This is a genomic window from Hymenobacter defluvii (assembly GCF_017589435.1).
Lineage (GTDB): Bacteria > Bacteroidota > Bacteroidia > Cytophagales > Hymenobacteraceae > Hymenobacter > Hymenobacter profundi.
Genome location: NZ_JAGETX010000012.1, coordinates 1 through 57,671, shown reverse-complemented (window position 1 = coordinate 57,671; position 57,671 = coordinate 1). Strand labels below are relative to the sequence as shown.

Here is a 57,671-nt window from a genome sequence, read left to right as displayed (position 1 = left end):
CCGCAACTGCTCGGGTAAGGAAGTATTGTAGGTCGCGGAGGAAGTAATAAGCTGTTCCGTAGCGGGCGCCAGCGCTGAGCGCGAGCGCATGACTAAGGTGAGTAATAACCTTGCGGGAATGCTCGCGTTGAAGTAATTCCTGTGCCCTACCCCAGGGCGTACACCACCCAACCGTCTTTAGAATTCATGCAACATACTCGCACGCTAGAAGATCTGCTGGATACGCAGCAGAAAAAACTCGCTTTTTTTCAGAATCTGCTTTTAATTGCCGCCGCCGATGGTAAGCTGCAAGAGGAAGAAAGTCAGTTTCTGCTCCAGGTAGGCAACCGTATAGGTCTCACGGCCAAGGATGTGCAGCCCCTAGCCGACAACCTGGGGATACTCAGCTTCGTTGTGCCCGCCGATGGACCTCAGAAAACGCTGGAACTGCAAACGCTGGTGCAGATGATGTTGCAGGACGGCGATATGGACACCCGCGAATACGATTTGTGCCTGGACTATGCCCGGCGTATCGGCTACAGCAAACAGCTGCTTGATGATATGGTAAGCCAGCTGTCGGGCAACGGCCCCGCTCCCAATAACCCGCCTACCGTAAGCTAAGCGCAAGCAGACAAAATTCATCAGACGGCCCAGCCCAATGGATATATAGTGGCTTTGGGCGTAAAAACGGAACGCCTGCTCCATAGTATGGGGCAGGCGTTGGCGTAAGCTGGCGTTAAAGAAAAGAAGCGTTTACTCACCCAGCAGCTTCTTTTTCTGCTGCTCATATTCGGCTTGGGTGATGATTTTATCGTCGGCTAGCTTCTTGAGTTGCCGCAATTGCTCGGGTAGGGACGCGTTGTAGGTTGCGGGCGCGGTAGATTGCTCTGCAACGGGTAGGGAAGAAAGCGGCCGCATTTCGTAGCTGTGTACTGGCTTGTACTTCATCGTCCACAAAAACGGGAAAAACAGGAAAATACCGCCAATAATAGCCCCGGCATCCGCTTCTTCATCGCGAGAAAACGACGTGTTTACCGTTTCGTAGCCTTCCTTTTCCAGTCGCACATCGGTGGTAGACCCTACAATCTTAGTGTCCCGGTGTTGGTAGGGAGTCACGCCCACTGGTTCGCCATTCAGGTACACGCGTGCGCCGGGGGGCGTCGACTGTAGCATAGTGCTGCTGGCACAACTCGACAGCAGCGTGGTAGCGGCCAGCGCACCGGCCATAAAACGAAGATGATTTCTCATAAATAAAACAACTGTGCATAAGTTAGTGATGCGTCAAGGTACTACTTATGCCGAGGTATATGATAAATACTATGTTATTAATCTTCTAGCGAACGGGTGGTAGCACCGTAGGCGCCCGAAAAAACTGATCGACTTTCTGGTTGAACTCATCGGCGTGCTCTTGCAGGGTGCCGTGGCCGCTGTTAGGTACAATCCAGAGCCAGGCGTGGGGTAGGCTCTGGTAAATAGCCACTGTATGCTCGGCCCGAATCACGTCCCGGTCGCCGGCAATGATAAAGGCAGGCGCCTTGACGCCTGCCAGCGCCGAAAGCGGCACGTGGGGTTCGTTCCAGTCGAGAAGAAATACTTTCCAGTCGTTTTTGCGCTTGGCGTCGGTGAAGGTCTGGCCGTGGCCTTCGCGGTAGCCGCGCCGCATCTGCTGCCACAGCTCCGGGGTTAGGGCAGTAGAGTCGGGCCACAGGTTGGCACCCGTGGCGGCCAGGCGTTTCACTTTGCCAGGGTGGCGCAGGGCCAGTACCAGCGCCGTAATGCCACCGTCGCTCCAGCCCAGCACGTAGGCCGAGTCGAGGCGTAGGTGGGTGAGCAGGGCCGCGCAGTCGTCGGCCAGCATCTCAAAGCTCAGTGAGTCGCCCGCATCTACGGAGCGGCCGTGGGCGCGGCTGTCCAGCGCAATCACGCGGTATCGCTTGGCGAAGTAGGGAATGTTCTTCTCGAAATCCTTGCTGCTACCCCCATTGCCGTGGACCAACAGCAAGGGCGCGCCCGCGCCATAGGTTTCGTAGTACAGCCTCACGCCGCGCACGGTAGCATAATGACCGGCCGCTGAATTCTGGCCACGCGGCGCAGCTTTCTGCCCAAGTGTCTGCTGACTCAACAGCAACAGGAAGAAGAAAAGGTAGCAGCGCATGGCAGAAGGTGTAGAAGCTTAGCAGCTGTTTGATTTAATCGAATGAGTAATCCGCACGCTGTAGAGACGCATACTTGCGTCTCGTCGTTGAACGTCTGCCGCCTGAATCGTTTAACGACAAGACGCAAGTATGCGTCTCTACAGCGTTGTGTAATAAGTAACTCTAAATCTAGCCCAAGTTTCTAGATGAGCAACTACCTCCGCCGCAGGTACAGCAGCGTTGATTTGCCGGAAGGCCCATACTTATCGTTGATCAAAAAATACCCGCCGCGATACGCCGCCAAACCCTCCCAATTGTAGGTCATGTATTCCTGCGGCAGTTCAAACAACGGCTTCCAACTGATTTTGTCGCGCTTGTAGTGCAGGCTGATGAGGCGGCAATAGTTCTGGTATTTGCCGCTGCCATCCAGCACCAAGCGGGCGTTGGGGTCGGTGGGGGTAGGGCGGTACACGCTGTCGTCGGCGCCGTTGTAGAAGTAGTTGATGGCCGTGAAGCGGTTCTTGCCCTCATACACCAAATCGGTGATGCGGAAGGGTAGGCGCTGCACCGGCACGTACTGCGGAATGTCGGGTAGGCGGGTGGCGTTGGGAATACGCAGCGCGTAGTTGTCGTGCCGGAAATAGTTGTACTCAAACAGCAGCAACAGGCTCTTGTTGTAGCCCGTAGCTGCCTCAAAGCCGGCGTTGTGAATGTGAGAGTTGTCCGTAAGGGCCGGCTTGGGCAGCGGCACCAAATAGTCCGTATCCAGCACGATGGTGGCGCTGGCTGCGTGCACCGCGCCTTTGATCAGGTAGCAATAGGTGGAAGGGGTAGTTGTTTCGATGGTGAAATACGCCGTGTCGCCTACCAACGTAATGCCCTCCAGCCCCTCGTATTCCTGACAAGCCGAGTCGAGACGGGCGCGTATCTTGTCCAGGTGCTGGATAGTGTATTTCTGATACGTCAGCGCCTGCGTGGTATCTGCCAACTGCCGGTCCAGGCTGGGTAGGTCGATGCCGTACACCTTGGCCTCCGCCCGTTCCTGCAACCGGCTCTCGGAGAGTAATAGCAGTTGATTGCCGTAGGTAAACAGCCCGGAAAACTGGTTGTTACGGTCGGCTATTTCTGCGGGTAGGCGAAGCGTGTGGATGCTGAGCGGCGCTTTCTTTTGTGCAATGGTCAGCGTGGCGGGTAGGAGAAATAGTACAAAAAGCAGGTAATGGAAGCGCGGCATTAGTAGAGTAGTGTAAGCAGAATGATGCGCAAAGATTGTGAAGCCTAGGTCTGTCTCCAACAATCAATTTATCCCGTGTCTCAGCTTAAAAACTACTTGAAAAACAGCACGTCTGTAAGTGTATAATCTCAGCGTGTATCGACAATGCTTTCTCTTTCCGAGAATTCAAGAACTTCAAAAGTTTTTATCCAGGTAAACAATATACACCTGTAAGTGACCCGACGGCTATGGTATTGCCTTTTGTTAAGTATTAATAGCTCTTCTTGGGTAGCCTGTAAAAAGCCGAATAAAGTAAGCCAGCTCCGTCGTTCTGCATATTTAAAACAAAATTAATTTAGTCTACACATTGATTGTCAGTATCTGGATTTCGAAATGCCTCATTTCTGGTAAGCTCCTTTACTTCACCAGAAGTGTAAACTTTTACATCTACTGCATAATAGGGGTGCGGGCCGCATCCAAACGTTTCGTAATCGTATAAGTGAACTATATAATAACTGTTAAGACTGTCGATAGATGAAATATCCTTATTTCTCAAATAATAATAGTCTTCTTTATTATTATAAAATGATAAATCAGTAATAGGAAAATAGTCAGCATATGCACAAGCGAAGCTAAGCGCTTCTTGTTTACTGGATATTGGTGAAAATATTTTCTTTAACTCACTTCTGTTTTTGATGAAAATAATGGTGTCTTTCTGTTGAAGTACTATTTCCTTGCAACCAGCAATTAATCCTTCGTTTTGCCAAGCTACATCTTGACAATCGCCTTCTCGAAAACCAGAGGCGAGATGATATTGAGGTGTTAATCCACCCCAATATTCAGGCGCAGGACTTATGCTAGGCCAATCGTATTTTTCCTTGCTGACTTCGTAGTAAGCGAAATCTAATTGCTTGGTTTTTATTAATGATAAAGATTTTTTATTGTTACAGTTGCTGATTAATACTACATATAACATTAAAAGTAGTCTTATCAGTACAGCGTATTTTTTCTTTGTATTCATATTGGGATACAATAATAGTTGACGTAAAATACACTCACCCCGCCGTATCTGCCACCTCATCCCCATCATCCACCAGCACCCGCGCCAGCTTCTCGATATTCAGGCTCCGCGCTGAGGCATCGAAGATTTCGCGGTAGGTCCCTTTCATGTCGTATAGCTCATCATGGGTGCCGCTTTCTACCATGCAGCCTTGCTTCATCACGTAGATGCAGTCCGAATCTACGATTTGGGCGAGGCTGTGGGAGATGATGACCACTGTGCGGCCTTGCTTGATGGCATCAAGGGAATTTTTGATTTGCTCGGTGGCAATGGCGTCGAGGGAGGCCGTGGGCTCGTCGAGGAAGATGATGGGCGGATTTTTCAGGAACAGGCGCGCAATGGCAATGCGCTGCTGCTGGCCGCCCGAGAGCTGCTGGGCGTCGCTCTGGTACTGCTGGGGTAGGCCCACAATCTGGTCGTGGAGGTAGGCGCTGCGGGCAGCGGCCTGCACCTGCTCGAAGCTCGCCGCGAAGTTGCCGTAACGGATATTCTCCTCAATGGTACCCTTGAAAATGTGGTTTTTCTGAAGCACCAGCCCCAGGCTCTGGCGCAGGGCGTGGGTGTCGTAGTCGCGCAGGGGCTGGCCGTCGAGGGTGAGCGTGCCGCTGTCGGGCGTGTAGAACTTGCAGAGTAAGTTGATGATGGTGCTCTTGCCCGCGCCCGAGAGGCCCACCAGCGCCGTGGTCTTGCCGGCCTCAATGCGCATATTCACCCCGTGCAGCGCGGCCGTGCCGCTGGGGTAGGTAAACGATACATCGTGCAGCTCGAAGGTGCCGTGCAGGTGGTTGGGCAGCAACCGGCCGGTGGGCTCGGTCTGGTCCTCGGCGTCGAGGATGCTGAAGAAACCCTCGGAGTAAGTAAGGGCGTCGTTCATCTCGTCGTAGATGCGGTGCAGCTGCCGGATGGGCGCCGACACGTTGTTGAACAGCAGAATGTGAAACATGATGGCCCCAATGCTGATCTGGCGGTCGAGCACCAGGTAGGCCGTCAGGATGATGATGAGCACCACGCCTACCTGCTCCACAAAGGTTTTGAGGCCGTCGTAGAGGAAGTTGGTTTTGCGCGTTTGGAGCTGGGCCGTTACCAGCTGCTGTTGCAGGCCATTCTGCTTTTCCTCTTCATAATCTTCGCGCACAAAGCTCTTGATGACCACCGCCGAGTCAATAATATTGACGAGGCCCTGGTTTTTCTCCTCGCGCAAGCGGCGCAGCGTGCGCCGCACCCCATTAAGCTTATCGGCCTGGGCATAGCTGAGCCAGAAGTAGATGGGTAGGATAAGCACCGCCGTAAGCCCCACGTATACGTTGGCGAAAAACATAACCACCAGCGCCACCACGGCATTGGCAAACAGCGGCAGAATGTCGATGAAGAAGTTCTGCACCAGCTTCATCAGGCTCTCCACGCCCCGGTCGATACGCGTTTGCAGCTTGCCGGTCTGGTTGCCGCCGCTGGCGTAAAATCCTAGCTGATAGCTCAGTATCTTATGAATAGCGACCTGCGAGAGGGTAGTGGAAATGCTGATGCGAATCCGCTCCCCGTAGAACTTCTGCCCAAACTGGATAAATGCATTCACCACCTCCTTCACCAGTAGCACCGCGCTGATACCGGCCAGCAGCGTCGCGCCCTGGGCCAGTCCCTGGTTGCGGTTGAGCATCGTCTGCACCGTATCTACGGTGTAGCGCAGCACAAACGGATTCACCTGCGCCGCCAGCGACCCGACAAGTGTAAGTAGTAAGGTGCCCAGCACCAGCCGCCAGTAGGGCCGGACGTAAGGTAGGAGACGTTGGATAATTTGCCAGAGGCTCATGCGAATCGGCTTGGAGGAGAGGTAGCCGATTAGACGCGGGAGCGGGGCTCGGGGTTATTTAGAATATCATGTACGCCAGCGAAAACCAGTGAAGTATAGCGCGACATCTTCATAAGCTATAGCGTTGCCCAACGCTTTAATTTCCTATTGTGTCATCAACAGGTTCAGCCTTACCGCATCCTACAAAAAGCATAGTTGATACTAGCAGTTTTCCCATGCAGTAGCAGTCATTAAAGGAAATGCTGATGCTATAGAAAAATCAGGGGTAGGAAATGCTGTTCAGGTAATCAACTACGCTACATTTACAGTATCACCCTACCTGTCTTTCTACCTTTAGCTACGCCTTTTCCTGTCATATCAGTCTCTCCCTGGGCATGAAGCATCGTCTACTTCTCTTGTGTTGGTGGGCGACACTGCTGACCGGAATAGCGCGGGCGCAAAGCCCGCAGACAAAGGCGCTGCACCTGGCGCTGGCCCATGCCACCGCCGATACCAGCCGGGTGCTGCTGCTGGCCGACCTCAGCGCCTCCTACCGCTACTCCCATCTCGACTCGGTGCAACACTACGCCCGGCAGGGGCTACGTCTGGCCCGGCAGGTGCACTACCCTAAAGGCGAGGGACGGTGCTTGTCGCGCATGGGCATGTTGCTGGGCGAATGGGGCAATCTGCCCCAGGCCCTGCGCGTGAACTTGCAGGCCCTGCGCCTCAACGAGGCCAGCCACGACCAGGAAGGCACCGCCCGTACCCTCAACCAAACCGGCCTGCTCTACTATGCCCTCGACGATGGCCGGCCCGCGCTGGACTACTTCTTCCGGGCACAACGCATCTATAAACAAGGCATTGGGGATGATTCGCAGTTGATTAGCGTGCTGACCAACATCGGTACTAGTTACATGCTGCTGAATCGGCTGGACTCGGCGGAGTTGTTTCTACGGCGCGCCTACACTCTCACCACACGCTCGCGCACTGTGGAGCAGAGCTGCTGGGGCAATCCGCTGCCCTATATGCTGCGCGAAATGGGGCTGCTAGCCAGCATGCGGGGGCAGTCAGAGAAGGCGATTCGCTATTACCACTTGAGCGCCCAGGCAGCCCTACCCGAAAACGACCAGCGTAGCCGGAGTCGCGCCTACCAGTACCTAGCCGAGCTATACCAACTCCGGCAGCAGCCCGACTCCAGCATCTACTACGCCCGCAAAGCCCTGGCGGTAGGGCAGTCGTTGCCGTTTATGGTGGGCGTGATGCGCAACAGCAACCTGTTGGCGTCGACGTTTACCGGCCGTGGGCAAAACGACAGCACCCTGAAGTACATGCGCCTTATGGTAGCGGCGGCCGATAGTTTGCATAACCCGCAACGCATCAAGCAGCTCGATGCCATCGGTTTTGCCGAGCAGCAGCGGCTGCGACTTCTGGAGGAAAAACAGGCGCAGCTGCAACAGCAGATTCGCGTGGCTGTGCTGATAGCCGTAATGGGTATGCTGGCCCTGGCCACGCTGCTGCTCTGGCGCAACAACCGGGCACAAAAGCTGGCTAACAGCCGCTTGCAACGGCTGAACGAGCAGATACTGTCGCAAACCACCGAGCTTACCCAGCAGCGCGACGAGCTGGGCCGAGCCCTGCAAGACCTGAAGGTAGCGCAAAACCAGCTGGTGCTGCGCGAGCGGATGGCCTCCCTGGGCGACCTCATGAACGGTGTGGCGCAGGAGGTGCGCCGCCCGGTGCAGCGCGTGCGCGAGCTAGCCGGCATCAGCGAGCTATTGTGCCAGGAGTTGCGGGGCGAGTTTACCCGGTGCGCGTCCCATTTGGAAGACGGAGAATACCTGGACGAGATGCTGCAAAACCTGGCGCACTATCAAACTGGTATTGTGCAGGCCGGACAGCGGGCCGATGTGATTGTGCGCGGTATGCTGGAGTATGCCAGCGCCCAGCCTGGTCCGCGGCAGCCTACGGCTCTCAACGGCTTTGCCGAGGACTACCTTCGCATCACTTACCACGACTTACGCGCCAAACACCGATACCTCATGGTGGCCCTACTCTTCGAGCTAGACCCGGCTGTGGGCAGCGTGCCCGTGGTACGTCAAGATTTTGGGCGGGCGCTCATTGGCTTGTTTAGCAATGCATTTTATGCGGTGCAGCAACGACAGCAGCAAATGCTTGGCGAAGAGTATGTGCCGCAGATAAAGCTCATTACGAGGCGTACGACGGGGCGGGTGGAAATCCGGGTGCGCGACAACGGGCCGGGTATTCCGGCGGCTGATCTGTCCAACATTTTCCAACGCTTTTTCACCACCAAACCAGTCAGTGAAGGTACCGGACTAGGGTTGTCGCTGAGCTACGACATCGTCACGCGGGGGCACGGGGGCACGCTCACGGTGGAAAGCGAGGTAGGGCGGTTCACGGAGTTCTGCATCACGCTGATAGCAGCCGAAAGCAGTCCGGCGCAACTGTAGTACGAGAGCTGTGTCCCTCATCAGCGGCCACCGTGCGCCGCGTTCTGTTCCAAAACCATTCTTTGCATATGAAAAACGTAGTACTACCCCTATTGGGCGTGCTGGCGTGCAGTGCTCCGGCGCTGGCCCAACAAGCGGAAAAGGTAGATCAGGCGATGGTCGCCAAGATCAAAGATGAAGGCTTGAACCGCTCCAAAGTGATGGAAACGGCCTTTTACCTGACCGATGTGAGTGGCCCGCGCTTGGCCAACTCGCCCGGCCTGATGCGAGCCAGCGAATGGGCCAAAAAGCAGCTCACCGACTGGGGCCTTGGCAAGGCCAACATCGAGTCGTGGGGTGATTTCGGCCGTGGCTGGGAAATCGAGAAGTCCTACGTGGCCATGACCAAACCGTACTACAAGGCCATGAGTGGTACGCCCAAAGCCTGGACGCCCTCCACCAACGGCCTCATCAAAAAGCAGGTGGTGCTGGTGAAAGTGGCATCGGAAGCCGATCTGGAGAAGTACAAAGGCCAGCTGCGCGATAAAGTGATTGTGACGGAGGTGACCTCTATGCCCAAGCTAGGACTGGAGCCCGACGCCCGCCGCTACACCGACGAAGAGCTGCAAAAAATGGCCGCGCCCGTAGTTGCCGACGCTACCCCCCGCCGCCCCGCCATGACCGACGAGCAGCGCGACGCCATGCGCGCCCGCGCCGCGTTGCGCAGCAAGTTGGCGCCGTTTTTTATCAGCGAAGGCGCTGCTGCCGTGCTCAGCAACCCCCGCGGCGGCTCGGTGGGCACCTACTTCACCAGCAACGGCGCCCCCTACGCCGCCGACGCTCAGCCGGTGCTGCCCGAGTTGGAAATGGCCACAGAAGACCAGTTGCGCCTGATTCGGTTGGTGGAAGCAGGCATTCCGGTGGAAGTGGAGCTGGAAACCAAAACCAAGTTTCAGACACAGGACCTGAAGGGCTACAACGTGGTAGCCGAAATCCCCGGCACCGACCGGAAGCTGAAAAACGAAATCGTGATGCTGGGCGGCCACCTCGACTCCTGGCACGCCGGCACCGGCGCCACCGACAACGCTGCTGGCTGCGCCGTGATGATGGAAGCTGTTCGCATTCTGGAAGCCCTGAACGTGAAGCCCCGCCGCACTATCCGCATTGCGCTGTGGAGCGCCGAGGAAGAAGGCTTGCACGGCTCGAAAAATTACGTGAAAAACCACTTCGCCGACCCTGCCACCATGCAGCTCAAGCCCGAGCACGAGAAGCTGGCCGCCTACTTCAACCTCGACAACGGTGCCGGTAAAATCCGTGGCATCTATGCCCAAGGCAACGAGGCTGTGATGCCCATCTTCGCCTCCTGGCTACAGCCCCTCAACGAGTTGGGCGCTACCACCGTCACGGCCCGCACCACCGGCGGCACCGACCACCTGTCGTTCGACGCAGTAGGCCTGCCCGGCTTCCAGTTCATCCAGGACCCCCTCGACTACGGCACGCGCACCCACCACACCAACATGGACACCTACGAGCGCCTACCCCCCGAAGACCTCAAGCAGGCCTCAGTAGTAGTAGCCACCTTCGTCTACAACGCCGCCATGCGCGACCAGAAGCTGCCGCGTAAAGCCCTACCCACTGCCAAAGCAGTAGGCCAGCGGTAAGCGAGTACCTCTAGGTGAACAATCAAAAAAGGCGGTCAACTCGACCGCCTTTTTAATAGCTGTTTGTCATCCTGAGTGGAGCGAAGGACCTTCTCACGTTAGCACGCCTGTTGTAGCAATGACTTGTGCTGACGTGAAAAGGTCCTTCGCTCCACTCAGGATGACAGATAAGTTAGGAAGGAAGACTTTATAGCACCACCAGCTTCTTCGTGATCTTCTCCGTGGCGCTGGACACCTGCACCATATAGACGCCGCTGGGTAGGGAGGCTTTCTTACCCAGATCCAGAGTGCTTTCGGAAGTGGTTTGCTGCCATACCTGTTGGCCGTTTGCGTTGGTAACACGCACCGTGAGGAGGGTAGTAGGGTCGGGGTTTTGCAGATGCAGCAGCAGCGGTGCGCCCGCCGCCCGCGGGTTAGGATACAGCTCTACGCCCAGCGAGGTAGGTAGGGTGGCGGCTGGTTTGCCGGCATCAGCAACAGTAGCTGCGGCAGAGAGAGTAGCCGTTGTCACCTTCGTGATGCGCAGCCAGTTGAAATTCCAGCCGCCGGTTTGGGCAAATACGCCGAAGTTGTAGGTGCCCGCATTCACGTTCACGGTTTGCGAAACGGTGGTCCAGTTCTGCCAGCCGCCCGTGGCCGGAATACTCACGCTGCCGAGTTGGGTGGAACCCGCGTTCAGGTCCGACGACAGGGTGGCGCCGCTGGGGCTGGCCACGCGGTACTCAATCTTGTAGGAGCCGGAGGTAGGGAAGTTCACATTGTTGTACGCCATCCAATCACCCGCATCAATGTAGGCTACGTTCTGGCCGCCGCCTGTGTCGGTGGTGTTTTCCAGCTGCACGCCGTTCATGCTGCCGTAGCTCTCGGCCTGAATGGTGGAGGAGGTAGGCGCCGTGGTACCGCCGGTTTTTTGGTACACCCGCACGTAGTCGACATACATGGTAGCGGGCAGCTTGCTTTCATCCACGGTCTGGCCGGGCCAGTTGCCGGCCACGGCCAGGTTCAGGAGTAAGAAAAACGGCCGGTGAAATTCTTCGGTGCTGCCCACATTGTTGAGGATGCTCATCTCATGGTACTTCACCCCATCCACAAACCAGCGGATGGCGCTGGCGTCCCACTCCACCGAGTACACATGGTAGCCCGAGAGGTCGAGGGTGGTGTTGCCGCCATATTCGGCGTGGCCATTGCTGTCCCAGTGCGGCGTGCCGTAGATTTTGTTTTCGGAGTTGATGTGCTCCATGATGTCGATTTCACCGCAACGGGGCCAGCTCACCTGGTCAATATTGCCGCCCAGCATCCAGAACGCCGGCCACAGGCCCTGCCCCAGCGGCACCTTAATGCGCGCCTCCAGCTTGCCGTAGGTAAACTCCTTGATGCCCTTGGTAATCATGCGCGCCGAGGTGTAGGGCATACCGCCCACCGTCTGTTTCTTGGCCGTGATTTGCAGGATGCCATTGGCCACTGTGGCATTGGCCGCTTGGTAGTACTGCTTCTCGTTGTTGCCCCAGCCGCCGCCGCCGGTTTCAAATTTCCAGCTGGAGCTGATACCGTTGGTAAACTCATCGGCCCATACCTGCTGGTAAGTTTGGGCTTGTACGGCCGTTGCGCCAGCCAGGCACAGAGCAGCGGCGAGAAGTTTGGTAAAGGTGGTTTTCATAGAAGTGAACGTGTGGTGGAAAGGAAAGAAAGAGCGAGGGTAGGAGCCAGCAGGCGTGGCGGAGATGGTGGGGCCGAAGCCCAGGCCGGCACTGGTACCAAGCAGGGTAGCGCAGCGCCGAAAGCAACCAAATATTTCAACTTTCCAGACAAAATACAATAGTCCACGCCGCACAGAACCAAGCTGAAGATGCGTTGAGTGAGCGATACACAACTACGGCTATACGCTTGCCGCACACGTGGCTCGGGCCTGCATTTCTAGCTGCGGGGCCAAATACAACTCTGAAGGATTGTGGTAGATACTGGCTACTGAACAAGCCAAACAGATGTCGAAAACCGGAATTTTTTTCGAAAAAAATCTGCGATTTAGTAATCAGGAAAGTACCAAAAAGCACCTTGCCCTACCCCCGGGCGGTGGGTAGGGCAAGGTGAGAGCAGCCAACGCGTAGCTCACGGCTATGCGTTCATGGTGTAGATGCGCTCCATTAAGCGCCACTTCTCAGCGGCGGTGGCCGTGGCGGTGGTCTGCTGGCAGGCGGCCACCACGGCTTCCCACTCGGCTTGCCGGGGCTTGGTGGCCAGCTTCTGCATGGCCGCGTCGTGGTCGAAATCGGGCACGGTGTCCATAATCATAAAGGCCTGATTATCGAGCAGGTAGATTTCCATGTGCAGGATGCCTACCTCGCGCATACCCTGCGCAATTTCGGGCCAAACGCCCTCCGGGGAGTGCAGCTGCCGGTAGGTGGCCAGCAGGGCTTCATCGGGTTTGAGATTGAGGGTTTTGCAATACCGTTTGTAGGGGGTAGGGTGGGGTTGTTCGGGGTATCCCATGGAGGTAGAAAAGAGGTAAGCAGACAAAGAATGGGCAGGCAAGGCGCTACGATGTGCTCGCACAGCACTATTGTCGCATCAACTTTAGCTCAATTGCTTTTTAAACAGCTCTAGCGTGCGTTGCCAAGCCAACTGCGCGGCAGCGGCGTTGTAGCGGGCCGGCGAGGTGTCGTTATTGAAGGCGTGGTTGACGCCTTCGTACACGTAGAGTTGGTAGGGAATGTCGGCGGCCTTCAAGGCCGCCTCGTAGGCCGGGATGCCGGCATTCACCCGCTCGTCGAGGCCAGCGTAGTGCAGTAGCAGTCGAGCTTTGATGTTGGGCACGTCCTCAGCTTTGGGCTGGGTGCCGTAGTAGGCCACGGCGGCGTCCAGCTTGGGGTCGTGGGTAGCCAGCTTGTTGGCCATGGCCCCGCCCCAGCAAAAGCCTACGCAGCCGGTGCGGCCATTGCAGTCGGAGCGCTGGCGCAGATAGGTGAGAGCGGCCAAGTAGTTTTGCAACGTCTTCTCGGCATCGAGCTTGCCAATAAGGGTACGACCTTCATCCTCGTTGGCCGGCGTGCCGCCAAACTCCGACAAAGCATCCACCCCCAGCGCCAGGTAGCCGGCCTGGGCCACGCGCCGTGTCACATCCTGAATATGCGGCGTCAGCCCCCGGTTTTCGTGAATCACGACCACCGCGCCGCGCTTCTTCTTTTTCTTGGGCTGCACCAGGTAGCCCTTCATGGTAGTGCCGGTGGCGCCAGGCCAGGTCACAGTTTCCGTCAGTAGGTCATCGGCGGTGGTGGCCACGGTAGCGGCCTGGGCGTAGCCGGGCTCCAGCGCCGCCAAGGCCGTAGCTGCTAGCGCCGTGCTGCCTACCAGCCTGGTGAGTCGCTCCAGAAACTCCTGTCGCGTAAGCGGAGCGTGTGTGTACTCATCGAACAGATTGATAATGCGCTGATCCATAGACAAAAGAACAAAAGGTGATAAGGGGAGGGTAGTAAGGCGCAAAAGGTAGGGATAAACCAGAATAGTGCTACCTGCCACTGCTCTGCCTCAAAGCAGATAAGAGTCTAAGAGCCTATTGACACGCAGACCGCTATATTGCCCCGGCCCTAGCTACTGGCCCGCTTGCATTTGCTGTGCATTCGTGCTATCATCAGCAAAACGAGGCCACCGGCCACACGTATTTCTTGCTCTTACCTATCCCCATCCTATGAAAGTATTTCTTTTAGCGGCCGTGCTCACGGTAGCGCTACCTCCTGCGACCACCATGGCGCAAACCAAAACGGCGGCTGCCAACAGCCTCGCCAGTAACAGGGTGCAAACGGCAAATGGCCCGTTGGAGGGCACTACGGCAGCCAGCGGCATTCATGAGTTTAAAGGGGTGCCGTTTGCCGCGCCCCCCGTAGGTGAGCTGCGCTGGCGTGAGCCGCAGCCCGTAAAAAGCTGGACCAACGTGCGCCCCGCCAAGCAGTTTGGGCCGCGCGCCATGCAGCTGCCGCTGTTCGGCGATATGAATTTCCGCTCCGATGGTGTCAGCGAAGACTGCCTCTACCTGAACGTATGGACGCCCGCCAAAACGGGCCGGGAAAAGCTGCCGGTGCTGGTGTATTTCTACGGCGGCGGCTTTGTGGCCGGCGATGGCTCCGAGCCGCGCTACGATGGCGAGAGTATGGCTCGGCAAGGCATTGTGGCCGTCACGGTAAACTACCGGCTGGGGGTGTTTGGCTTCCTGGCGCATCCGGAGCTGACTAAGGAATCGCCTCACCACGCCTCCGGCAACTACGGCTTTCTGGACCAAAGCGCGGCCCTGCGCTGGGTGCAGCAAAACATTGCGGCCTTCGGCGGCGACCCCAAGCAGGTAACCATTGCCGGCGAGTCGGCCGGGTCGATGTCGGTGAGCGCGCAAATGGCTTCGCCAGTGTCGAAGACGTTGTTTGCACGAGCCATTGGCGAAAGCGGTTCTATGCTGAACACCGGCTTCGGGCCGGTGTCGCTGGCCGAGGGTGAGCAAACCGGCGTTGCCTTTGCCACCAGTTTAGGTGCTGGTTCGCTGGCCGCGTTGCGCGCGCTACCGGCGCAGCAGTTGCTGGAAGCTACCGGCAAACCGGGAGCGGCCCGTTTTGCGCCTACCCTCGATGGCTATTTCTTCACCAAGATGCCCACCGCTACATTTGCCGCAGGCGAGCAAGCGCACGTGCCGCTGCTGGTAGGCTGGAACTCGCAAGAAATGGGCTACCAAGCATTGCTAGGCCAAGAGCAGCCCACAGCCGCTAACTACACCAAAACCTTGCAGAAGCTATACGGCGAGCGGGCTGCCGACGCACAAAAAGCCTACCCTGCCGCCACCGATGCCGAAGTAGAGCAAGCCGCCACCAACCTGGCCAGCGACCGGTTTATTGCCTACAGCACCTGGAAGTGGGCCGAAATGCAGCAAAAAACCGGCGGCCAGCCCGTGTACCGCTACCTCTACGCCCGCCCTCGCCCCGCCATGACCCCCGAAATGGGTAACGCCACCGCCGGCCTGGCCGGGGGCGTAGTGAAGCAAGCCGCTGGCGCCCCCAAAGCGCCCCTAGCCAAGGGGGCAGTGCACTCCGCCGAAATCGAGTACGCTTTGGGCAACCTGGGAACTAACAAGGTATACGCCTGGACCCCAGAAGACCACCAAGTGTCCAAGACCATACAAACGTACTTTGCCAATTTCATCAAAACCGGTAACCCCAACAGCACTGGACTGCCTACCTGGCACCAGGCCAGCAGCGGGCAAGTATTGCACATTGATGTAAAAACGCAGGCTGAAGCAGATAAAACACGTCCGCGCTACCTGTTTATGGAGCAGCAGTTTGGTAAATAGGCGTGCTCCATGGTGTAAATAGGTAGGGATAATTCTCCACGCCGAAGTCCCTGGGAAGCATTGCGTAAGCTGCTGATACATTGCGCAGTGCCTCTCAGGGACTTCATGTGTCGTTTAGGTGGAACCTACTACACTTCATTGCTCTCAAGGGAATTTCTGAACAGTCTCAAAAAAGCAGAAAACAAAGTCAGCTGTACATCTGAATAACATGTTGTTTCGTATATAGTCCAGCTCAGCACTATATCGCGCACGATGGTCTTTCCAGATAGTTTAATTCCATCCAATGAGAAGGCGCGGCTGCAGGCATTGGCGCCTTTTCGGGTGCTATAGGCACTACCCGATGTCGTTTTCGATGCGCTTGTTGAATTGGTTGCTCTGCTATTCAACGCTCCCGTAGCCATGTTATCGTTTGTAGATGCTGATGTGGTATGGATGAAGGCGCTGTATGGGCTATCGGAACCCCGGCGGGTGCCTCGCGACCAGAGCCTATGCTCAGTCACTATTTTGCAGGATACAACTACCGTTGTGCAAAATCTGAACGAGGTAGTCTTACCCACGCCTATAGCCGACCTGCTTAACGAAATGCTGCAATTGCATTTTTACGTAGGGCATCCATTGCAAATGCCGGGGGGCTATAATATTGGCGTGTTAGGCATTGCTGGGCGAAACGCCAGGCTTTTCGGCGAAGCCCAGCAGCAACGGTTAAGTAGTTTGGCCTCACTGGCTATGCAGTTGCTACAGCTACGGCTGGCTTTGCCTCAATGCAGAGAAAACCCTTCTCCTGTGTGGACTTTTTTCTATGACGAATTGGTGCAGTGCATCGCCCAATTAGAGCCAGATAGCCTCGATACGGCCAGTCGACTACAAGCCATCGATCAAATCATCGCGCTACTGCAACGGGACCTGGACCGCGCAAATGCTACCCTGCCGTAGCTTTCGTGTTTCCTATAAGGTAGGGACAGTCCTGATAATATCTACTCAGCCTCCCGGTTCACGGTATCGGGGTTGAAGGCGGGCACGCAGATAGACCAATACTCGCACTCTTCTGCAAACGGGTTGGAGTAGCGTACCCGGGCACCCGCCTTAATCAGAAGCGATTCTCCTGCGCCTAGCTCTAATACGTCGCCGTCTACTTCAAAGCGTTTGCGGCCCCGCACAATCAGCGTGATTTCGTCGAAGGCGGGCGTTTGGTGCGGCTCGCTCCATTGGGGCGGGGCCACCATGTGCGCCACGCTATACTGCGGCGTATGGGTGCTGGCTAAGCCAATATGCTCCTCTATGAGCTTGCCATCGGTGGTAGGCACCCGGAAGGGCGCCTGCTGGCGGAAATAGCGCTTTTCAGACATGGGTAGGGTAGGAGAAGTAGTTAATTGGCCGTGCCCGCGCAGGCACCGGGGGTGTAGCTGGTTACGCCGGCGTTGTCGGCGGCACAGCTGTTAGAGTAGGTTTTACCGTTGCAGCCGCACACGGGGTCGTAGTTCATAGGGCACATAGCATCTTTGCGGATTTTGGCTGGGTCGATGCAGGCAGTGGCCGAGGTAGGCGGGGGTGTACGATGGCAGGCGGCGCTGCTCAGCAGCAAGCACGCAAAAAGGAATTTGGAAAGCATAGGCAGAGAGGAAAGTATCGGGGCCGCAAAGAGCAGCTTCAGCAGAGAGTACGAAATAAGCAGGTAGCCGTTGGAATATCTGTGTATTCCTATTTTTTGTCTTCTCGTGAAAACCCCTGCCCGCGGCCTTCGTATAGAAAGGCAACTTGCCATCACGCTGAAGCGCAGCTTGATGTTATTGCTTCTGCGAGAGGGTGGCAGTCGTTCATTTGATTCTATACACAACTTTTCTCTCCTCACACAATGTCCTATCAAGAAGAAGACAACACGGGTAAAATTCTCCTCGCCGCTCTTGCTGGTGCTGCCGCTGGTATCGTAACCGGCCTGCTCATTGCACCCGATAAAGGCAAGGAAACCCGCGAAAATCTGAAAAGCGCTGCTACGAAATACAGCGGTCAGCTAGGCGACCAGTTGTCGAAATACGGCGAAGAGCTGGACTCGAAATTTAAAGGCTACGTTGAGAAACTGGAAGACCTGGGCATCGGTGAAGCTGGCAGCAGCCTGAACCTGAAAGGCAATTGGGACGAAGCCAAAGGCAAGCTGAAGCAGCAATATGCGCAGCTCACTGACGAAGACCTGGAGTATGCTGACGGCAAAGGCGACGAGCTGGTAGGCCGTTTGCAGCAGAAACTCGGCAAAGGCAAAAAAGAAATTACGAAGATGCTCAACGACCTGTAGGTCTGACCACTTTCTCGTAACAATAAAAAGACCTGACCCACTACGTCAGGTCTTTTTGTTACCTCAGGGTTAACCCTACCTGCCTGGGTTGCGTTATTCGCTGACAGACTGCCTGTTTCACCTTTTTCCCTATTCTCATGAAAGATAACAAAGACAACGCCGGTAAAATTATCCTCTCCCTGCTCGTTGGCGCCACTGCTGGTGCCGTAGCCGGTTTGCTGTTAGCTCCCGAAGCCGGAGGAGAAACCCGCGCCAACCTGAAAAAATCGGCCGCAAAGCTCGGCGATGATGTAAATAAACTGCTACAGAAAGGCCAGGAAAGCATCGATCAGGCCAAAACCAGCGCTGCTGGTTTGGTAGAGCAGGGCAAAGCTGCCGCCAACGATGCGCTGGCTTCCCTCTCAGCAGAAGCGCAAGGACTAGCCGGTAAGGCTACCGACCTAGCAAACCAAGCCACTGAGCAAGCCAAGAAAGTAGCCGATGATGTAACCAACAAAGCGCAGTCGCTAGCTGGCACGGCCACAGAGAAAGCCCAAGACGTTGCCGATACCGTAAGCGACACAGCCCAAACCGCCGCCGATGCCGTAACGGGCAAAGCACAGGCCGCTGCTGCTGAAGAGAAAGAAGATGCAAAGGAAATTGCTGCTCACACCAAGAGTGTGGCCAACCATACTGGTAGCCCGCAGCCTACCCCGAAGGTAGACCCCATCAAGCACTAGGCCCGCGAAAACGCCAACGATACTTCGTCGCAGAGCTAAAAAAATACGGCACTGGCGTAACCCTACCCGTAATCAGCCGTTAAAGAAGATATAACCGGCTTGAATAGATAAACGGATAGTTGTTTGTCGTAAAATTGCCGACAGTAGGAGCTTCTTCCTGAAATGGTCAAACATTCAGGTCGTAAAATCAGACTCGTCCATCGCAAGCTTCTTCAAGCAAACCGTTTTGAATGGTTAGCCGATTATAATTCGAAAGGCCGCCCGCAATTACTGCGAGCGGCCTTTCCTTTTTTGTCTTCTGATGCAAAAACGCTTTTTCAGCACTAAGGCCCGTCATTCCGAGTTTTCCAAGGGATGACGGGCCTTAGTGCCATTAAGCAAGTTGTTCCACCCTGCTCAACGCGCAGAATATTATTCCGCTTCCGGGTGCGGCGCGTTTTCCGATTTGGTGTATTCCGGCTTCATCTGCGGGAAGAATAACACATCCTGAATAGATGTGGAGTTCGTCATAATCATGCTCAAGCGGTCGATGCCGATACCCAGGCCGGCCGTGGGCGGCATGCCGTACTCCAAGGCGCGCAGGAAATCCTCGTCGAGCACCATAGCTTCCGTATCACCGCGCTTGCCTAGCTCTAGCTGCTCCTCGAAACGGGCGCGCTGGTCGATGGGGTCGTTCAGCTCGGAGAAGGCGTTGCAGATTTCCTTGCCATTGCAAATCGCCTCGAAACGCTCTACCAAGCCCGGCTTGTCGCGGTGCTTTTTCGCAAGCGGCGACATCTCCACGGGGTAGTCGGTGATGAAGGTAGGCTGGATGAGCTTCGGCTCTACGTGCTCCCCGAAAATCTCGTCGATGATTTTGGCCTTACCCATGCTGGGATCCAGCCCTACCTTGAGGTCTTTGGCGGCGGCGCGTAGCTCGTCCTCGCTCTTGCCATCAATACTGAAGCCGGTATAGTGCGCAATGGCTTCGGCCATCGTAAAGCGTTTCCAGGGGCGCTGGAAGTTGATAAGGTTTTCGCCTACCTGCACTTCGGTTTTACCGTGCAGGGCCAGGGCCACGCGCTCTACCATTTCTTCCACCAGATCCATCATCCAGTAGTAGTCCTTGTACGCCACGTACAACTCCATCTGGGTGAACTCGGGGTTGTGGAAGCGCGACATGCCCTCGTTGCGGAAGTCCTTCGAGAATTCGTACACGCCATCGAAACCGCCCACAATCAGGCGCTTCAGATACAGCTCGTTGGCAATGCGCAGGTAGAGCGTCATGTCCAGTGTGTTGTGGTGCGTTTTGAAGGGTCGGGCGGCGGCACCACCGTATAAGGGCTGCAGGATGGGCGTTTCCACCTCCAGGTAGCCTTTGTCGTTGAGGTAGTTGCGCATGGCCTGCACCAACTGCGTGCGCTTCACGAAGGCGTCGCGCACGTGCGGGTTCACCACCAAATCCACGTAGCGCTGGCGGTAGCGCTGCTCGGGGTCGGTGAAGGCGTCGTAAATGGTTTCTTGGCCGGTAGCTTCGTCAACTACTCGGCGCACTACGGGTAGGGGGCGCAGGGCTTTGCTCAGCAGCTTGAAGTTCTTCACGTGGATAGACGTTTCGCCTACCATCGTTTTGAACACGTAGCCTTCTACCCCCACAAAGTCGCCTAAGTCGAGCAGCTTCTTGAACACGGTGTTGTACAGCTCCTTGTCCTCACCGGGACAGATTTCGTCGCGGTTCACGTAGAGCTGAATGCGGCCCGACGCGTCCTGCAACTCCGCAAACGAGGCCTTGCCCTTCACCCGAATCGACATCAGGCGGCCCGCCAGGCGCACGTCCTGAAAATTGTTCAGCTCGGGGTGGTAGTTGTCGTGAATTTCCTGGGCGTAGAAGTTCACGTCAAACAGCTCGGACGGATATGGTTCGATGCCGAGCTTTTGTAGTTCGTCCAGCTTCTGACGACGAATTAGCTCCTGTTCGCTAAGATGATGCATAGGGTAGGGGTGTGGCAGACGGCCGCAGCCGCAAAAGTCAAGCTGCAAAGGTAAACCATGGCGCAACAAAAAACGCTGGCCCAGCAGACCAGCGTTTACGTGTATATGGAGTAGGACTGTTAGAAGCAATTGGGTTAAGCAGCAATGCCCATCTGACCATCGGCCTCCTGGCCCAGTAGCTGGGGCTCTACCCGCGTGCGCAGGCGTTCCTGCACGAAGCCGTGCTGCAAGTGCTTGGGCAAGTCGGCTACAAGCTGCTGGTAGCGCTCCAAGCCCATGGCCTTGGCCACGTAGGTTTCGTGGATGCCATTGAGGTAGCTCACTACATTCAGCAGCGACTGATGGAACAGGCTGAAGTCGATGTCGGCTTCCACGTAGCGCTCAATCTCGCGGCTGGTCTGCGAAATCTGCAAGCGGCCCAACAGGTCGAAAACCGTGGTATAACCTAGGCGCCAGGTAATCTGCTGCCAATGGGCGGCCGTCCACTTGTCCAGCGGCTTACCGGTTTTCTGGCTGCGGATAGCTGTGTTGGGGTTGTTCTGCACTTGCTGGCGCGTCCACTGGGCTTTCATCTTGCGCGTGGTGCGCAAAAACTGACCAATCTGCGCCTGCGCTTCAATCTCTTTGCCGGCAATGTGCAGCCCAGCCTTGTAGCCCGCCAGGGGTAGGCGGTGTATGCTAAAGTCGCCGTAGCTGCCCGCGGCATAGAATGATACCGGTCGTGGGTAGGCGTTGCGTACCACCAGTCGCCCTACCTCCCGCCGGATAAGCGAAGGGTTATTGCCGCGCACGCCCGTGGTATACAGGAACGCCTGCAAGCCAGCTAAGATGGTGTGGTAAGCCTGCGGAAAGGTCCAATGCAAAGCGTTGCGCAAGTAGTCCTCGTCGCCCAGCTCGGCAGTGGCGCGCAGTGCGTACTCGGTGCTCCAGCACGTGTGCAGCAAGCGCGTAATGGCTTGTACATCCGTATCTGCCAACTCAGCCTCGTGGGCCCGGAAGAAAGGAAGGTGCTGCAACCCGCCCAGCGCGTCGTCGCCTTCCTGAATGTGGTAATTCAGAGCGAAAAAGTAGTTGAGGAAAACCTGGGCCGGAATGGATTTGCGCCACGTTTCCTCGGCTTGTTTCTGCTCGTCCGTTACGAGCGGAATGATAGGAGTTTCCATTGTCGTCGTCATGCTAAGTAAACAGGCAATAGCTATTATTTAGTTGCATATTTACTAAAAATATTCGTAATGAAATTAGTATTTTAAGTAATTGATTATCAATTGAGTAAATTTTAATATTCCTCTGAAGATCTTCGATAATTATAAGGTGTGTTTGCTAATGCTATTGGTTGTTGTCCGTTGAAACGAAAAAGCCCCGGTACCAAAACGGTACCGGGGCTTCTGATAAGGTAGGACGAAGCACTATGCCTCGTCCTGAATAACTGATACGGCTTCACGCAGGGTCATGTCCTTACGCAACGGCTTCACGAAGCGAACAGCGCGGTTTACCTTCACCGTGTCGCTACCCTGCGCCTGGATATCAGTAGCCAAGGCACTGATATTGATGGTAGCAGCAGCTTTCTGAGCAGCTTCAAACTTATCCGACTCAATCTTGGCTTTGTCTTGCTCGGCTTTGTACGTCGTCAGTTTCAGCGATACGCTGGTGTCGTTCTTGCGCTGTACCATACGCTGCACCATCTCGCTCATTAGCTTGAAGCGTGGGTCGGTGGCTACGCGCTTCTGGCTAGCAGCAGCTAGCTTGGCCACAGCTGGGGCATCAGCCCATGTCTTGTAACGAGCCGGAGCAATTTCGTCCCATTTCAGCGGATATTCAGCTTCTTTCTCGCCTTGGTCGAGGTAGCTGTATGGATCGGGCAATACAATGTCCGACATCACGCCTTTGAACTGAGTAGAGCCACCATTGATGCGGTAGAACTTCTGCGTCGTTAGCTTCAGCGAACCGAACGGCTTGATGTTGTTGAACTCAGCGGGTAGGGCGTCGTCCAGATCGAAGATGCGCTGCACGGTGCCTTTGCCATACGTGCTGGTAGAGCCCATCACGATGCCGCGCTTGTAGTCCTGGACAGCCGCAGCCAAAATCTCGGAAGCCGAAGCGCTAAACTTGTTTACCAGCACCACCAGCGGGCCGGTGTACTGCACACGAGGGTCACGGTCATTTAGTACGGTAGCGGCACCCTGGCGGCTGCGTACCTGCACCACCGGACCACTATCGATAAATAGACCAGCCATTTCCACGGCATCTGTCAGCGAGCCACCGCCATTGAATCGCAGGTCGAGCACTAGTCCTTGGATATTTTCTTTTTGAAGTTTTTCCAACTCTTTCTTCACATCGCCAGCCGAGCTGCGGCCACCGTTGTCATTGAAGTCGGCATAGAAAGAAGGCAGCTTGATATAGCCATATTTCTTCCCGCCCTCATTGATAGTAGCCGACTGCGCAAAGGTGTCTTCCAGTACTACCACATCCCGAATGATAGGAATGATCTTGGTGCTACCATCGGCTTTCTTCACCGTGAGGCGTACTTCCGTGCCCTTTTTGCCTTTGATCAGCACAATGGCTTTATCCAGACGCATACCTTCTACCGACACCGGTACCTCAGCGCCTTGGGCTACCCGCGTAATGATGTCGCCGGCTTTCAGCTCACCCTGACGGTAGGAGGCACTACCCGGAATGATATCAGCTACCTTGATCTGGCCGTCTTTCTCCTGCAACGAAGCGCCGATGCCCTCAAAACGGCCTGTCATGGCCTGATCGAAGTTGTCTTTATCACGAGGAGCGAAGTACTCGGTGTGTGGATCGTAGGTATTCGCTACCACATTGGCATACATCGCCAAACGGTCGTTGGCGTCGGTCTGCATCAGGTCGCGGAACTGGTCGTCATAGTACTTCAGCACGCGTTTGCGAGCTTCGGCCTCCATTTGCTCAGGGGTGCGGTTGGGTTCGTCGGTAACAAGGGTAGCACTCTTAACAGTAGAGGCAGTCAAGTTGCCTTTACCAGTACGCTTGGCCTGTTCGTCTATCATCTCCGACATCTGCACTAGGGCCCGGTATTTCAAGAACTTACGCCAGTCCTCACGCTGGGCCGCCTTGTCAGCTGGAAAAACCATCTTCTCCGGATCAGTTTCCATTTTTTCCTCCACGGTAAAGTCAAATGGCTTGGTCAGGATGTCGCGGTAGAGGGCCTGAATGTCCTTCACGCGCTGATCCATCAACTGCGTGCTCATGTCTAGAAACTCGTGCGACCCACGCTTCACTTCGTCGTCGATGTCTGTTTGGAGCTTGCTGAGTTGCGCTACATCAGACTTCAACAAAAACTTCTTGTTGACGTCGATGCGCTTGAGGTACAGATCGAATACGCGCTTCGAGAAGGCGTCATCAATCTTCTCTGGCTGATAATGGGCAATGTTCAGCCCGCTCAGCATCACTCTGATCAGTACATCGTCTTTCTGAGGCGCAGTGGCATCGTTGCGCTGGTACAGCTTGTAGGATGCCAACACGAAGATGGCCATCACCAACGAGGCATACAGGCCTATTTTAAGTCGTGGGGAAGACATGAAGAAAAAATAAAATGGAGGAAAACCAAATATAGGAAAAACACACTCTGTTTGCGTACGTGCGCACAGATTGCGCGGTTTGGTATCAGAACGTCTAAATCAGACAAATAAGTGCCCTGTATTCGCCAGCATTTATATTCCCGAGGGTAGGGGCTGAAATTGTCGCTATTGCTACGTAATCTGCCGGCACTTTCTACGCAATGATGCTGTATCAACACAAAAATTCAGCCTGAAATGCAAAGAAGCCTTCCCTGAAACAGGAAAGGCTTCTTTCTTAAGTCACTGCGTAAGCAGGTAGCTGATATGCTTAGTACTTGTAGATACGGTCGCCTTGGTGGCGACGGAATTCTTCTTCAAAGTATTTAGCGTCTTCTTCGTTACGGGGTTTCACACCCATTACGATGCCGCCATCTTTTACATCTTGCTCGTACTCAGCGGCATGCTCTTCAGGAATGCCCGAGCCTACCAGTGCGCCTACTAGACCACCTGTTAGACCACCGGCACCGGCACCAGCCAATGCAGCGGCAATCGGACCGGCAATTACTAAGCCCAAGCCAGGCAGTGCTACCGAAGTACCAATGGCAGCAATAGCACCAATTACGGCACCAGCAGTACCACCAATGGCCGAGCCTACACCAGCACCTTCCATGGCCTTATCGCCCAGATCGGTTTCGGGGGTATTTTCGCCGAAATGCGTTTTACGCGTTTCGTCCGACATCAGCAGGTTTACATCGTCTTTGGTATAGCCACGCGACGACAGTGAGTTGTAAGCACGCTCGGCGCTGTCACGGTCACGGAAGGTAGAGGTCAACATGCTGCTGCCGCTACCGCTGCTGCCTGAACGATAAGGTTCGCCCGTTACTGCGTGTGCTGCTTCATCAGCTGTATTCTGTATGCCATCAATCCCACGGCCTACTGCTGCTCCTACCGAGCCGGCCATTGCACCACCTTTAGCGGTAGCGCTGTAATCGTCGCCATCAACGCCAGGGTTTGCGCCAGTGCCAGCGTTGTAGCTAGTGCCTTCATTGCTTGTGCTAGAGCTATTGCCTACGCCAGTACCAGTGTTGGTAGTACCATAGTTAGCGCCTGCACCTGTACCTGTGTTCTGTGGGTTGTTACGATCGTTCGTGTTCATCGGGAAAGAGTCTTAAGGTTAAATAGAAAGGTGTATCCCGGACCAGCGCACGTATCACATGCGGAAGTCTCGAAATACACCTTCCTTAACGAGGGCTGCACTATAGGGTTACACCTAGCTGTACAGTTGCCCGTATCTTGTACTCTTACCTCTTTCGGTTGTATCTATTGGAGAAAGACGATTAGAGAAACTGGCTGTAATTTTCGTCGTTTTGCCAGAAGTCACGGCATTCGCTACGGAGCGATTTTACAAAGTCCTGGTCCTGTTTCAACTGCCTCCATTCGCCCATACCTAACCGCTCGCACATCTTGAAAAAGTTGTCACCCTGCCCCTTGGCTCCTTTTATTTTCACCAAGCAGCTCAGCAGCGGACGATTCGCATGAAATTCGGATTCGGAGATTTCAGCGAGAATTTCAACCAAACGCGACTTTTCGTGGGTGATGTCCAGGTTCAGCCCCAGTTCGGCCTCTTGAATAAGATTCAAAAAGCTGGTAGTGCCAACTTGCTGGCGAGCGAAGCGAATAAGATGCGTACGGACGCGATTAATCATGTGGGAAAAGCAGGGGTGGAACAAATATTCCCGGGGTGTAGGGACAGAATAGCGGGAAAGGGAGCTAAAATTATGCCGTTCCCTGTAGCTACTTAAACAGACATCCGCCGACGAGCTATTTCCTTTTGAATCAATAAGAACTCGCGGCTGCTTTGCCCAGCAATGGCGGTGTTTTCATCAGCACGACGGAGGAGGTAGGGCATCACGGCGGCTACCGGACCGTAGGGCACGTATTTGGCCGTGTTGTAGCCCGCATGTGCTAGGTTATACGTAAGATTATCGCTCATGCCGTAGAGCTGGGCAAACCACACGCGGGTGTCGTTGGGCGCAATGCGGCGAGCCTGCATCAGCTCCGTGAGTAGGAGGGAGCTGGCTTCGTTGTGGGTGCCGGCACACAGGCTGATGCGGTCGATGTGGTCGACGCAGTAGCGGAGAGCATCATCGTAGAGCTGGTCGGTGGCCGTTTTGGTAGGGTTGATGGGGTTGGCATAGCCACGCTGGGCAGCCGTACGGCCTTCTTTTTCCATGTAAGCACCCCGTACCAGCTTGCCACCCAGGTAGTAGCCTTCGGCTTTTGCAGTAACGTAGGCTTGTTGTAGTGCTTCCAGCCGGTCGTGGCGGTAGAGCTGGTAAGTGTTCCAGACGATAGCCGACTCGCGGTTGTACTTCGCCATCATCTCATACGTCAGCGCATCAATGGTATCCTGAAACCAACTCTCTTCCGCATCAATGAACACGCGCACTCCGTGGCGATGCGCCAGGCTACAAATGGCATCAACGCGGGCGTGGGCACGCTCGTAGCTGGCCTGCTCGGCGGGCGTGAGGGGCTTGCCGGCCTGCTTCTTCTCCAGGATGGCGCTATGGGCTACCCCCGTCACTTTAAAAACCGAAAACGGGATGTGCTTGGAGCGATGCGCCAACTCAATAGTTGCCAGCAGTTCGTCGCGGGTACGGTCAAAGCTACGGTCGTCGCCTTCGCCCTCCACCGAGTAGTCGAGAATGGTGCCGATGTTGTAACGGCCCAGCTCCTCAATCACCGGCTTGCATTCCTGAATGGTTTCACCCCCGCAAAACTGCGAGAAAATGCTGTGCTTCACCAAGAACTTAACGCCGGGTATACGCCACTGAAGAGCAGTTTTCATAAGCGAGCCGCCCGCTTTCACGGTGGCCGGACTATTCATGGCCGCAAATAGGGCGTAAGTCTTGCGCAGGTCCGCATCCGACTTGGCGGCAAAGGCAACAGCAGTGTCCTCGAATGAAACGGGTGGAGCTTGGGTAACAGGCATAAGAAGGCGAATCGGGAGTAAAACAGCGAAAAGGCCATTTTCGCAGGGCGAAGATACCTTTTTTAACACCGTTTCTTCCACCATAGTTGCACCTGCTTAGGGGCATCTTGGCCAGCCGCTGCTAGCGCTATTGGGTAGGGTAGGAAACGGTATTTCCCGCCACAGACGAGACCGGCCGTTTGCGGGCAAACAGGTGCCCCCGGCCCTCCGCGTCTGTATCGCGCAGGTAGAGGCGGTTGCCTACAACCGTATAGAACTGGTGCGCCCGGTAGCCGTGGTACACAATCAGTTGCTTGCGGTGGCTGCGGCGGCGCAGGGTAAACTGCGCGGCGCCAGTCATAGAGTTGTCTTGGTAGAAACGGGCCCGGCCACGCCGGTCAAATTCTACGGCGCTGGTATGGCCTACCAGGGCAGGTGTCAGCTTCAGAGAGTCTGTAGGCAGGGTAGTTTCCACCCATTCCCAGCGGCCTACCAATTGGTCTTCCACACCCGCCACCGAATCTCGGCTACAACCTGTTGTGAATAAGCTGCCCACACAAAGAAGGACAGCGCCACCTTTTTGGTATAGAACATTCATAGATAGATACTTAAATAACGTAGTAAAAGCCCCGCACTAGTATGATTCGATAAAGCCGTGAAAGGTTGCAGCAAATCACGCTATTTTTACCGAAGTCCTTGCGGATTCTGTGCAAAAAATCTACCAGAAAATTCAATAGCCGTGGCTGCTTCTCTTTCCATTGGACCTAATTCGTTGCCCGAGCTGGCTACCCTGCTGGCTCGCCCTGCCGTGGGGCGGGTGGTAGTAGTAACGGATGACAATACGCAACGCCTGTGCTATCCCATTCTGCGCCCCTACCTGCCCGAAGAACATAGCGTAGTGATGCTGCCGGCAGGGGAGGAGTTCAAGACGCTTAGTAGCTGCGAGTTGGTGTGGAACGAACTTACGACGCAGCGCGCCGACCGGTTTGCCGTGGTCGTGAACCTGGGGGGCGGTGTGGTTACGGATTTGGGTGGCTTCAGCGCGGCGCTCTACAAGCGCGGCGTTCGGTTTGTGCAGGTGCCTACTACCCTGCTGGCGCAGGTAGATGCCAGCGTAGGGGGCAAGACGGGCGTTGACTATCAGGGATTTAAAAACCACATTGGCGTATTTCAGGAGCCGGCGGCTGTGTTCATCGATCCGCAGTTCCTGCAAACGCTCGACCCGCAGCAGCTGAAATCGGGTTACGCGGAGATTGTGAAGCACTGGCTAATTGCCGATGCTGAGGCCTTTGCCGCTGGGCGCTACACAGGCCTATTCGTGGAGGACTGGACGCCGGTTATCCGAGCTTCGGTGGCTACCAAGGAAGCCATTGTGGCGCAAGACCCGCTGGAAAGCGGGCTGCGCAAGATCCTGAACTTTGGCCATACGGTAGGCCACGCCCTGGAAAGCTACCTGCTCACGCAGCCCGGCCGCGAGATTCTGCACGGCGAGGCCGTGGCCGCGGGTATGGTCTGCGAAAGCTGGCTATCAGTTCAGAAAGGTCTTCTCAGCCCCGAGGAACTGGATAAGATTGAAACGTTCTTGTTCTCGATTTACGAGAAGGTGCCGTTTGTGACATTAGAGACGGAGGCCATTGCTGACTATGCCCGTCAGGACAAGAAAAACGCCGGGACCACCATCAATTGCACACTGCTAGAAGCCATTGGCCGCGCCGTATACGACCAGCCCATTACGATGCAGGATGTAACTGATTCGCTCCGTTATTATCAAAAAATAGCCCAATAGCTACAAGGTTTGCTTCCTGTGCTGAAGCGTTAACACAAAGCACAAAAGTGTAACTGCCAACCCTATTCGACCTTTCACACCTAATCTGCACATCCTTTGTCTACTACCCTCACCTGGTCGGGCCAGCCCCTGAGTGGCACGGCGCAGCTGCCGGCTTCTAAAAGCGAAAGTAATCGTGCCCTTATCATTCGAGCGCTGGCAGGCGGCGGCCAGCTCGACAACCTATCCGATGCCAACGATACGCAGCTGATGCAGCGCCTACTGGCCAACCCCGCGGCCACTGAGTTTGACGCGGAAGATGCCGGTACGGTGATGCGCTTCCTGACCGCCTACCTCGCCGCGACCGATAGCCACGGCCTGCTCACGGGCACCGCCCGGATGCAGGAACGGCCCATTAAGGTGCTGGTAGACGCACTGCGCGAATTAGGAGCCACCATCAGCTACGAAAACCAGGAGGGCTACCCACCGCTTCGCCTAGAAGGATGGCAAACGACTACCACTAACGAAGAAGAAATACCGGAGCTGGCCGTACGCGGCGACATCAGCAGCCAATACATTTCGGCTTTGCTGATGATTGCGCCTACGCTCCCGCACGGTCTGCTCTTGCGTCTGACCGGCAAGGTCGGCTCGCGTCCCTACATCCGGATGACCCAGGCGCTGATGCAGCACTTCGGGGCCGACTGCCGCGACTTGGGGAGCGTGCTGCAAGTGCGCCCACAGGCATACCAACCTGCCGACTACACCATTGAAAGCGATTGGTCGGCGGCGAGCTACTGGTATGCCATGGTGGCCTTGGGGCCGCAGGGCTCGGAAGTTACATTGCCGGGCTTGCGGGAATATTCCTTGCAGGGCGATCAGGCCATTGTGGGCATTATGGCGCAGTTGGGCGTTGCTACCGAGTACGTAGCCGATGGTGTACGCCTCACCCAGATTCCGCCGGCAACTGCGGCCGCACAGGACTTCACCGACTGCCCCGACTTGGCTCAAACTGTGGCCGTAGTAGCCGCTGCCCTAGACGTACCGTTCGACATGACGGGTATGGAAAGCCTACGCATCAAAGAAACCGACCGCATTGCCGCGCTGCAAACCGAGCTAGCGAAGTTTGGCGGGGCGCTGACGGATGTAGGCGACGGTCGGTTCCGGGTGTCCTCCACCGATTTTAAGGTAGGGGGCCAGTCGGTGGCTACCTACCACGACCACCGTATGGCCATGGCATTTGCCCCGCTAGCCATGCGCGGAGCCCTTACAGTAGAAGCGCCGCAAGTGGTGCGCAAGTCTTACCCCCAGTTCTGGGTCGAGTTGCAAAAAGCGGGTTTCGAGGTGCAGTAGAGACGCATATTTGCGTCTTGTCGTTGAACAATCGGGTGGCAAATGTTCAACGATGAGACGCAAACATGCGTTCTTACTGTTTAGGCAGCCCTGATGTCGTGTTAACCTTACCTCAACCTCAGCAACGACGAGACACAAGATGTTGTGTCTCTACCCCAGGGTGAGTTACTTGTACAGCACCTGCGAGGAAGCCTCGTTGCCATTGTGCATCACCGTGCGGATGGCGCTTTGTACTTGTTCGGGGTCGGCGTTTTTGAGCAGGTAGCCGTGGGCACCCTCAGCGCGTAAGCTCTCAATCAGGTCCGGCTCGTCGTGCATTGAGATGATGATGACGCGCACGTGCGGGTATTGGGCCCGTAGCAGGCGGGTGGTCTGGAGGCCATCGAGGTTGGGCATTTGCAGGTCCATCAGGACCACATCGGGCACCAGGCCCTGATCGAAATGCTCTAGTAGCTCCTCCCCGTCACCAGCTTCAAACAGCACCTCCATCCCCGCAAAACCGCTGAGCAGCGCGTGTAGACCTTTCCGAAATAATATATGATCATCGACCACCGCCAGGCGAATAGGGGTGTTGCTCATAGGTGGTGACAGGAATAACAGGATCGGAAGCAAGATACTCAAGGGGTAGGGAAATCCAAACCCTGCTGCCCATGCCCGGTGACGATTCATGTTGCAACATACCTCGCAATACGGCTACCCTGCTGCGTAGGTTGGTGAAACCCAGTCCTATACGCGCCCCTACGGCTGGTTGAGCCTCTACCAGCGCCGGATCGAAGCCCACGCCGTTATCAATATATTGGATGGAAAGCGAATCGGGGCCGAAGTTGACGGTGATGTCGATGTTGGCGGCCTGAGCGTGGCGCAGGCCGTTGCCGAGCAGTTCCTGCACCACGCGGTAGATAATCAGCTCTTGTTGGGCCGAGAGGCGGCGCGGCTGCCCATGCTGGGTAATCACCACCCGGGTAGGGCCGTCGGCAGGTACGGTGCGGGCCAGGGCTTCGAGGGCAAAGGGTAGGCCGAACTTTTGCAGGGTAGCGGGCAGCAGGTTGCGCGAAATGCGGCGTACTTCGCCAATCACCTGGTCCAGCAAATCGGTGGCGTCGCGCGTGAGGTCGGGGCGGGACAGGGCGTTCAGGTGCATCTTCACGATGGCCAGGGTAGTGCCTACCCCATCGTGCAGCTCGCCCGCAATGCGGCGACGCTCTTCTTCCTGGGCCAGCAAGGCTGCTTCCAGGGCCTGCTGTTGGGCAGTGTCTTCCACGGCACGCATCTGCTCCTGCTGCCGAAACAGCCGCCGCTGATAGCGAATTACAAAGACGATGATGCCACCCGAAAGTAGCATCAGCAACGGCGTAATCAGAACCAGAGGGAGTAACGATTCGGGCATAGCAACACTGAAAGGCGGCTATAGGCCCGACGGGCTGTGCCTGCTACGAAGATATGTATTTTCCCGGCGCGCTGGTACTATGGTGCGGCTGCGTTACTTGGCCGGAATGCTGCGCGGCCGCCAGCGCCACCGCAACCACTCGGGCAGCGCCTGCCGGGGTGGCCGATCCAGCGGAAACCGAGCAAACATCAGCGCTTGAAACATAGCCGCTACCCCAGCCGAGAGGATAAACGGTATTTGGATGACAAAATCAAACTGATCAATATTATAACGTTGCACATACAACACAATAATGGCCATCACTAATGGAGCAGAGTAGAAAATAAGCACACTAATAGATAGCAGAAACTCGGGCCGTTTTTCTATATCTGGTACGGCCTCTTCCGTTAATAATAAAATATAATATAAAGAGTATGTGATAACCAGTAAGTTTCCGAAAGTGCGGGCATAAATGTTTGTTTCCTTCATCAAGCCATGCCAAAACATAGCATCAGCAAAGGCAATACAAAGAAAAATGATATAGCATATTTGTACTATTCGCCGGAAAGCAGGCTGGGGAATGAGTCGATAAAATGCTTGTGACAGGAAGCCAATTTCCAGAATAGAAGTAAGGTGAAAGCAGAAGATGTTGTTGTGTAGATATACACGACCATAACGGCCCAAATACCACACGGACAGTAAACCAATGATATAGTAGAGGCTTGGGCGGAAAGCATACGGTATATTCCGTAGCCGAGGTAGGGCTACGGCTAGAGGCACTAAAGCAAATGCTTCAGCCTCCGAGACTATTCCGTATAAGAAAGAATCCCACCATGGCATGGCAGTAAATTATTGAATCAATGGACTATCGTTGGAACAGTGTTTGGGGCAGGTTAATCCATTATCCAGCACCGGATCAGCCACGGAGCCATCTTCACATTTGCTTACATTCAGCAGGTCGTTGCCGTGCTTATCGACGGCTACTAGCACCACGCGGCGGCGGTTGGTGGTGGTAGGGTCGGTATCGTCGATGCCCTGGTAGATGCGGATGCCCACGCAACGCTTGCCCCAGCGCTTCATGAGCTTTTTGAGGGCTTTGCGGCCGAAAAAGGTAGCGTAGGTAGGCTCCTGGGCTACGCCGTCTTCGTCAAACTCGGGGTGCTCTTGTTGATACTTCTTGGTCCATTTGGCGGCCGTATCCAACGGGATAGGGCTACCTACTGAAGGACTATAGGGAGAGGTAGCATTGGACATGGTGAAGCGGCAAATTAGGTGTGGTAGACAGAACGTTCTTCAAATATACACGTCTTCCTATGTCTGCCAAGCAAGTGCACAGGTAGCTGCTCTGCTTGCTCGCGCTGCTAGTCCTCGTCTACTTCATCGTCCTCTTCGTCTAGGTTCTCGAACACCTGATCAATGGTTGACTCGATGCCGCGTAGCTTCTGCTTGCACAAGCGAATCAGTTCGGCGGAGCGTTGTACCTGGGTCGTGAGGTCGTCCACGTCTACGCTGTCGGTTTCGAGAGTGCGCAGGATGGTTTCCAGTTCCTCAATGGCTTGGCGGTAGGTCTGGTCAGACACTGTTGGGTAATTAAAAATTGATAATCAAAAACTGGAGAGGAATAGCGGGAGACAGTCATTCCTTTGAGTGGTGAGTGGCGCGGGGGGCCGTAAGACGGGCATACCACTCAGCGGAGGGTAGGCGCAGCAGTACAGCTGTGCCCGCGCTCAGCTCCTCGGGCAACAAGGGCGCACCCGAAGGCCGCAGCAACTCCACCGCATTGGGTAGGGTAGAGGGGGCTACCTCTTCCGCGCCGGTAGCGGCCACGCGGTAGGCCGTCGCCTGGGCCAGGCGTAGCTCGGCGCGGTGTAGCAGCCGCTCGGAGGCTAGTTGCACGTGGTAGCGGTGGTGCACCAGTTGCTCGCAGCGGCGGCGGTGCAGGCGTCGGAAGCGTCGGGCGAGGCGGTAGCCCAGCATCCGGAGCCGTAGCTGCTGCCCCGCCAGGGCGCGGGCTGTGGCACGGGGTAGGCGCTGGCGCACCCGGGCCAGCGCACGGTGTTGCTGGCGCAGTTCGGTGCGAGCAATGGTAGCGGCTTGGCGAGTGCGCTGCTGCAAGTTGGTGCGGTGCTGGCGAAGCTGCTGCTGCGCCGTGTCGCGGATGGTGAAGGCGTGGCGGCGCAAGTGGCGCTCCTGGTCGCGGACCTGCTCCTGGGCTAGCTCCCGGATGCGGCCAGCGTAGCCGCTCAGCACTGCATCCAACCGTGCCAGGCGCTCAATCAGGAAGACAGCCGTGGCGGTAGGGGTTTTCAGGCTGAGGTGGGCCGTGAGGTCGAGCACAGCTTCGTCGCGCTCGTGCCCGATGCCAGTGAGCACGGGTAGGGGAAAGCTGCCCACGGCCGCCGCTAGCCCGAAATCATCAAAAGCCAGCAAATCGGTTTTAGAGCCGCCGCCGCGGATAATCACCACCACATCAAACTGTTGGCGCTGGGGGCGCACGGCATCTAGCGCCGCCCGAATACTAGCAGGTGCCTCCTGGCCCTGCATCGAAGCAGCAAACAGGGTCACCTCGAATGCATATGGCGCCTCGCGCAGTTGCTGCATAAAGTCCTGCAAGCCCGCTGCCGTGGGCGACGAAATGACAGCCAGCCGCTGCGGGGCCAGTGGTAGGGGCAGGCGCTGCTGACGCTCCAGCAAATCCTGTGCGGCTAGTTTTTGGATGGTTTCGCGGCGCTGGCGGGCCAAGTCGCCTACCGTGTAGCTGGGGTCGAGGGCTACCACATCCAGCGAAAGGCCGTACTGCTCGTGAAACTTCACCTGCACGCGCAACATCACCTTGAGCCCTACCTGCAACTCCTGGCCGGTGTGCTCGGCAAAAACCGGCGCCAACTGCTGGTAGCGCTGGCTCCAGATGGTGGCGCGGGCCTGAGCCTTTAGCTCGGCGCCGCGGCCAGTGGTGTGCTGGTCGGTGAGCACGAGGTAGCAGTGGGCGCCGTCGTAGCGAGGGAGGGTAAGGTCGGCAATTTCGGCCACCACCCAGTACGATTCCGCAAACCGCTCGCTCAGGGCTTGGCGCACCCGCGTGAGCAACTCCCCCAAGGGAAGGGCTACCAGCGGCCGGCCAGCAGAAGCGGGCAAACCAGAGTCAGGACGACGGTTGTAGAGCGGTGGCATTCGTGCAAGATACGCAATTTGGACGGCGTCAGATAGCATGCAACGCTGGCTATAGGGTAGTGTCTTATGGAGAATAACTTGTATTTTGGGCGATGCACTACGTTGTTCTTACTCGAACGATGGTAGGCCTACACTTCTTTCTGCTACTACCAAACCTGTTCTCTTGCGCATGAAAAATTATAATACCCTGACGCTGGCTACCCTGGCGGCAGCGGGCTTGCTTTCCGCCGGTTGTAATTCTTCCAAAACCACCACGGCCACTACTGCTACCGCTGACACGACCACGGCCAGTACCGCCACGGCCATGACCGCCGCCGCCGACGCACCCAAAGGCATAGGCATCGACGTGAATAACCTCGATAAATCGGCTAACCCCTGCGACGATTTCTACGAGTTTGCCTCTGGCAACTGGGTAAAGAACAACCCGATTCCGGATGCGGAGTCGCGCTGGGGCTCCTTCAACGAGCTGGCTAACAAGAACAACGCCACCACCCGCCAGATTTTGCAAGAAGCCGCCGCCAACACCACAGCCGCCAAGGGTAGCAATGCTCAGAAGGTAGGCGACTTCTACGCTTCGGGTATGGACTCGGTGGCCATCGACAAAGCCGGGCTGAAATATTTGCAGCCCGAGCTGAACGAGATTGCTGCCGTGAAGGACCAGAAAAGCCTGCAACTGGAAATTGCCCGCCAGCAGACGCTGGGTACCGGACCCTTGTTTCGGGCTGGGGTAGGGCAGGACCGCAAGAACAGCTCAGTGTACGCCGTGAACCTGAACCAGGGCGGCCTCACCATGCCCGACCGCGACTACTACCTCAAGGACGATGGCCGTTCCAAAACCGTGCGTAACGCCTACGTAAACTACCTCACCAACACCTTTAAACTGCTGGGCGACAGCGAGGCTACGGCCGCCAAAAACGCCCAAACGGTGCTGGCACTGGAAACCAAGCTTGCCAAAGCCAGCAAGAGCCGCGTGGAGCTGCGCGACCCCTACGCCAACTACAATAAGATGCCGCTGGCGGAGTTCAACCAGAAATACCCCAACATCGCCCTACCCACCCTGCTCAAGCAAAACGGCCTGGGCGCGGCCCAGGAGGTGATTGTGGGTCAGCCGGCTTTCTTTCAGGAGGTGAATGGGCTGATGAAATCGACTCCGCTGGCCGATATGAAAACCTACCTGCGCTGGCAGTTGGTATCGTCGCTGACCTCGGCCCTACCCAAAGCCTACGGCGACGAAGCCTTCCGCTACACGCAGGTGCTGAGTGGCGCCAAGCAGCAGCAGCCCCGCTGGAAGCGCATGGGTGCCGCCACTGATGGAACGCTGGGCGAAGCCTTTGGCCAGCTGTATGTCGACAAGGCTTTCTCGCCCGAAGCCAAGGCCAAGGCCCTGGAAATGGTGAACAACCTGAAAGCGTCGTTTGCCGAGCACATTCAGCAGAACACCTGGATGAGCGCGCCTACCAAGGCCGAGGCCCTGAAAAAGCTGAACGCCTTCACCGTAAAAATCGGCTACCCCGATAAGTGGAAAGATTATTCTACCCTGAATATCTCGCGCGACTCCTACCTGAACAACGTGCTGGCCGCGCGCAAATGGAACTACGCCCGCAACGTGGAGAAATATGGCAAGCCCATTGACCGCACCGAATGGGGCATGACGCCGCCCACGGTGAATGCCTATTATAGCCCGTCGATGAACGAAATCGTGTTCCCGGCCGGCATCATGCAGCCTCCCTTCTTCGACCCCAAAGCTGATGACGCGGTGAATTACGGCGGCATGGGCGCCGTGATTGGCCACGAAATGACCCACGGCTTCGACGACCAGGGCCGCCAATTCGACGCTGCTGGCAACCTACGCGACTGGTGGACCAAGGAAGACGCCGAGAAGTTCACCCAGCGCGCTACTCTGGTAGGCAACCAATACTCGGCCTTCTCGCCGCTCGATTCGGTGTACGTGAATGGTAAGCTGACCATGGGCGAAAACCTGGCCGACCTGGGCGGGCTGAACCTGGCCTACACGGCCCTGCAAAAGCAGCTCGATAAGAAATATGGTAACAGCCCGCGCCCGCAATACGACGGCTTCTCGCCCGAGCAGCGCTTCTTCCTGGCCTGGGCGCAAATCTGGCGTTCCAACTCGCGCCCCGAGGCGCTGCGCCAGCAGGTGCTCACCGATCCGCATTCGCCGGGTATGTTCCGCACGGTAGGGCCGCTGCAAAACATGCCGGAATTCTACGAGGCGTTCGGGTGCAAGCAAGGTTCTAAAATGATGCGCGCCGAGAACGTGCGGGCTAAAATCTGGTAGGCGGAACAGTGACTAGTGTTTCGTGAAACCGTCCTGCTGAGCCTGTCGAAGCATCTCTACTGAGAGTAATTTCTAACGATTACAACGAAACGGTAGAAATGCCCAGACAAGCTCAGCAGGACGTGCTTTAAAAATGGAGAAGGCAGCCTACAGGCTGCCTTTTTTGCGTTGCGGGCACTAGATAGTACAAAACACCTGTTGGGTAGGAGCACAGGATTTCCTCCGTATCTTGCTTCTCCAATTCCCATTTTTTCTCCTTTTTCTACCACCTATGAAGAACCGAAATGGCCTGACGCTGGCCGTAGTGGCCGCCGCCGGGCTGACGCTGGCGGGCTGTAGCTCGTCGAAATCGACTACTACGGCCACTGATACGGCTGCCGCAACCACTACCCCTACCGCTACGGCTACCACCCAAGCCGATGCGCCCAAAGGAGTTGGCCTAAACGTGGCCAACATTGACCAATCAGCCAATCCTTGCGACAACTTCTTTCAGTTTGCCTCGGGTAGCTGGCTGAAGAACAACCCCATTCCGGATGCGGAGTCACGCTGGGGCTCGTTCAACGAGTTGGCCGATAAGAACAACGCCGTGATGCGGCAGATTTTGGACGAAGCCGCCGCCAACACCACGGCCGCCAAGGGTAGCAACGCCCAGAAGGTAGGCGACTACTACGCCTCGGCCATGGACTCGGTGGCAATTGACAAGGCAGGCCTGAAATACTTGCAGCCCGAGCTGAATAAGATTGCCGCCGTGAAGGACATGAAGAGTTTGCAGGCTGAAATTGCCCGCGAGCAGACCATCGGCACCGGCGCATTCTATTACAGCGGGGTAGGGCAGGACGATAAAATCAGCTCGCAGTATGCCGTGAGCCTGTACCAAGGCGGCCTTTCCCTACCCGACCGCGACTACTACCTCAAGGACGACGCCCGTTCCAAGAGCATCCGCACGGCCTACGTTACCTACCTCACCAACACCTTTAAGCTGTTGGGCGACTCGCCGGCCGTAGCCGCGAAGAATGCCCAAACGGTGCTGGCCTTCGAAACCAAGTTGGCCCAGGCCAGCCGCACCCGCGTAGCCCTGCGCGACCCCTACGCCAACTACAACAAGATGACGCTAGCGGAGGTGCAGAAGCAGTACCCCAACCTTAATGTGGCCGGCGCCCTCAAGCAAAACGGCTTGAGCGCTGCTCAGGAAGTGATTGTAGGTCAGCCCGATTTCTTCAAGGCCGAAAATGCCCTGCTGAAATCGACGCCGCTGGCCGATCTGAAAACCTATATGCGCTGGCACTTGGCAACTTCGCTGACCTCGGCCCTACCCAAGTCTTTCGGGGATGAGTCGTTTGCCTTCTCGAAAGTGCTAAGCGGCGCCAAGCAGCAGCAGCCTCGCTGGAAGCGCATGCTGCGTGCTACTGACGGTGCCCTGGGCGAAGCCTTCGGCCAGCTGTACGTAGACAAAGCCTTCTCGCCTGAAGCCAAGGCCAAGGCCAAGCAGATGGTGGAAAACCTGCGTGCTGCCTTCGCTGAGCACATCCAGAACCTGGATTGGATGAGCGCCACCACTAAGGAGCAGGCCCTGAAGAAGCTGAATGCCTTCAGCGTGAAAATCGGCTACCCCGACAAGTGGAAGGACTATTCGGCCCTGACCATCTCACGCGAGTCGTACCTGAACAACGTGCTGGCCGCCCGCCAGTGGGCCTATAAGGACAACGTAAGTCACTACGGCAAGCCAATTGACCGCACGGAGTGGGGCATGACGCCGCCTACGGTAAATGCCTACTACAACCCGCCGATGAACGAAATCGTGTTTCCGGCCGGCATCATGCAGCCTCCCTTCTTCGACCCCAAAGCCGATGACGCGGTGAATTACGGCGGCATGGGCGCCGTGATTGGCCACGAAATGACCCACGGCTTCGACGACCAGGGCCGCCAGTACGATTCCGAGGGCAACCTCAAAGACTGGTGGACCAAGGAAGACGCCGAGAAATTCACTCAGCGCGCCGACCTGGTAGATAAGCAGTACTCGGCCTTCTCGCCGCTGGACTCAGTGTTTGTAAACGGTAAGCTGACCATGGGTGAAAACCTGGCTGACATCGGTGGCCTGAACATCGCCTACACGGCCCTGCAAAAAGCCATTGCCGGCAAGAACGTGCCCAACTACGATGGCTACACGCCTCAGCAGCGCTTCTTTTTGGCGTGGGCGCAGATCTGGCGTACCAACGCCCGCCCCGAGTACCTGCGCCAGCAGGTAATGACCGACCCGCACTCCCCGGCCCAGTTCCGTACCGAAGGACCGTTGCAGAACATGCCGCAGTTCTACGAGGCGTTCGGCTGCAAGCAGGACGCCAAGATGGTTCGCGCCGAAAACGTGCGTGCCCGTATTTGGTAAGCAACATAACCCGCACAAAAAAACGGCTTCCCTACCTAGGGAAGCCGTTTTTTTGTGCGGGTTATGTTGCTTACCTCTTTATGAGACGTAGGCGAAGGCTTGTACCTTCACTTTGCACATTGACCAAGTAGTTGGCCGCGGGTAAATCAGCCACCTCTACCACTTGCTCCGTGCCACCTTGGCTCGTAAACTGCCGCACCGTACGGCCTGTCATGTCTACCAGTGTGATGTGGTAGGTGCCTGCGGGCAGGCTACGCAAGTCGAGGGTAGTAGTCACAGCGGCTGGGTTGGGATACAGTGTGGCTGTCACTACTGGGAAGCTCACGGTACGCACCAGACTGTACTGTGCGCTGCTATCGGTATCTACCTGCCGCAAGCGATAGTAGAGCTGCTGGCCCATGCGAGCAGCACCTTCGTCCACAAATGCGTAGCTATGTGCTTGGCTGGTAGTGCCATGGCCACGCACGATGTTCACGGCTACAAACGTGCGGCCATTGATAGAGCGTTCCACCACAAAGTGGCTGTTATTGACCTCCGAAGCCGTTTTCCAGTTTAGAATTGCGTTCTGACCCTGCGTTTGGGCTGTGAAGGCGGTCAACTCAACCGGGAGCGGATTGACACCAATGGCAAACGTAACAGGCTGGCTGGTAATGCCCCCGTAGGCATCGGTTGTCGTAAGGTTCACCGTGTAGGTGCCCGATACAAGCAGGTTCCGGTCGCTGACGTAGAGTTGGCCCGTTCCAGGGTCAAGCGCTACGCCATTTGGAAGTGCATTGCTTCCGCTGCTGAGCGTCGCGTTGCGTACACCATTGTTGGTTATCTCCGCGTTGGAATTGTAGGTACTGCCGTTTACGTCCATCACATTGGCTAGCACATCGTTGTCCTGATAGGCACCGATATTGCCGCCTTTCGTGGGAGTAGGCGTATACACCGCAACATTGTCTTTGCCCACCGTGATGGTATACAAGCCAGGCTGTGTAGACTGCACGCCCTCTGTGGTAAGGGTAGTGTAGGAGAAAAAAGCGTTACCTACAAATGCAGCAGCCGGGTTGAATTGCAGATTGGCAACGTCGGCCAGAGCGATTGTTTGATTGAGTGCTACAGGAGTTCCATTAAGCAGCAGTACGCCCTGCGTAGCATCTGGGAGTGAGAGAATCTGATAACTTGTTAGCGTGCCATTCGGGTCGTAGCCTGTTAGGGCTGAGACGGAAAGCACATCAGCAGTGTTACCCTGCGGCGTTTGCAGACGGTTGGCTCGGGTATTGGCCACGGGTGGTTGTTGGGCCAGCGTGGTGGTCAGGCTGGCCGTGTTATTAGCCGTGCTGTTGGCAACTTCCGTGGTGCTCGTGCTCACAGAGGCCGCGAGGGTAATAGCAGCAGTTGGGAAGGGGAACGAAATCGTGTTGGTGACTTCACCCGATAGTCCTACAGCTTGCGTTGGAATAGCTGGGAAAGTAACGATGCCCGATGCCTGATCGTAGGTGCCGCCGCCCGACATAATGACGCCCGTAAGCCCCGTAGGTAACTGCACGCGCTGCACCACATTGCTGGCCGCTGAAGGACCATTGTTGAGCGTCACAACTTGGTAGGTGGCCACACTACCCGATAGGAGAGAAGCCGGGCCACTGAGGCGTGTAGCTACATCCGTAGCTGGTATGATGTTCACGCTCACAGTGCTAATGTTGTTGCCCGGCGTTGGATCTGATGACGTGCTATTTACGCTAGCGGTAGCCACCAGAGGGTCATTGCTAGGGTCAGCAACCGTAATGGTGTATGTGGAAGTGGTGCCGGCTGCCTGGTTTACGATAGGCAGTGTGATGTTGCCTGTGGTAGGGTTATACACATTAGTCAGTACCGTACCAGAAGCCGAACCCACACGTACTACTACGTTCGATAAACCCGCTGGCAGACTAACTCGGCTGCGGCTGGATGCCGCGGTGGTGCCAGCATTGGTCGCTGTCACGGTAAACTGTACCGGCTGGCCGGCCGTCTGTTGGCTGACATTGGACGTGATAGTCGTCTGCATGTCTACCTGCGTAGCCGTAGCCGGCTGCACGGGCGAGATAAGCGTGGAGGCATTGTTGGTTAGGTTCGCGTCGTTGGTAGTGCGCGACGTATTGACCACGGCGGCTACCCCGATGATGGGGCGGTCGGGGACTATAAAGGAAATCGTATTCGTTACCGCACCACTTGCGCCCGCTGGTTGTCGGATGATGGCTGGGAACGTAACAATACCTGTAGCGGCATCATATACTCCTCCACCCGAAGCTACTACCCCAGTCAGGCCTGTCACGATGCGTACTGTTGTTTGTACAGTATCTGTAGGGGCAGGACCATTGTTGATAGTTGCTACTGTGTAGACAACAGGGTTACCAACAATGTTGGCAGTAGGTCCACTCACGGCCACGGCTACGTCAGCGTTCCACTTTACCTCAGTTATAGTCCGCGCTATATTGTTTGTCTTCACTGTCTCGGGGGTAGTGGTCGTCACGGTAGCCCGGTTTTCAAAGTTGCGAACCGTAGTGCTGGTGCTACCATCCGTAGAGCGGTAAGCTGGCGTTTTATACGTGATGGTATTCGTAACCACGTTGCCTACAGCCTGCGTAGGCAGGGTAGGGAACGTCACCACACCCGTCAGCGGGTTGTATGTTGCGTTGCTAGTGGCCGTCACGTCGGCGGCAGCTAGACCTGCCGGAATCGTCACCGTCTGGCTGACAGCGGTAGCTGCAATGGGACCATTGTTGATGGTACTCACCGTGAGCGTCAGCTGCTGCCCAGCTGAAGCCGTGGAAGGCCCAATTAGGGTAGTAGCTACGTCGACAACAGGTAGCACGGTTACCAAAGCAGGCTGCTGATTATCCGCTGGCATGGGGTCAGAAGTAGTACTGCTGACATTAGCCAGTGCTAACAGTACGCCACTGCTCGGGGCATTCACTGTTATCGTATTGGTCACGCTAGCGCCGCTGGTCATGGTTTCGATGGTAGGAAACGTAACAATTCCTGTAGCGACATCATACGAGCCCAGACCGGATAACGAAACACCCGTGAGGCCCGGAGGAAGTACAACCTGCTGCACTACACCAGCCGCTGACTGCGGACCGTGGTTCCCCGTAGTAACGGTGAACGTCGTTGGTGCGCCGGGTACTACTTCCCGGGTATCGAAGCTGATAGTTGTATACAGATTGGCTAGCTCCGTCGTGGTAGGCGTGCTGGTCGTTGTAGCGGCCGTCGCAGTGTTGTTCGTTTTGGTGCTCTCATTCGTAGCGGTAGCCACAGTGGCACTAGCTGCGAAGCTAGTAGTCGGCATTGCTAGGCTCACTGTGTTGCTGCGCACGGCACCACTGGGTAGTGTTTCAATAGTAGGGAAGGTTACTACCCCAGTCGAGGCGTTGTATACCCCGCCATTGCTGGCAAACACACCGGCCAGATTAGCCGGAAGCGTTACCTGTTGCACCACGTTCGTTGCCGTTGATGGACCATTGTTAGTGGTGAGCACGGAGTAGGTAACGAGGTTGCCAGCCACGCTGGTTGTAGGGCCAGTAAGGCTGGTGGCCACATCGGCTAGCGGTGTCACCTCAATGCGGGCTGTCGCCTGGTTGTTGTTCGATTGCCCGGAGAAGATTGTCCCATCGTTCATGTTGGCCGTCGCCACTACCGGGCCTGCTGCCGGCGCCGTAAATGTAATAGTCGAGTTGGCATTGCCACCACTCACTAAATCAGAGGTACCCACGTAAGTAACGATGCCTGTCGCCGGATCGTAGGACCCGCCGTTGTTGGCTGTTACATTTTGTAGGCCAGCCGGTAGTTGTACCCGGCGCAATACGCCGGTAGAAGTAGAAGGACCGTTGTTGAGGAATTCAACCGTAAACCTGCCTGTTTGACCGGGCGCCACAGTAGGAGTATTCGCCGTAATACGGCTTTCCACATCGGCCACATTTATAAGCTTGGCCGTGAGCGTAAAGTTGTCGGGAGCAACGTTGTTACCCTGGGACGTGGCAGTAGTGATAGCACTGCTCAATGTAGCAGTGGCACCCGTGGCGGGCGACACAAACCAGAATCGGAATACGTTGGCCACTCGGCTATTGAGCGTAGTGACTGTTCCGAAATCAAGAACACGTGTTGCCGGATTGTAAGTGTACGGAACACCATCCATCACCATCAGGCTGTCGCTGTTGATACCCGCTGGCAGCGTTACCTGGCGGGTAACACTGGTAGCTGCCGCCGGACCGTTGTTGGCAAATACCACCGAGTAAATTCCCGAGCGCCGTCCGGCATTCAAGCTGGTCAAACCTGCCAGAGCTGTCGTCACATCCGCATCGCCGCTGATGTTGGTCGTAACCGAGGCCGAGTTATTGGTGGTAACAGGCTCTGTGCTTGCAGTAGAAATAAGGGCGGTAGCCGTTACGGATAAGGTGCCAGGTGCCGTGTAAGAGAAACCGAAGGAGTTGGTGGCGCCTGCTGCCAAGGTAGTCAGGGCTGGGTAGGTAATTGTGGTTGTGCCTGCTGCATTGTCAGTTACAACGCTTTCAGCACCTGGGGCTTGTACGCCTGCCACTACAGGAAGCGTAATGCTTCGATTGACGTTGTTGGCCTCCACGCCACCATTGTTGCTGAATACAGCGGATAGTGTTACAGTTTGGCCCGCTGTAGCAGTAGCAGGACCCGTGAGAGCTGCTACCACATCAGTACTACAGTTGATGCCGGCAGTGCTGTTGGCAATAGAAGGACTAACCTGCGTATTGATTAAACCTGACACGCCAGCTTCGGCACCGTAGGCTATAGAACCCGTTGTTACCCCGTTTTGGCCAGCGGCAGTAGTAGCGTTGGCTACACCAGCGTTGGTCAGAATAATGCCGCCGCCGCCGCCGCCGCCGGGGCCGCGGGCTGTAGTGCCACTGTTAGAACCGCCGTTGCCGCCATTGGCGGTCAGCGTCAGGCTACCCAGGCTGGTGGTGTTGCTGGCCGTAACCAAGATAGAACCGCCTGCGCCGCCGCCGCCGCTGCCGTCGTTGCCGGAAGCAGCCGCACTGGCGCCATTGGCCACAATGTTGCCCGTGCCGCTGATCGAGCCGGTGCGCAACATTACTAGACCACCGCCCGCTGCGCCGCTGCTGGCATAGCCGGTAGTGCCGTTAGCGGAGTTGCTAACACCTGCGCCACCGCCACCGCCCAAAATCAAACGGCTGGTGCTGGGAGGACCAAATGTAGAGCCTAGCTCACCACCCACTGCCGTGTTGACTGTGGCAGCGTTACCACCTCGGCCACCACGGGCGCCGTTACCGCCGCCGCCGCCGCCCGAGTTCTGGTTGTTGGCAGTAGGGTTGGCATCGGTGCCGCCACCACCAGCGTTTCCGGGAGCGCCACGGCCCGCGCTACCGTTGGGGTAGCCCTCTACACCAGTATCTAAGCTGGTAGATCCGTTATTTACATAGCGAGGCGTACCTACAATGCCTTCGCCTTTCATGGCATTCACAGCCGCCGTGGCCGCCGTGCGATAGTCGGTGCCAGTGAAACCAGTAGCGCTAGTGCCAGCTAAAGCACGGCCCGCGCCACCCCGGAAACCAGCACCCGAAGCGTTGAGGTTATACTTGGTCGTCGTACCGAAGCTCATGCGGCCAGCTACATCCAGCACCAATACACCGCCTGTACTACCATTCCAGGGTAGGGACGAAATGTTGGCGCCCAGCGTCAAATCAATATACTGTGGTACCCGTACCACTTGAAAGCGGCGCTGACCAGTGGTAGAGGTAGCCGTCGAGGTAGCATAAGCATTCCGCAATGCCGTAGTAAGCGTAAGCGAGCCACCCGAGGCGGGCACAGCGCTGGCTGCTACTGCATACTCGTACTGGCCTGCCGTGAAGTTCGTGTTAGTATTACCAGAAGCCAAACCGCCCGCCACGCCATCACCATAGGAGTCGGTATTTGTGGAGTTGAAATCGCCGCCTTGCATCTGAATAATCAGCACCAAGTCGCCAGCAGCAATAGGGGTTTGAGCGCCACCAGTGGCAGCAGCCCCGATTACTACAGAACTACCAGAAGCCGAAGTGCCTGGATAGTAAGCGTTGGGGTTGCTCGTAATAGTAGGAGAACCATCGCGGCCAGGATTGGCACATGGGGCCAGGGCCGTTGCTGAAGCAACTGGCCCTACGGGTGCCACAGTAGTCGTAATAGTTGCGTTGGCTAGTGAGCCGTTGTTGTTCGCCGTGTTGGGGTCGGCAGTGCTGCTGGTACTGCGGGCAGTAGCCGAAACGGTAGCTGGCGAAGGCTGCGCGATAAAGTTAACTGTCTGCAATATCCGCTCGCCCCCAGCCAGCGTTACGGGGTTAAACGTGACAACGCCCGTTGAGGCATCGTAGCTGCCGTTAGTAACAGAAATGCTGCTGAACGGAGGCTTATTCGACAACGTGATGGTGGTCACCACATTGGTAGCCGTACCGCTGCTAAGGTTGGTGGTAGTGGCGCCGTACACACGGCTTTGCCCCTCTACCCCCGTCGTCGAGCCACTGATAACAGTCGATAAGTCGGCACCAGCCGTAACGGGCACCGTATAGGTTGCCACGTTGGAGGTAACGCCCGCGTCGTCGGTGGCGCTGAAGGTGAAGGTAGAGTTACCCGTGAAGGTGCCTACCGGGGCAAATGAAAGCTGGCTGATTTGGGCAGGTGTAAGGCTTTGACCTGCGGTAGCTGCCACCCCATTCACGTAGAGTATGCCTTCTGAAGCGGCTGGTAGGGTCGCTAGTGTGTAGTTGACCAAGGTAGCATTACCATCGGGGTCAGTGGCGCTCAGAGGGGCAATGGCTGTGGCCGCGCTGGTGTTGAGTATAGCCGGCGAGTTGGTTACGTTATTGGCTACGGGTGTTCGGTTCTGAGCCGTAGTAAGCGTAACGCTATTGTTTTCTGGTACATTATCGGTTACCGGAGATGTAAACGTAGCTGTACTCGTCACGGCGTTGTTGACGGGCATCGTAAACGTAACCGTGTTGCCAAAAATAGCACCCACAGTCATTTGCTCAATCGTCGGAAATGTAATCAGACCAGTGGTAGCGTTGTACGTGCCCCCGTTGGCCGATGTGATATTGGTAAGACCAGTAGGAAGCTGCAAGGTAGGCGTCACACTGGTCGCTATATCAGCACCATTGTTTGTTGTGCTGATGTTGTACGTGACCGTGCTGCCAGCCTGGGCTCGTGCGGGCGCGGTGAAGGTGGTAGCAATGTCAGAAGACGCACACCAGCTAAAAGCCGGGATACCAATTGCTTGTTGGGTAGGCAGGTTGGTGGTAGTCTGTGTGTTGCGGTACGTTAGCGTCAGCCGGGTAATAGGCTGTGGAAAGGTCACCACTACGTTGTCGGAGGGCGCGGCGGCACTATTGGCAGTACCGGTCACGCGGTTGCTGCCCGAAAATGTATTGGTAGAGCCCAGCTGTACGTTGGATGCGGTCAGCTGAATGGGGGTAGTGGCCGTATTGCTAGTATAGCCGTCAAACTGTACCTGATCAATAAAAAAATTAGGACTCGTTGTGTTGGCATCGATGTCCTGCACCACAATCGAGAAACCCGTCAGCGCTTTGCTAAAAGTGAAGGTAACAGCGCTAGTTGTATTGGTAAAAGCAGTAGTGGTGCTTCGGCTGCTATACTGCGCATACCAGCCCAGCGATGTGCTTTGGGCGGTGTTCACACCTTGCTCATTTCCAATCTGAAAGCGGGTGGTACCAGCACTAGCCGAGTAGCCACTGGTCGAAATGGTTACGCCACTGCCGGCGGCCACGTTCGTTTGGCTTGTCCAGGTTTCACCTACTGTACGGGTAGAGAAGTCGAAGCTCCCGCCACCGCAGTTGCTCAGGCTAACCGGAATGTTATAGGTAGAGGCTACTGAAGTGCCAGTAGCATCAGTGGCTGTAAACTGAAACGCATAGTTACCAGCCGTTCCAGATGGGGTGAAGGTAAGTCGAGTTGCCTCTGCAGGTGTCAGGTTGCGGGCAGCCGTTACAGCGGTACCGTTTACGTAGAGAGTGCCTCCACCCGGAAGAGTGGTAATTCGGTAGCTAGTTGGCGTTCCGGTAGTTGCAGAAAGTGGCACAATAGATTGGCGCACGCTGGCTGCCGACAAGGTAGGAGTCGATAGGCTGACAATAGTCGGGGCTGCCAGCACCGGGGCTATCGGTATGGCTGCCATGGTGACTAGTGCTAACCACAAGCGTAAAAGTGTTTTCATAAGAGGTTACTTGTGCGTTTGGTGTTGTGTAGTATGGCAAGGGATTATGGAATGAGTTTTGTTGTTATTCCAATAATATGCAATGGCAGATATTGGGTGTATTTTGATGTTATGAGATCATGTAAATCAATGATTCTGTAGGATGTAACAAGTTTTTTGCCACGGGACAGAACGTAAAAGATCTCCCGTTGTGCCACCTTGGGACGATAGTCTATAAAGGAGACGGTGTGTTTAGATAAGTCAAGTATTTCTGACGATAATCCTGTAGTAATTCTAGATCATCAAAACAGAGCTTCCTAAATTGGGGTAGCACTCCTCACGCTTTTTAACTCAGCTATTTTCCAGTTGTGTAGCGCTTAAGAGGCACTATGCGCTGCTACCCTAGAGTGATACAAACAAAAAGACCTGCTATGGTCCTACTGCCAGCTCGTTAGGAGCTAGCAGTAGGACCATAGCAGGTCTTTTTGTTTGTATTTTGCCGGGAAAGTACTATGCGCCCGTCATTAGGTGTGGCAGTGTATATAGTAGGGCTGCGGCAGGCTTAGTAGCGGCCAACAAACGGAAAGCATAAAATCACCTTACTGCACTACTTCCATCTTCATATTCACATCCTTCTTCGGCCATTTGTACGCGTCAATCGGCTCGTCGGCAATTTTATCCAGCACGTCCAGACCTTCCACTACCTCCCCAAATACCGTATACTTACCATCCAGCGAGGGTAGGCCGCCTTCGGTGGCGTAGGTCTGAATTTGGGCCGGGGTAAGCTTACGCCCCGCCAACGCCTTCGACTGGTTGGGGGCCCACTTCTTACCCTGCACGATGTAAAAATCAATGCCCGACGACAGTTGACCGGGGTTCTGCTCATCGTCGTAGCGGGCCATGGCTAGGGCGCCTTTTTTGTGGAAATGCTCGGGTCGCATTTCGGGGGGTAGGCGGTAGCGGTTGATGGCAATGGTGCGATTAGTAGAACGCCCGCCCTGAATGACCAGTCCTTTCTCCACCCGCTGAAACAGTGTTTCGTTGAACACGCCCTTGCGAATCAGCAGCAGAAAATTGGCTTTGTGAATGGGCGTGTCGTCGTATAGGCGCAGGCGCATGGTGCCCAGGCGTGTGTGCAGCAGTATCTCCGAGCCAGGATGCTCCTGAAGGTAGGGCGTGAGCAGCGCTACCACGTTGCTATCGGCCAGGGCCGTGAGGCTGGGGCCGGGCACGGGGGGCGGCGTAGCAGGCTGCTGGGCGATGGTGGCGGTTTCCGGTTGGTTTTGGTTGCAGGCCGGCAGCAGCCCCAGAAGCAGCGCAGCCAGCAGAAGCGGACGGGTCATAGGAAGGGGAAGTTGTGAAAGGCGAAGTTGTGAAAATAAAAATTGCTGTTCTCACTACGCGGCCAATAGCCTTTCGCGCAGCAAGAACAGCAACTCACAACTTCACAATTTTACAACTTCACCATTCCTACCAACCGCCGGTGCCCCAGTCGTCGCTGGCTTTCTTGGCTTTAACTTTGGTTTTGGTGGCGGGAGCGGTGGCAGGCTTCACTTTCACCTGGGTAGGGGCCGCAGTCTTGGCGGGCGCAGCAGTGGCGGCTGGGGCAGTTTGGGGCTTCTCTTCCAGGTCGGCGGCGGCGGGTGTGCTCATCTCGGTGGCAGCGCCAATCTGATCGGGGCGGGCTACGGCTTTGGGTTTCTCTAAGGCCAGCAGGCGCTGCTGAGGCACTAGCTGGTTGTCTTTCCAGAGCTTCAGGTCAGAAGCTAGCCGGTCCTTTTCTTCCTTGGTCGGCTCGTGGGCCAGCAGCTTGTCAAGGTTGGGGCTGCCGGCGTCTTTCCAGGCCGTATACCACATGGAGGCTACCAGGGTAGGGGCCTGCTTGAGACGGTAGGCCACCTGGCCGCCCACAATGTCGTGGTAAGAGTCGGCGAAGGCGTCGGAGTAAGAGCGGCGGGTGGTGCCGTACTTGTGCGAGTAATTGTACTTGGTTTCGGGGGTGTACTTAAGGCTCACCTTTTCCTCCTCGTCGAAGGTAGCACCCAGGAAGCCGTACGACTGCTGCACGGTCAGCCAAATAGCCGCCAGTGGGTCTTTCACGTACTTGGCCTCTTCGCTATTGAGCTTGTACTTGGCAATGTGGCGCTCCGGCAGCTTCGACTCCCACAGGCTGTGCAGGCCGGTTTGGTTGGTCATCTGACCATCGTAGTTCTGCGTGGTATGCAGTGGCACAAAAGCGTCGCCAATGTAGTGACCCAAATCCGACGACAGCTTCAGGATATTGGTGGTATCACCATCGCGGAACGCTTGGGTGAGCTGGTCCTTCAGATCGATAACCGTCCACGGCACGGTGCCGTATTTGCGCAGGGTATCGGCCGAGTACTTGGCCACGGCTTTCTCCCAGGCTTTAGGCATGGCCCCAAACGGGTCGGTGCCGTAGTGGTCCATGTCGATGTAGTGCTTGGGAGCCTCAGTAGGGTCAATGTCGCGGCGCTCATCGGGAGCGGTGGAGAGCGTTACCAGGCGCGGCAGAAAGTGGTAGTAAAACGGCTGCATGGCTTTGGGCAGCGCGTATACCGAAATTTGAGCAATGGTGCGGTGACCCATAAAGCCCCAGCCCGGCGACAGGGTAGGCAGCAGCACCAACGCGGCAAGCAGCAGTGGAGTCAGGAGTTTTTTCATCTTTGAGAACAGAACAACACGTGGTGGAAGTACCGCGAAGTTCGAAATTAAATACCTGAGCCTGACCACCGGAGCCCTAGTTTTTCCGCCGATTCCTGCCCTAGTCCTATTTTTTCGCCTACCCATCCTCATCCCGTGGAAATTTCTAAAAAGAAAAAGAGCTACCCGCTCGGTTCGGCCCTGCGCCACTACCTGCGCCAGTACGACCGCGCCACGGACCTGCCCATTTCCTACCTCGACCTGTTGCGCGTGAGCAACGCCTACCCCCTGCTTGACCGTCAGGGCCGCGACACGCTCTGGGAAACCGTGTACTACGAGCCCAGCGAGCTACAGGAGCTAACCCGCGGCCTAACGGAAATATACGCCCTGCTAAAAACCGATGGCGACCTGTCGTTTACTGAGCACCTGCTGGCCGACCGCATTGACTACTGCCGTTTCGGCAACAGCAACCCGTTTCGGGTGCGCGTGGTCAACCAGCTCAACGACAACTACGACTATTTCTACGTGAAGCGCGCCGACGCCTCCCGCGTGTACGGCCTGGAACTGGAGCATCTGCTCTCACCCAATAGCATGAACTATCTGGTACAAGGTGAAACGCTGATTGAGGAGCACATTGTGGGCATTCCCGGCGACGACTTCATTCGCACGCGGCTACGCACGCCCCAACTCAACCAAGTGCGGATTGCCAAAGAATTCGTGAAGTTCAACGAACGGTGCTTTGCTCGCCTGCTGGGCGATATGCGCGCCTACAACTACGTGATTGACGTGACGCCTGACTTCGAAGACGAGCAATACCGCGTGCGCGCCATCGACTTCGATCAGCAAAGCTATGAGGGTAGGAAAACCATGTACCTGCCACAATTTTTCAAAGACAACCGCCCCGTGGTGGAGCTGTGCAGCCGCTGGCTGGAGCCCGATACCGTGCGCCAATACCAGGCTGAGGAACGCACCCTCATGGCCCGGCGCGTGCGCTCGGAGCGCTACCGCCTCCGCGACCTGATGGACTGCATGCGCCGCGCCGAGCTATCGACCCCCGACAAAATCGCGCAGCTAAAACAGGACCTCAACGCCCACCACGATACCACGCAGTTCAGCCGCTGCCGCACCATGGGCGACGTGGTGCGGCTAAACCTGAAAATTATGCTGGTGCGCCCGCAACGGTAGGCGTATCGGCCGGGCTACCTACCCAGGCCGATAACCAGTGCGAGTGAAATCTCAATACCCCCTGGGCCAAAGCTGTTGGCCCAGTTGCGCAGCATGGGCGATGGGGTAGGGTAGCTGGAGCTATAGACTATTGGGTCATTGCTCAGGCGGGCACCGTAGCCTAGTGTGCCCATAAGGCCTACGTGGCCCGGCTGCCAGCGCAGCCCAGAGCGTAGGTGCAGTAGGGCATTCGGACGAATGCTGTATTCGGTGTGCTCCCCATTCACGTCCAGCTCAATATTGTCGATGCGGCCCGAGCGGACTAGATTGGCACCGAAGAAGGGAGAGAACTTGCGCTCGGGGGAGAGGTAGTAGCGAGTGCCAACTCCAATTTTGCCCCCGCTGATGCCCACTCCTAGGCCCACATTCACATCCCAGTTCGGCTGGAGTAGGTGGCTGTATTCCAGGCCCCAGCCGTAAGGCGTGCCCCAGCCCAACACCACGCTCAGAGAGGATGTCCGATACGTGCTTTCCAAAGCGTACTCCTGTGGCTTGGCTGGTAATTGCGCTTCCGGAGCAATAGGTAGTTGTTGGGTTTGGCCGTAGGATGCTACGGAGCAAAGAGATACCAAGCCACCGATAGCGGCGATAGTAACTAATTTCATAAAAAGTGCTAATAAAAAAACCTAACGGTAGATTGTAAAACACTTCAATACTATGGAAAATACAGATAGATAAATAGCTGTCTGTGAACGGATAGAAAAAATAAGCTGATTAACCTATTTTAATATAAGAGGTTCGCTAAAATGTGCAAAAACAGGCTGCCACTACATCGAGCAACAGCCTGTAAGCAATAATGCAGTGTATGGGAAGCGCTACTTAGCCAAAGCCGTCTGTTTAGACGGATCGGCCTGGTAGAGCTTGAGAAGCTCCAGTAACTTTTCGTAGACTAGCGTGGCGGCTTGCTGGCGCAGCTGCTCGCCGTCGGTACCAGGAAATTCCTCTCGGTACTCATGCGCGCGTCCCTCCAGCAGAATGGTCACGAAAACGGTACCAACGGGCTTGTCGGGGCTTTCGGAGGCGCCGGGGCCACACAGGCCTGTTACAGCTACGCATATTTCGGCTGGTAGCTTGCGGTGCAGGCCTTGGGCCATTTCGTTGGTGGTCTGCTGGCTTTCAGCCGAGTATGTCGTTAGCGTGCTTTTCTTGACTCCCAGCAGCTTCTGTTTGGCTTCTGCATGATACGTGACGACAGAACCTAGTAGTACTTCGCTCACACCTTGTACAGGTGCCAGCTGAGCGGCCACTAAACCGCACGTACAGCTTTCAGCCAGCGCCAGTGTCAGTTTGTGTTGCAGACACAGTTTAACCAGTGTTTCCAGATCTGGTTCCTTTGATTTTTTCATAACGTAAGCGATTGGCAGGACTAAATGGGCCCTTAGTTGATACGACCTGCCTCGTTGCTGGTTATGGAGGAGCTACGGCTCACTGCTTGATAAAAAGCAGGCCCAGCATTCCTAGCACATACAACGCGAGCACCGCCCACGAGTCGAGCCCCAGACGCCCTACCTGCCGCCGCGAGCGAAACACCAGCCCCACGGCGTACACGCTGCTTAACAAAATGCCCAGCCCGGTAAGGTACAGATCGGAGGCCTGCGCCTGCGGCAGCACCGCTTTGCCGGATACCAGCGCGGCCAGCAAAAACAATACGGGCAAAAAGGCATTGCCCCCAAAAATGTCGCTCACCACCAGCTCCGGCTTGCCCAGTTGCAGCGCCGCCAGCCCGGTCGATACTTCGGGTAGGGAAGTGGCCGCGGCCAGCACCGTGGCGCCAAAAAGCAAGCCGGTCATGCCCAGTTGATCGGCCAGTTGCTCGCCGCTGACTTCCAGTGCCCAGCCAGCCACCAACGTAGCTAGAGCCGCTGCGCCAAATACCAGCGCTACGCGCTTGGTGCTACTATTGGTAAAGGGCTTCTGCTTTTGTTGCGTAGTGTCCGGAGTTTTGGGGTGGCCGGTGACAGCGGCTGGGGCGTGAGCCAGCCAGGGTAGGCCGTGCTCAGCCTTGCCAATAAGGAAAACACCGCCCATCCACAGCAGCACCAGCACCACCTCGGCCGGCGACACGCGCCCGCCTAGCAAGCCTGCCGGTAGCTGCGTCCCCAGCACTACCGTCGTGAGTACTGCCACCACCAGCAACGCTTCCAATACGGGTTTCAGGGTGTGCACGCGGTACGTAAGCGGCTTGTCGTGGCCCTGGCCGAAGGCATCTAGTGCCACCAGCACCAGCGTTTGCACGGCTATGCCACCCAGTAGATTGCCTACGGCCAGGGCTAAATGCCCACGCATGGCTGCACTTACGGTAATCACAAGCTCCGGAAGGTTGGTCACAATGGCTAGTAGCAGCAGGCCGCCTAGCGCGTCGCCCAGCTTCAGGCGTTGCGACAGTACATCGGTGGTATCGGAAAGGTAGGTGCCGGCCTGCCATACCACTATGGCAGCAACGGCAAAAAGCGCTACCAGTAGCGCGGGCGAGAGGTGGGACATGAGATAAGCAGCATTTTAGCGATGATGGCAATAGTACGTAGTCTAGCTCAACCGGTATACTACCCACGCAGAAAGGCGGGAAAGAATGCTGCATGCAGCATTCTTTCCCGCCTTTCTGTAACTTGCCCGCATTGTCTACTTCTTTATCAAATCAGTTTCTATGACCACGCAGGAAGAATTTGAAGCCGCTGCCCAACGCGCCCAGCAGCTCCCCAGCAAGCCCTCCAACACGGTGCTGCTCCAGCTCTATGCACTCTACAAACAAGCTACCGAAGGCGACGTAACAGGCACCCGCCCCGGTGGCTTCGATTTCAAAGCCATTGCCAAATACGACGCCTGGGCCGGCCTCAGCGGCAAAAGCAAAGAGTCGGCCCGCCAGGAATACGTGGCGCTGGTCGACTCTCTGATGGCGAGTTAGGAAGTAATGAAATGGTGAGTGGTGAGTGAAAAATACGCCTGTCATCCTGAGCGCAGCGAAGGACCTTCTACCCGCAAACGAGTCGTTGTTATACCAGCCGTTCTAGCGTGAAAAGGTCCTTCGCTGCGCTCAGGATGACAGGCGTATTTTTCTATTCACCATCTCACTAGTTCACTGGCTTAGGAGCGGGTAGGTCGAAGGCTTTGGCGTCGTGCTCGAAGTGACCTTTGTGGGAGCCGTCGCAGAAGGGTTTCTGGGCCGACAGGCCGCAGCGGCAGATGCTGATTCGCTCGCGGCCGCCTAGGCCGTAGGGGTTGCCTTGCGCGTCTACCAGCTCAAAATCGTTGCCCTCTACGCGCAGCGAGCCATTGTTGAGAACCGTAAGTTTGGTTGCCATCTTGAAAAAGTAGGTTTGGTGAACCGTAAAGATACTCGTCGGGATGGCAACCGGCTGCGCTGGGGCGCTACGCTAGCTCCTTCCGCAGGATAAAATCATTCATCCAGTAGGGCCCAATCGGAATATCGTCCTCGCTGTGGCGCTGGTAGCCCAAGCGCTCATAGAACGACACCGCTGGGTTGTAGCGGTTCACGTTCAGTTCCAGAGTGTGCCCGCCAGCAGCGCGCACAGCATTTTCCACTTCTTCTACCAGCCGCTGCCCCAGGCCCTGCCCCTGATGCGAGGGTAGCACATAGATTTTGTGGAGCTTATACAGGTCCTCGCCCGTAAGCAAAGGCGAAAACGACGCGTAGCCGGCCGGGTGCCCTTCCACCAGTAGCAGCAAAAAGCTGTGTTGGTCGTCGGTCATTTGGCGGTGCAGGGAGGCGGGCGTGTAAATTACCCGGTACATGTAGTCGATCTGTTCCTTAGAAAGGATAAATCGGTAGGTAGGTTCCCAGGTAGCTTCGGCCAGCGTGATGATGGTAGGAATATCCGCCAGGGTGGCAGGCTGAACGGAAACGGCAACAGGTGAAGAGGCGGACATAGACTGCAAAAACGGCATTTTTCGCGGAAAAAGCGAACTTTACCTGAGCTCCATTACATCTTTGGGCCGGAAATTGTCGTTGGGAGGGTAGGGCCGGCTGGGGCTGGCCCGTCTGTACCAGCGGCTTCGGCCCGTTTTCTTACGAAAATGAAAAAACACGCTTTCTCCTTTTTACTGGCTGCGGCTAGCGCTTTGCTACCGCTTGCTCCTGCCACCGCGCAAACCACCACGTCCAACCACACGCAGTCGAAAGCCGAAACGGAATTGCGCAATTTCTCGGCCTGGGTGAACCAGCAAGTAGACAAAGCCGACGCCAGTGCCCGCCGCAACTGGCCTTCGTTGAAATCTAATTTTGACCGCCAGAGCCAGCGCCTCGACCGCGCCACTGACAGCCTCTCCACGCAGTCGAAGCGTGAGTATGCGCAACAGAAGACGCGTTACCAAGAGTGGGCCGCCGAGCAGCAGCGCCTGGAGGCACAAGCTACACAGCCCACCACCGCGCAGCAAGCCCAGCGCCGCTTGCTGAATGAAGACGTGCAAATCAGCAAAGCCCGTGGCTCGGAAATGGTAGATTTGTACTCGCGCTTTATTGACGCCACCCGCGCCCAGCGTCGCCAATGGACCGACGCCGAATGGGCCGAAGCCAGCACTGTGCTGAGCGCCCTTAACGCCCGCTACAGCCAAGTGCGCAGCGAGATTGCCATGGAGGACCGCCTGCGCATCCGCTCTTGGCAGGGCGAGTTCCGGACCTTCGAAAAGGCCCGCAGCATGAAAGACATCGTGACGGACGATAAGTAGTCGGGTAGTCGAGTACAAGCGGCCCTGGCACGGTGCCGGATTTATTGGGTCCGGAGCCAGGTCAGGGCCGTTTCTTTGTCGTAGTCGTAGAAAAGCTGAATGGGTAGGTGCAAGCGCACCCGGTCGGCGAACCGCCGGCTAATGAGCTGGTTGGAAACATCCGGCGACAAGACGTAGGCAATGGCACACAGGCCGTTGAGGATGGCTTTGGGCAGCCACTCAAACTCCAGCCAGGGTAGGGCTTCGGCCCAGTCGCCGGTGGTAGCTGTCTTATCGTTATAAAGGCGCCGGATAGTTCGGATGGTTTGAAGCTGCAAAAAGGCTTCGGCTACCTGTATCACCTCCACGTTGGTAATATGGCCCGTCCAGACCACGTACAGCAGCTCATCCTGGACATGATAGTGGGCAGTGGCAATGAGCTGGCCGAGTACGTCGTGCACGGGGTAGCAGTCGGTGGAGAGTGGGTAAGCAATAGCCATAGCCATAACCAGCTAAAGGGTGGATAGAAAAGGAATAGGCAGTAACAGGTAAGTGTGGTGATAAATCCTGAAGGCAGTGCGTGCAGGGTATAGGATGTGGCTCCTTATCAGCAGCAAAAAGAGGAAGCGGAGTAGTAGAACAATATACGGTTTTTGTTGCAGTATAAATAGTAGCCAACTACTGTGTACTGCTAGCAAAAGGCAGCCACATGGTTGCTGGCTTTCCGTTACTTTTGTGGTTCTCTTTTTTCTTCTGCTACCTGCTTTTTTACACTCATGCACATCGCCATCGTTGGCAATATCGGGGCCGGCAAAACCACGCTGGCCAACAAGCTGGCCCACCACTTCAACTGGGAAGTGTTTCTGGAGGACGTCGACGACAATCCCTACCTCAAGGATTTCTATGACGACATGCCACGCTGGGCTTTTCACCTCCAGGTCTACTTCCTGAACAGTCGCTTCCGGCAGGTGCAGCGCATCAAGAAGCTGCAACAGGCCGGCAAAGGCGTGATTCAGGACCGGACCATCTATGAAGATGCGCACATCTTCGCGGCCAACCTACACGAGTCGCGCCTGATGACAGAGCGCGACTACCAGAACTACTGCAATCTGTTCGAATCGATGATTAGCATGGTAGACGCGCCCGATCTGCTGCTCTATCTCAAAGCCGACCTACCCAAGCTCATCCAACAGATCGAGAAGCGCAACCGCGACTACGAGAACAACATCAAAATCGAATACCTCAAAAACCTCAACGAGCACTACGAAAAGTGGATCAGCGGCTACAAAAACGGCAAGCTGCTGGTCGTTGATGTCAACAACCTCGACTACGTGAACAACCCCGAGGACCTGGGCATCGTCATCGAGCGGATTAATAGCACGCTGTTTGGGCTGTTTTAGGAATGGTGAAGTGGTGAAATAAAAAGCCGGCTGTCATCCTGAGCTTGCGGAGGACCTTATCACACTGAACGAGTCGTTGTTACGTCAGTCGTTCAGTGTGATAAGGTCCTTCGC

Annotated in this window: 46 protein-coding genes and 1 pseudogene; 15 read left to right on the top strand and 32 right to left on the bottom strand. The window is 56.1% G+C overall.

Annotated features, from left to right (window positions below; translation table 11 throughout):
* Positions 1-141 precede the first annotated feature (141 nt).
* Entirely contained in the window at positions 142-600 is a 459-nt protein-coding gene (locus J4D97_RS17420) for a TerB family tellurite resistance protein (RefSeq protein ID WP_347879362.1), read from the top strand.
* A 132-nt stretch (positions 601-732) separates the two neighbouring features.
* Here the strand turns inward: J4D97_RS17420 and J4D97_RS17415 are convergent, their stop codons facing one another.
* From J4D97_RS17415 to J4D97_RS17395, 5 genes are all read right to left on the bottom strand, one after another.
* Positions 733-1,227 (bottom strand): PEGA domain-containing protein, encoded by a 495-nt coding sequence (locus J4D97_RS17415; RefSeq protein WP_208308690.1) that lies wholly within the window; start codon positions 1,225-1,227, stop codon positions 733-735.
* 85 nt (positions 1,228-1,312) lie between these two features.
* Positions 1,313-2,134 (bottom strand): alpha/beta fold hydrolase, encoded by an 822-nt coding sequence (locus tag J4D97_RS17410; protein WP_208308689.1) that lies wholly within the window; start codon positions 2,132-2,134, stop codon positions 1,313-1,315.
* Positions 2,135-2,328: 194 nt separating this feature from the next.
* Positions 2,329-3,348 (bottom strand): hypothetical protein, encoded by a 1,020-nt coding sequence (locus J4D97_RS17405; protein ID WP_208308688.1) that lies wholly within the window; start codon positions 3,346-3,348, stop codon positions 2,329-2,331.
* A gap of 334 nt (positions 3,349-3,682) precedes the next feature.
* Positions 3,683-4,348, bottom strand: coding sequence for a hypothetical protein (locus tag J4D97_RS17400; protein WP_208308687.1), 666 nt, complete (start codon positions 4,346-4,348; stop codon positions 3,683-3,685).
* A 34-nt stretch (positions 4,349-4,382) separates the two neighbouring features.
* Positions 4,383-6,194 (bottom strand): ABC transporter ATP-binding protein, encoded by a 1,812-nt coding sequence (locus tag J4D97_RS17395; RefSeq protein WP_208308686.1) that lies wholly within the window; start codon positions 6,192-6,194, stop codon positions 4,383-4,385.
* A 374-nt stretch (positions 6,195-6,568) separates the two neighbouring features.
* On the opposite strand from J4D97_RS17395, the gene J4D97_RS17390 reads away from it, so the two are divergent.
* Both J4D97_RS17390 and J4D97_RS17385 read left to right on the top strand, forming a co-directional pair.
* Positions 6,569-8,641, top strand: a complete 2,073-nt coding sequence (locus tag J4D97_RS17390; protein ID WP_208308685.1) for an ATP-binding protein — start codon at positions 6,569-6,571, stop codon at positions 8,639-8,641.
* 68 nt (positions 8,642-8,709) lie between these two features.
* A complete protein-coding gene (locus J4D97_RS17385; protein WP_208308684.1) occupies positions 8,710-10,281 on the top strand; it encodes a M28 family metallopeptidase in 1,572 nt (523 codons plus the stop codon).
* Between the two features lie 187 nt (positions 10,282-10,468).
* Here J4D97_RS17385 and J4D97_RS17380 read toward each other — a convergent pair whose 3' ends face one another.
* From J4D97_RS17380 to J4D97_RS17370, 3 genes are all read right to left on the bottom strand, one after another.
* Positions 10,469-11,938, bottom strand: coding sequence for a carbohydrate-binding protein (locus J4D97_RS17380; RefSeq protein ID WP_208308683.1), 1,470 nt, complete (start codon positions 11,936-11,938; stop codon positions 10,469-10,471).
* A 455-nt stretch (positions 11,939-12,393) separates the two neighbouring features.
* Positions 12,394-12,768 (bottom strand): L-rhamnose mutarotase, encoded by a 375-nt coding sequence (locus tag J4D97_RS17375; RefSeq protein WP_208308682.1) that lies wholly within the window; start codon positions 12,766-12,768, stop codon positions 12,394-12,396.
* An 84-nt stretch (positions 12,769-12,852) separates the two neighbouring features.
* Positions 12,853-13,713 (bottom strand): dienelactone hydrolase family protein, encoded by an 861-nt coding sequence (locus J4D97_RS17370; protein ID WP_208308681.1) that lies wholly within the window; start codon positions 13,711-13,713, stop codon positions 12,853-12,855.
* 250 nt (positions 13,714-13,963) lie between these two features.
* Between J4D97_RS17370 and J4D97_RS17365 the strand changes: the two genes are divergently transcribed.
* Complete coding sequence (locus J4D97_RS17365; protein WP_208308680.1) at positions 13,964-15,604, top strand: carboxylesterase/lipase family protein; 1,641 nt, start codon at positions 13,964-13,966, stop codon at positions 15,602-15,604.
* A gap of 351 nt (positions 15,605-15,955) precedes the next feature.
* Positions 15,956-16,537: pseudogene (locus J4D97_RS17360) on the top strand (hypothetical protein); the annotation flags it as partial.
* 41 nt (positions 16,538-16,578) lie between these two features.
* On the opposite strand, the gene J4D97_RS17355 reads toward J4D97_RS17360, so the two are convergent.
* Together J4D97_RS17355 and J4D97_RS17350 are read right to left on the bottom strand one after the other, a co-directional pair.
* A complete protein-coding gene (locus J4D97_RS17355) occupies positions 16,579-16,950 on the bottom strand; it encodes a cupin domain-containing protein (RefSeq protein WP_208308678.1) in 372 nt (123 codons plus the stop codon).
* A gap of 20 nt (positions 16,951-16,970) precedes the next feature.
* Positions 16,971-17,213: a Kazal-type serine protease inhibitor domain-containing protein gene (locus J4D97_RS17350; protein WP_208308677.1), complete on the bottom strand. Its 243-nt coding sequence runs from the start codon at positions 17,211-17,213 to the stop codon at positions 16,971-16,973.
* 243 nt (positions 17,214-17,456) lie between these two features.
* On the opposite strand from J4D97_RS17350, the gene J4D97_RS23905 reads away from it, so the two are divergent.
* Both J4D97_RS23905 and J4D97_RS17340 read left to right on the top strand, forming a co-directional pair.
* On the top strand, positions 17,457-17,891 hold the full coding sequence (locus tag J4D97_RS23905; protein WP_185280959.1) for a YtxH domain-containing protein: 435 nt from the start codon (positions 17,457-17,459) through the stop codon (positions 17,889-17,891).
* A gap of 137 nt (positions 17,892-18,028) precedes the next feature.
* The gene (locus J4D97_RS17340; protein WP_208308676.1) at positions 18,029-18,610 is read left to right on the top strand and encodes a YtxH domain-containing protein; all 582 of its coding nucleotides are present in this window, start codon (positions 18,029-18,031) and stop codon (positions 18,608-18,610) included.
* Between the two features lie 411 nt (positions 18,611-19,021).
* Here J4D97_RS17340 and lysS read toward each other — a convergent pair whose 3' ends face one another.
* The 7 genes from lysS to J4D97_RS17305 all read right to left on the bottom strand — a co-directional run bounded on the left by lysS (position 19,022) and on the right by J4D97_RS17305 (position 27,686).
* On the bottom strand, positions 19,022-20,581 hold the full coding sequence (gene lysS / locus J4D97_RS17335) for a lysine--tRNA ligase (protein ID WP_208308675.1): 1,560 nt from the start codon (positions 20,579-20,581) through the stop codon (positions 19,022-19,024).
* Positions 20,582-20,715: 134 nt separating this feature from the next.
* A complete protein-coding gene (locus J4D97_RS17330; protein WP_208308674.1) occupies positions 20,716-21,744 on the bottom strand; it encodes a hypothetical protein in 1,029 nt (342 codons plus the stop codon).
* Positions 21,745-21,987: 243 nt separating this feature from the next.
* Positions 21,988-24,138 carry a carboxy terminal-processing peptidase gene (locus tag J4D97_RS17325; protein WP_208308673.1) on the bottom strand — a complete coding sequence of 717 codons (2,151 nt, stop codon included), beginning with the start codon at positions 24,136-24,138 and terminating at the stop codon, positions 21,988-21,990.
* Between the two features lie 307 nt (positions 24,139-24,445).
* Positions 24,446-25,273, bottom strand: a complete 828-nt coding sequence (locus J4D97_RS23900) for a hypothetical protein (RefSeq protein WP_347879361.1) — start codon at positions 25,271-25,273, stop codon at positions 24,446-24,448.
* Between the two features lie 181 nt (positions 25,274-25,454).
* A complete protein-coding gene (locus J4D97_RS17315) occupies positions 25,455-25,823 on the bottom strand; it encodes a hypothetical protein (RefSeq protein WP_185280954.1) in 369 nt (122 codons plus the stop codon).
* A 92-nt stretch (positions 25,824-25,915) separates the two neighbouring features.
* Positions 25,916-27,109 (bottom strand): proline dehydrogenase family protein, encoded by a 1,194-nt coding sequence (locus J4D97_RS17310; protein ID WP_208308672.1) that lies wholly within the window; start codon positions 27,107-27,109, stop codon positions 25,916-25,918.
* Positions 27,110-27,236: 127 nt separating this feature from the next.
* On the bottom strand, positions 27,237-27,686 hold the full coding sequence (locus J4D97_RS17305; protein WP_185280952.1) for a hypothetical protein: 450 nt from the start codon (positions 27,684-27,686) through the stop codon (positions 27,237-27,239).
* 141 nt (positions 27,687-27,827) lie between these two features.
* Between J4D97_RS17305 and aroB the strand changes: the two genes are divergently transcribed.
* Together aroB and J4D97_RS17295 are read left to right on the top strand one after the other, a co-directional pair.
* Positions 27,828-28,874, top strand: a complete 1,047-nt coding sequence (gene aroB / locus J4D97_RS17300; RefSeq protein ID WP_208308671.1) for a 3-dehydroquinate synthase — start codon at positions 27,828-27,830, stop codon at positions 28,872-28,874.
* Between the two features lie 96 nt (positions 28,875-28,970).
* The gene (locus J4D97_RS17295; protein WP_243900376.1) at positions 28,971-30,203 is read left to right on the top strand and encodes a 3-phosphoshikimate 1-carboxyvinyltransferase; all 1,233 of its coding nucleotides are present in this window, start codon (positions 28,971-28,973) and stop codon (positions 30,201-30,203) included.
* Between the two features lie 165 nt (positions 30,204-30,368).
* On the opposite strand, the gene J4D97_RS17290 is transcribed toward J4D97_RS17295, so the two are convergent.
* The 6 genes from J4D97_RS17290 to xseA all read right to left on the bottom strand — a co-directional run bounded on the left by J4D97_RS17290 (position 30,369) and on the right by xseA (position 34,740).
* Positions 30,369-30,782: a response regulator gene (locus J4D97_RS17290; protein ID WP_208308670.1), complete on the bottom strand. Its 414-nt coding sequence runs from the start codon at positions 30,780-30,782 to the stop codon at positions 30,369-30,371.
* Positions 30,745-31,590, bottom strand: coding sequence for a sensor histidine kinase (locus tag J4D97_RS17285; RefSeq protein WP_185280949.1), 846 nt, complete (start codon positions 31,588-31,590; stop codon positions 30,745-30,747). The genes J4D97_RS17290 and J4D97_RS17285 overlap by 38 nt, the downstream gene beginning before the upstream one ends.
* 93 nt (positions 31,591-31,683) lie before the next feature.
* Positions 31,684-31,920 (bottom strand): hypothetical protein, encoded by a 237-nt coding sequence (locus J4D97_RS17280; RefSeq protein WP_208308669.1) that lies wholly within the window; start codon positions 31,918-31,920, stop codon positions 31,684-31,686.
* 498 nt (positions 31,921-32,418) lie between these two features.
* Positions 32,419-32,823 (bottom strand): hypothetical protein, encoded by a 405-nt coding sequence (locus J4D97_RS17275; RefSeq protein ID WP_208308668.1) that lies wholly within the window; start codon positions 32,821-32,823, stop codon positions 32,419-32,421.
* A gap of 107 nt (positions 32,824-32,930) precedes the next feature.
* Positions 32,931-33,149 (bottom strand): exodeoxyribonuclease VII small subunit, encoded by a 219-nt coding sequence (gene xseB, locus J4D97_RS17270; protein WP_208308667.1) that lies wholly within the window; start codon positions 33,147-33,149, stop codon positions 32,931-32,933.
* A gap of 55 nt (positions 33,150-33,204) precedes the next feature.
* On the bottom strand, positions 33,205-34,740 hold the full coding sequence (xseA, locus tag J4D97_RS17265) for an exodeoxyribonuclease VII large subunit (RefSeq protein ID WP_208308666.1): 1,536 nt from the start codon (positions 34,738-34,740) through the stop codon (positions 33,205-33,207).
* A 169-nt stretch (positions 34,741-34,909) separates the two neighbouring features.
* Here xseA and J4D97_RS17260 point away from each other — a divergent pair, with 169 nt between their 5' ends.
* Positions 34,910-37,036 carry a M13 family metallopeptidase gene (locus J4D97_RS17260; protein ID WP_208308665.1) on the top strand — a complete coding sequence of 709 codons (2,127 nt, stop codon included), beginning with the start codon at positions 34,910-34,912 and terminating at the stop codon, positions 37,034-37,036.
* A gap of 271 nt (positions 37,037-37,307) precedes the next feature.
* On the top strand, positions 37,308-39,419 hold the full coding sequence (locus J4D97_RS17255; protein WP_208308664.1) for a M13 family metallopeptidase: 2,112 nt from the start codon (positions 37,308-37,310) through the stop codon (positions 39,417-39,419).
* 70 nt (positions 39,420-39,489) lie between these two features.
* Here J4D97_RS17255 and J4D97_RS17250 read toward each other — a convergent pair whose 3' ends face one another.
* From J4D97_RS17250 to J4D97_RS17240, 3 genes are all read right to left on the bottom strand, one after another.
* The gene (locus tag J4D97_RS17250) at positions 39,490-47,631 is read right to left on the bottom strand and encodes a T9SS type A sorting domain-containing protein (protein WP_208308663.1); all 8,142 of its coding nucleotides are present in this window, start codon (positions 47,629-47,631) and stop codon (positions 39,490-39,492) included.
* 578 nt (positions 47,632-48,209) lie between these two features.
* Positions 48,210-48,953, bottom strand: coding sequence for a peptidylprolyl isomerase (locus tag J4D97_RS17245; RefSeq protein ID WP_208308662.1), 744 nt, complete (start codon positions 48,951-48,953; stop codon positions 48,210-48,212).
* A gap of 127 nt (positions 48,954-49,080) precedes the next feature.
* Positions 49,081-50,292, bottom strand: coding sequence for a zinc dependent phospholipase C family protein (locus J4D97_RS17240; RefSeq protein WP_208308661.1), 1,212 nt, complete (start codon positions 50,290-50,292; stop codon positions 49,081-49,083).
* Between the two features lie 135 nt (positions 50,293-50,427).
* On the opposite strand from J4D97_RS17240, the gene J4D97_RS17235 reads away from it, so the two are divergent.
* Positions 50,428-51,456 carry a hypothetical protein gene (locus J4D97_RS17235; protein WP_185280940.1) on the top strand — a complete coding sequence of 343 codons (1,029 nt, stop codon included), beginning with the start codon at positions 50,428-50,430 and terminating at the stop codon, positions 51,454-51,456.
* Between the two features lie 14 nt (positions 51,457-51,470).
* Here the strand turns inward: J4D97_RS17235 and J4D97_RS17230 are convergent, their stop codons facing one another.
* From J4D97_RS17230 to J4D97_RS17220, 3 genes are all read right to left on the bottom strand, one after another.
* Positions 51,471-52,100: a hypothetical protein gene (locus J4D97_RS17230; RefSeq protein WP_208308660.1), complete on the bottom strand. Its 630-nt coding sequence runs from the start codon at positions 52,098-52,100 to the stop codon at positions 51,471-51,473.
* A 210-nt stretch (positions 52,101-52,310) separates the two neighbouring features.
* Entirely contained in the window at positions 52,311-52,841 is a 531-nt protein-coding gene (locus tag J4D97_RS17225) for a CinA family protein (protein ID WP_208308659.1), read from the bottom strand.
* 79 nt (positions 52,842-52,920) lie between these two features.
* Complete coding sequence (locus J4D97_RS17220) at positions 52,921-53,979, bottom strand: sodium:calcium antiporter (RefSeq protein ID WP_208308658.1); 1,059 nt, start codon at positions 53,977-53,979, stop codon at positions 52,921-52,923.
* 160 nt (positions 53,980-54,139) lie between these two features.
* Between J4D97_RS17220 and J4D97_RS17215 the strand changes: the two genes are divergently transcribed.
* Positions 54,140-54,397 carry an acyl-CoA-binding protein gene (locus tag J4D97_RS17215; RefSeq protein ID WP_208308657.1) on the top strand — a complete coding sequence of 86 codons (258 nt, stop codon included), beginning with the start codon at positions 54,140-54,142 and terminating at the stop codon, positions 54,395-54,397.
* A 166-nt stretch (positions 54,398-54,563) separates the two neighbouring features.
* On the opposite strand, the gene J4D97_RS17210 is transcribed toward J4D97_RS17215, so the two are convergent.
* Together J4D97_RS17210 and J4D97_RS17205 are read right to left on the bottom strand one after the other, a co-directional pair.
* Positions 54,564-54,794 carry a CDGSH iron-sulfur domain-containing protein gene (locus tag J4D97_RS17210; RefSeq protein WP_185280935.1) on the bottom strand — a complete coding sequence of 77 codons (231 nt, stop codon included), beginning with the start codon at positions 54,792-54,794 and terminating at the stop codon, positions 54,564-54,566.
* Positions 54,795-54,861: 67 nt separating this feature from the next.
* Complete coding sequence (locus tag J4D97_RS17205) at positions 54,862-55,380, bottom strand: GNAT family N-acetyltransferase (RefSeq protein WP_208308656.1); 519 nt, start codon at positions 55,378-55,380, stop codon at positions 54,862-54,864.
* Positions 55,381-55,527: 147 nt separating this feature from the next.
* Between J4D97_RS17205 and J4D97_RS17200 the strand changes: the two genes are divergently transcribed.
* Positions 55,528-56,178 (top strand): hypothetical protein, encoded by a 651-nt coding sequence (locus J4D97_RS17200; protein WP_208308655.1) that lies wholly within the window; start codon positions 55,528-55,530, stop codon positions 56,176-56,178.
* 41 nt (positions 56,179-56,219) lie between these two features.
* Here J4D97_RS17200 and J4D97_RS17195 read toward each other — a convergent pair whose 3' ends face one another.
* On the bottom strand, positions 56,220-56,657 hold the full coding sequence (locus J4D97_RS17195; RefSeq protein WP_208308654.1) for a hypothetical protein: 438 nt from the start codon (positions 56,655-56,657) through the stop codon (positions 56,220-56,222).
* A 276-nt stretch (positions 56,658-56,933) separates the two neighbouring features.
* On the opposite strand from J4D97_RS17195, the gene J4D97_RS17190 reads away from it, so the two are divergent.
* The gene (locus tag J4D97_RS17190) at positions 56,934-57,557 is read left to right on the top strand and encodes a deoxynucleoside kinase (RefSeq protein WP_185280929.1); all 624 of its coding nucleotides are present in this window, start codon (positions 56,934-56,936) and stop codon (positions 57,555-57,557) included.
* Positions 57,558-57,671 lie beyond the last annotated feature (114 nt).

Excerpts from the sequence above, each read along its gene's own strand:
- J4D97_RS17415 (WP_208308690.1), bottom strand. The coding sequence starts at position 1,227 with ATGAGAAATCATCTTCGTTTTATGGCCGGTGCGCTGGCCGCTACCACG.
- J4D97_RS17365 (WP_208308680.1), top strand. The coding sequence starts at position 13,964 with ATGAAAGTATTTCTTTTAGCGGCCGTGCTCACGGTAGCGCTACCTCCT.
- J4D97_RS17190 (WP_185280929.1), top strand. The coding sequence starts at position 56,934 with ATGCACATCGCCATCGTTGGCAATATCGGGGCCGGCAAAACCACGCTG.
- J4D97_RS17225 (WP_208308659.1), bottom strand. The coding sequence starts at position 52,841 with ATGAAAAAATCAAAGGAACCAGATCTGGAAACACTGGTTAAACTGTGT.
- J4D97_RS17245 (WP_208308662.1), bottom strand. The coding sequence starts at position 48,953 with ATGACCCGTCCGCTTCTGCTGGCTGCGCTGCTTCTGGGGCTGCTGCCG.
- J4D97_RS23905 (WP_185280959.1), top strand. The coding sequence starts at position 17,457 with ATGTCCTATCAAGAAGAAGACAACACGGGTAAAATTCTCCTCGCCGCT.
- J4D97_RS17350 (WP_208308677.1), bottom strand. The coding sequence starts at position 17,213 with ATGCTTTCCAAATTCCTTTTTGCGTGCTTGCTGCTGAGCAGCGCCGCC.
- J4D97_RS17240 (WP_208308661.1), bottom strand. The coding sequence starts at position 50,292 with ATGAAAAAACTCCTGACTCCACTGCTGCTTGCCGCGTTGGTGCTGCTG.
- J4D97_RS17200 (WP_208308655.1), top strand. The coding sequence starts at position 55,528 with ATGAAAAAACACGCTTTCTCCTTTTTACTGGCTGCGGCTAGCGCTTTG.
- J4D97_RS17195 (WP_208308654.1), bottom strand. The coding sequence starts at position 56,657 with ATGGCTATTGCTTACCCACTCTCCACCGACTGCTACCCCGTGCACGAC.
- J4D97_RS17255 (WP_208308664.1), top strand. The coding sequence starts at position 37,308 with ATGAAGAACCGAAATGGCCTGACGCTGGCCGTAGTGGCCGCCGCCGGG.
- J4D97_RS17215 (WP_208308657.1), top strand. The coding sequence starts at position 54,140 with ATGACCACGCAGGAAGAATTTGAAGCCGCTGCCCAACGCGCCCAGCAG.
- J4D97_RS17285 (WP_185280949.1), bottom strand. The coding sequence starts at position 31,590 with ATGCCCGAATCGTTACTCCCTCTGGTTCTGATTACGCCGTTGCTGATG.
- J4D97_RS17315 (WP_185280954.1), bottom strand. The coding sequence starts at position 25,823 with ATGATTAATCGCGTCCGTACGCATCTTATTCGCTTCGCTCGCCAGCAA.
- J4D97_RS17210 (WP_185280935.1), bottom strand. The coding sequence starts at position 54,794 with ATGGCAACCAAACTTACGGTTCTCAACAATGGCTCGCTGCGCGTAGAG.
- J4D97_RS17390 (WP_208308685.1), top strand. The coding sequence starts at position 6,569 with ATGAAGCATCGTCTACTTCTCTTGTGTTGGTGGGCGACACTGCTGACC.
- J4D97_RS17370 (WP_208308681.1), bottom strand. The coding sequence starts at position 13,713 with ATGGATCAGCGCATTATCAATCTGTTCGATGAGTACACACACGCTCCG.
- J4D97_RS17310 (WP_208308672.1), bottom strand. The coding sequence starts at position 27,109 with ATGCCTGTTACCCAAGCTCCACCCGTTTCATTCGAGGACACTGCTGTT.
- J4D97_RS17205 (WP_208308656.1), bottom strand. The coding sequence starts at position 55,380 with ATGTCCGCCTCTTCACCTGTTGCCGTTTCCGTTCAGCCTGCCACCCTG.
- J4D97_RS17305 (WP_185280952.1), bottom strand. The coding sequence starts at position 27,686 with ATGAATGTTCTATACCAAAAAGGTGGCGCTGTCCTTCTTTGTGTGGGC.
- J4D97_RS17410 (WP_208308689.1), bottom strand. The coding sequence starts at position 2,134 with ATGCGCTGCTACCTTTTCTTCTTCCTGTTGCTGTTGAGTCAGCAGACA.
- xseA (WP_208308666.1), bottom strand. The coding sequence starts at position 34,740 with ATGCCACCGCTCTACAACCGTCGTCCTGACTCTGGTTTGCCCGCTTCT.
- J4D97_RS17400 (WP_208308687.1), bottom strand. The coding sequence starts at position 4,348 with ATGAATACAAAGAAAAAATACGCTGTACTGATAAGACTACTTTTAATG.
- J4D97_RS17340 (WP_208308676.1), top strand. The coding sequence starts at position 18,029 with ATGAAAGATAACAAAGACAACGCCGGTAAAATTATCCTCTCCCTGCTC.
- J4D97_RS17375 (WP_208308682.1), bottom strand. The coding sequence starts at position 12,768 with ATGGGATACCCCGAACAACCCCACCCTACCCCCTACAAACGGTATTGC.
- J4D97_RS17220 (WP_208308658.1), bottom strand. The coding sequence starts at position 53,979 with ATGTCCCACCTCTCGCCCGCGCTACTGGTAGCGCTTTTTGCCGTTGCT.
- J4D97_RS17250 (WP_208308663.1), bottom strand. The coding sequence starts at position 47,631 with ATGAAAACACTTTTACGCTTGTGGTTAGCACTAGTCACCATGGCAGCC.
- J4D97_RS17230 (WP_208308660.1), bottom strand. The coding sequence starts at position 52,100 with ATGAAATTAGTTACTATCGCCGCTATCGGTGGCTTGGTATCTCTTTGC.
- J4D97_RS17380 (WP_208308683.1), bottom strand. The coding sequence starts at position 11,938 with ATGAAAACCACCTTTACCAAACTTCTCGCCGCTGCTCTGTGCCTGGCT.
- J4D97_RS17330 (WP_208308674.1), bottom strand. The coding sequence starts at position 21,744 with ATGGAAACTCCTATCATTCCGCTCGTAACGGACGAGCAGAAACAAGCC.
- J4D97_RS17260 (WP_208308665.1), top strand. The coding sequence starts at position 34,910 with ATGAAAAATTATAATACCCTGACGCTGGCTACCCTGGCGGCAGCGGGC.
- J4D97_RS17355 (WP_208308678.1), bottom strand. The coding sequence starts at position 16,950 with ATGTCTGAAAAGCGCTATTTCCGCCAGCAGGCGCCCTTCCGGGTGCCT.
- J4D97_RS17325 (WP_208308673.1), bottom strand. The coding sequence starts at position 24,138 with ATGTCTTCCCCACGACTTAAAATAGGCCTGTATGCCTCGTTGGTGATG.
- J4D97_RS17385 (WP_208308684.1), top strand. The coding sequence starts at position 8,710 with ATGAAAAACGTAGTACTACCCCTATTGGGCGTGCTGGCGTGCAGTGCT.
- J4D97_RS17405 (WP_208308688.1), bottom strand. The coding sequence starts at position 3,348 with ATGCCGCGCTTCCATTACCTGCTTTTTGTACTATTTCTCCTACCCGCC.
- lysS (WP_208308675.1), bottom strand. The coding sequence starts at position 20,581 with ATGCATCATCTTAGCGAACAGGAGCTAATTCGTCGTCAGAAGCTGGAC.
- J4D97_RS17290 (WP_208308670.1), bottom strand. The coding sequence starts at position 30,782 with ATGAGCAACACCCCTATTCGCCTGGCGGTGGTCGATGATCATATATTA.
- J4D97_RS17395 (WP_208308686.1), bottom strand. The coding sequence starts at position 6,194 with ATGAGCCTCTGGCAAATTATCCAACGTCTCCTACCTTACGTCCGGCCC.
- J4D97_RS23900 (WP_347879361.1), bottom strand. The coding sequence starts at position 25,273 with ATGAACACGAACGATCGTAACAACCCACAGAACACAGGTACAGGTGCA.
- J4D97_RS17275 (WP_208308668.1), bottom strand. The coding sequence starts at position 32,823 with ATGTCCAATGCTACCTCTCCCTATAGTCCTTCAGTAGGTAGCCCTATC.